This window comes from Streptomyces sp. NPDC090798 (assembly GCF_044768965.1).
GTDB lineage: Bacteria > Actinomycetota > Actinomycetes > Streptomycetales > Streptomycetaceae > Streptomyces.
In genome coordinates this window covers 340,141-395,585 of sequence record NZ_JBIVXA010000008.1, presented here as the reverse complement: position 1 = coordinate 395,585, position 55,445 = coordinate 340,141, and the positions used below count along the sequence as shown (strand labels likewise).

Genomic DNA, 55,445 nt, shown 5'->3' with positions numbered 1-55,445 from the left:
CCTCGACGCCGAGACCCACCGCAACAGCGTCGAGCGGATCTTCCCGCGTCTCGGTGAGACGGGCACGACGGACGAGATCCTGGAAGTGCTGGCCAAGACCCACGGCTGAGCCGCTGCCTGAGTGAGCCGTAGTCCGGGTCAGCCGCGGTGGTTGTCCTCCAGCTGCCCCAGCTCTTCCAGCTGCCTCACCAGCCCCCGCGCCACCGGCACGGCCACCCCGTGCCGGTCCGCGGCCCGCAGCAACGCGCCGCCGATCGCGTCCAGTTCGAGCGGACGGCCCGCCTCGGCGTCGCGCTGCATGGAGGACTTGGCGTCCGGCGGGAAGGCGTCGTAGCGGGCGAGGGCCACGGCCGGGTCCGCCGGGGCGCCGCACGCCCGGCCGACGGCGGCCGTCTCCGCCACCAGAGCCGTCAACTCCTCGCGGTGGCGCGTACGGACCTCGCCGAGCGGAACCCCGTAACGGGTCGTCAGCAGCGCGAACGGCGCGAGGAACGACATCTTCGCCCACAGCGTCGCCGCTTCGTCGTCCATCACGTGGACGGTGGGGCCGGCCGCCGCCAACACCCCGGCGAGCGCGTCCAGTCGGACGCGCGGCACGCTCTCGCCGGTCAGGTCGATCTCGGCGAAGGGGCTGCCGTGTTCGATCACCCCGGGGGCGGTCCGGGTCGACTCGACACGGATGACGGCGGGGGCTACACGGGCGGCGCCGTAGCGGGCGCGCAGGGCCGCCGGGTGTTCGACCCCGTTCAGGAACGGGACCAGCAGACCGTCGCCGAGCACCTCCGGCCGTACCCGGTCCAGGGCCGCGTCCAGCGCCGTGTGCTTGACCGCGATCAGGCAGGCGTCGACCGGTTCGCGCAGTTCGGTGTCGGCCTCCACGGCCGCCGTGAAGTCCCCGAACCGGCCGCTGCGGACGCGGATGCCGTCCGCGCGCAGCGCCCGCGCCGTCTCGTCCCCGGCCAGACAGATCACCCGGTGTCCGGCCCGGGCCACCAGCGCAGCCAGCAGTCCGCCGACACCGCCCGGGCCCAGTACCGCCACGGTCGACCGTTCCTCAGCCTGTTCCTTCGACTGGTCCTTGGTCATGGCTGTTCGATCCTCTCGTCGGTCGGCCCCGGAAGGTGGCCGCCTCGACGTAGATCATCCCGCTACGGCAGCCGGACCGCCCCCCCGGGCTCCAACAGGTGCAGCCGGTCGGTCAGTCCGGCCTGCGCGAAGGCCTTCGTCAGCGTGGCGCCGTCCTGCGTGAAGTGGCCCCAGTGCTCGAAGTGCAGCGGTACGACGTGCCGGGCGCCCAGGATCCCGGCGGCCCGCGCGGCGGCCTCGCTCGTCAGGGTCAGCGGGGCGTCCGGCACGAGCGGGGTGCGGGCCGCGCCCGCGAACAGCACGGCCACGTCGAAGGGCCCCTCCCGCCCGGCGATCTCGGCGACCACGTCCAGCGAGGCGTTGTCCCCACTGACGTACACCTTCGGCAGCCCCTCGCCCGAGAGCACGAATCCGGTCACCTCGCCGACGACCGGCTCCGAGCCCTCGGGACCGTGCAGTGCGGGCACGGCGGTCACCCGGAGCGCGCCGCCGCCGTCCGGGCGCGGCAGGTCGACGTGCTCCCAGGCGGGCAGCGCCCGCACGGGCGCGCCGAGCCGGTCGTACGCCGCTGCCGTGGACAGCGTCAGGGGCGCACCGGAGAGGTATGTCCGCCCGGACCTGTCGAGGTTGTCCGGGTGCTGGTCGTGCGAGAGCAGTACGGCGTCCACCGTGCCGATCCGCGAGCCGCTGAGCGCGGGTCCGGCCGTCTTCACCAGCTTCCGCGTACCGATGGGGTACTCGCCGGGCGCGTCGAAGGTCGGGTCGGTGAGCAGCCGGATTCCGCCGAGTTCGACGACCGCGGTGGGCCCGCCGACGTACGTGATCTCCACAGTGGTCATGCTCTGCACAATGGGTGACCCGGGGGTCGTATTCCCGACCGGGTCCCATGACCGCGGCGTACGCGCGAGACTGGACGCATGTGCCGCAGCATCAAGACACTCCGCCCGCCCGTGCTCCCCGAAGAGGCCACCGAGGAGGAGATCCGCGCCGCCGCCCTCCAGTACGTCCGCAAGGTGTCCGGATTCCGCGCCCCGGCCGCCCACAACCGTGAGGTGTTCGACCGCGCGGTCGAGGCGGTCGCCGCCGCCACCGCCGAACTGCTGGACGGCCTGGAGGTACGCGGGGCCGCTCAGCCCCAGCGCGCCGGATAGCACCCCGCGCGTCCGCAGGTACGCCGGTTCGCGGGTTCGCGGGTTCGTGGGTCAGACGCCGGTGCCCGACTCCTGAAGTACGGGACGGCGCATCAGGTAGGCCGCGCCCGCCCCCGCGCCGACCAGCGCCAGGAACGACACCCCGGTCGCAAACCAGCTCGCGCCCAGCCACTGGCCGCCGAAGTAGCCGAGGGCGACGCTGTAGGCGGCCCAGGCCAGGCCCGCCACGATCGACCACGGCAGGAACTCGCGGACCCGGCGGTGGGCCGCGCCCGCGCCGAGTGAGACGACCGAGCGTCCGGCGGGCGCGAAGCGGGCGAGGACGACCAGCGCGCCCCTGGCGCCGCCGCCGCGCGCGAGGACCGAGCCGAGACGTTCCTGCGCGCTGGACAGCCGGCGCGAGCGGGCTATGGCCCGGTCCAGGCGTTCGCCGCCGCGCCAGGCCAGCCGGTAGGCCACCAGGTCACCGAGGACCGAGGCGGTGGCCGCGGAGAGGGTGAGCGCCATGATGTTGGGCACCGCTTGCCCGACGGCGGCCCCCGCGGAGCCCGCCGCCGCTGCCGTGGCCGCCGTGACGACGAGGACGCCGCTCGGCAGGACCGGCAGGAAGACGTCCAGCAGGACCGAGACGGCCACCGCCGCGTAGATCCATGGGCTGCCCGTCAGCGGCCCCACACTCTCCAACACCGAAACTCCCCTGTACTCCCCCGTTGGCACGACCTCGCCGCTACGTCGCGGGGGAGCGGCAGGCGGCCTATGACAGCCATACAGCGTACGCGGCGGGTGTGACAGGAGGGTCACTGGGGGTTCATGTGCTCCTCACGGCGGGAGCGAGTAAGGGAGGGGCGAAGTCAGGGCGGGGACGAGTGACGGAGGAGTGGGACAGCGATGGTGGCAGGGATGATCGCCGGCGCCCTGGCGTCGGCCGTACTGACGGTGGGCGGCGGCGCGGGTGCGGACGGCTACTGGATGACGACGGACGCGCGGTTCGCGCCGCCCGGCGCCTTCGTGCCGTCGGCGGCACTGACCTACGACATGCAGGTCGTTCCGGCGGCCGGCGGGATCGAGGTGAGCCAGCTGATGGATGAGCGGGGCGCCACGACCGTACGGCTGCGGGTGACCGGGGTGAAGGCGGGCCACGCGTTCGGGGCGCGGGTGCACCAGAAGCCCTGCGCCGCGGATCCGGCCGCGGCGGGCGGGATCTACCAGCACCGGGAGGACTCGGCTCACGCCGACCCGGACAACGAGGTGTGGCTGGACTTCACCGCCGACGAGAACGGGAAGGGTGACGCGAGGACCCGGCACGACTGGGGCTTCAGGCCGGGCGGTGCCGGTTCGGTGGTGCTCTACGACGGGCCGGGCGCGGGAGGTGCGCGGGTGGCGTGCTTCACCGTCCCGTTCGGATGGGTCGCCGGGACGGCCTGAGCGGGGGCGGTACGGGGCCGTCCGAGAGAGCGCGGTACGGGACGGCGCCCACCTCCGGGTGTGGGAGGTGGGCGCCGGGCCGGGTGGTGGCCGGGTCAGGCCGCGACGGGCTCCGAGGCCCGCTCGTCCGCACGGGACGCGGCCGTGCGCCCGGCGAGGAGCCGGTCGAGGCCGAGCGCGCCGGAGCCGGTGAAGACCAGCAGCAGCATGGTCCAGCAGAACAGCACGGAGAGCTCGCCGCCGTTCTGGATCGGCCACAGGGCCACCGACTGGTGCACGTCGAAGTACGCGTACGCCATCGAGCCCGACGCGATGAACGCCGCGCCGCGGGTGCCGAGGCCCAGCAGCACCAGGGAGCCGCCGACGAGCTGGATCACGGCCGCGTACCAGCCCGGCCAGGTGCCGGACGGGATGGAGCCGCCGTCGGTGCCGGCCGCGCCGCCGAGGACACCGAAGAGCGAGGCGGCGCCGTGCACGGCGAAGAGCAGGCCTATGACGATGCGGAACAGGCCGATGGCGTACGGCTGAGCGCTGTTGAGGCGGTCGGTCATGTGGGGACTCCTTCGGTCTGGTCCGGTCTGTGGGGAACCGGATCCTGGGGGCGGAACCGAGTGAGTCACCAACGTTAGGTGCACCTAATCAATGCTTGCAAGTTCAACATTTAGCCATGGTCCGGATTCCACTTGGGCTTCCGTTTCGGCTGTCGCCGCACGTAGCGCGGCCCGCGCCACCGCGTCGGCGTCCGAAAGCGTGACCGAATCCACACCCGGCCGGGCCCCGGCCGCCGTCACCCAGTGCACGCCCTCCGTGGGCACCCCGAAGGCGAACCGCCGTGCGTGCGGACGACCTTGACGGTCAATCAGACGGTAGGGGCGCGGTGTTACGTCCAGCCCTCCGGTTTCGTAACCGTCGCTCGTGTGCGGGCGGCACCCGCCCGTCCTCAGCAGCCGGGTGAGCAGTTCGTCGCCCGTCCGCCTGAGGTCCGGTTCCGGCAGCCGCGCCTCTATCAGCGTCGTCGCGCGCACGGTCGAACCCGGCACGTCGGGGGAGTGCGCGACCCACGCCCCGTCCTCGGCCCGCACCTCCAGCCGGGGTCCCAGGACGTCCAGGACGCCCGCCTCGATCAGCGCGGCCATCTCCTCGACGCGGCGGCGGGGCGGCCCGATGGAGAGGAAGGCGTTGAGCGGCGTGTACCAGCGGTCCAGGTGTGCACGCCGCGAGCCGCCCGGCAGGCCCCCGTGGTCCACGATCCGCCGCACCTCGTTGCGCAGGTCGCGCAGCACGTCCAGGGCGGCCTTCAGGGGGCCGTCGACGTTCCCGAGCGCGGCCTGCTCGGCGTCCTCACGCAGATGCGCTAGCAGCCAGGAGCGCCAGGCGCCGGGCGTGGCGAAGTCGCGGCCGGCGTACGGACGCGAAACGCGGTCCCAGCACCAGCGCTCGCCCTCCGGGATGCCGAACTCGTCGAGGACACGGGCCTCTTGAGGGCTCCGGTGCGGGGCGGCGAGGAAACGGTCCCTGAACTCCAGCAGCCTCGGACGCTCCCACCGCCCGGCGCGCACACCCTCGTAGTAGACGGTCTCCACCTCCTTCGCGATCAGCGGCCATATCTCGCCCAGGAAGTCCGGCGCCTCACCGGAGTCGGCGCGCTTGCGGAAGCCGGCGATGACCTCGTCGGTGAGGACGAGGGGGAGATGGCGGCCGTAGGGGCCCTTCGCGTTGTCGCCGCGGGCCTGGTAGGGGATGCCGCGGCGCGAGCCCGCGTACAGGCGGGGCTCGCGGCCGGAGGGGAGGTAGCGCAGGCCCTCGGAGGCGCGGGTGAAGCGGCCGCCGCGGCCCGTCGTGAGCAGGGCCATGTGGTCGAAGAAGTTGAGACCGAGGCCGCGCAGCAGGACGGGTTCGCCGGGCGCGGGGGCGGACAGGTCGACGTCCGCCGGGTTGGCGGGCGGGATGTGGCGCAGGCCGTGCCGCTCGGCGTACGCCGTGAGGTCGCGTTGGGCGCGGTCCGGGGCCGCGGGCAGGTGGCCCTGGGCGAGGACGACCGCGGACAGCCCGGGCAGCGCGCGTCCGTTGTCGAGGGTGAGGGTCTGGCGGCCGTCGGGGTCGTCGTCGAGCCGTATCGCGCGCGCCCGGTGCACCTCGACGCGCACTCCGGGCGGCGCCCCGCGCACCACCTCGGCGAACACCCACTCCAGGTAGCGGCCGTAGTGCGCGCGCGTCGGGTAGTCGTCCGGGCCCAGCTCGCCGGCCGCCCAGGTGTGCAGGCTCGGCCCGGGACGGACCGGGCCGGAGCAGTCCACGCTGTCGTCGGTGAAGAGGGTCACCTGCGAGGCCACGGTGTTCATCAGCAGATGTGGTGATTGCCCGGTGCGCCAGACGCGGCCGGGGCCGGGCGGCGACGGGTCTACCACGTGGACCGTCAGCCGTGCTCCGGGCGGGAGCAGCTCCGGCGCGGAGGCGCACAGGCGTTCAAGGACGCTGGTGCCCCGCGGTCCCGCGCCGACGACGGCGAGGGACACATCGGCGGCAGGTGTGGTCCCGGAGGGCGCGGCGCTCACTGCAGACAAAGGTGTGACTCCCGGGCATGGAGGGCGCATGACGGCGAACCGCCTGCGGGGAGGGCCGCGGAAAGGCCCCTTGGAAGCGGACGGTCCGCCTCATCATGCCGTCGGCGAGATCCCGAACCGAGCCCCGGGCGGGAGGATCGCCGTCGGCTGTGGGATGCGTCACGGGTATCTCGCGCGGCCCTCACGCACCCCTCGCACGGTTGTCACGCTTGCTTCACAGGCGCGTTGTGGACGACCGAGGAGGTTCACGAACCGGTTTCGGGCGTTCGCGAACCGGTCCCGGAGGTTCACGAACCGGTTTCGGGCGTTCGCGAACCGATGTCTGACTCCATCACCGTCCGCAGCCGGGCGGCGCCTCCGCCCTTTCCCGCCCGGGCCTGCTCCAGCCGCAACCGTGCCGAACGCCCGTGCAGGGTCAGGGTCATGAGCTGGTTGCCGAACCAAGGGCCGCCCGTTTTGCGCCAGTCGACGGGCGGCCGGTCGCACTTGCCGTGCCGGGCGAACCGGCGCCCGATCGCCCGGCCGACCGCGCTCCACCCGAAGCGGAAGCCGAGCCGTATGGAGAGGGGGATGGAGTTGTGGACGGGGGAGCAGGTCAGCTGGAGAACGCGGGCGTCGGGGGAGCGGCGGGAGTCGGGTGTCCCAGGGGTCCCGGAAGGCCATCGGGGCTCGGCGATGTAGGCGTGGTGGACGTCTCCGGACAGCACGGACACCGTCGCCGGGGCGTCCGGCCCGGAACCGGCCTCGGCGATCAGCTCCGCGAGCGCGGCGAAGGACGCGGGGAAGGCCGCCCAGTGCTCCAGGTCGGCCCGGCGGCGCAGCTTCTCCCCGAACCGGGCCCAGCGCGCGCCCCGTTCACCCCGGCACAGGGCGGCGTCCCATGCCTCGGCGTCGTGCACGAGGTGGGGGAGCAGCCAGGGCAGTGAGGTGCCGATCAGGAGGTGGTCGCAGGAGCCGGGCGCGTCCAGCGCCTGCGCGCGCAGCCACCGCTCCGCGCCCGCGTCCAGCATCGCCCGCCGGTCCTCTGCCAGCACCCGGGCCGCCCGGGTGTCCACCATCAGCAGCCGTACGCGGCCGAAGTCGCGGCGGTAGCTCCAGCGGACGGAGGCCGGGTCGGCGTCGGACTGGGCGGCGAAGGCGCTCAGCACGTCGGTGCCGTCGGGGGTCTCGCGGACGGCGGCGTACAGGGCGTCCTCGGCGAGTTCGCGCGGTGAGAGGTTGCCGAGGTGCTGGTGGACCCAGTACGACATCAGGCCGCTCAGCAGCCGCTCACGCCACCACACCGTGGCCCGCATGTCGGCGAGCCAGGAGGCGCTGGTGTTCCAGTCGTCGATGACGTCGTGGTCGTCGAAGATCATGCAGCTGGGCACGGTGGACAGCAGCCAGCGGACTTCCGGGTCGAGCCAGGATTCGTAGTAGAGGCGGGTGTACTCCTCGTAGTCCGCGACCTGGTCGCCCGGGGGGTCCGCGAGGTTGCGGCGGGCGGCGAGCCAGCGCTGGGTGGCCTTCGAGGTCTCGTCGGCGTACACCTGGTCGCCCAACAGGAGCAGGACGTCCGGCCGTTCGCTCTCGGGCTCGCCCGCGATACGGGCCGCCAGTGTGTCCAGCGCGTCGGGTCCGACCGGGTCCTTCTCGTCCGCGGGCGGCGCGGCCCAGCGGCAGGAGCCGAAGGTGACACGGACGGCGTCCGCCTCGCCGCGGGTGCGGACGACCGAGGGCGGGAAGGGGGAGCCGGGCAGCGGCCAGACGCCGACGCCGTCCAGCAGCACCTCGTAGGCGGTGTCCGTGCCCGGGGTCAGACCGCTCACCGGTACCAACGCGTAGTGGTGCCCGGCGACTTGGAAGGTGCGGGCCGAGCCGCGGGCGCCGTCGGCGCAGCGCACCTCGGCGGTGCACGGACGGCTCGCCTCGACCCAGAAGGTCGCGGACGAGCCGTCGACGTACCTCAACAGTGGTCCCAGGCGCAGCTCCGCCAAGGTGATCACCCCTCTCCGTCGCCCCGTACGGTACGGAACGACGGAGATGAGCGGGGAGGTTCCGGGAACTGCGCCGGTTTCCGTGGGGGGAGGGGACCGGTGGGGATCCGTGGGGGGAGAGGCGCGGGGATCGGTGCGGGGATCAGCAGCCGCTGAGGACCGAGCTGAGCTTGCTCTTCTCCGCCGAGTCGACCTTGAGGTTGTAGTAGTACTTCACCTGGACCCAGGCGCGGACGTAGGTACAGGCGTAGGAGCTGAGCGGGGGCATCCACTCGGCCGGGTCCTGGTCGCTCTTCTGCTGGTTCACGTTGTCCGTGACGGCGATGAGCTGGGGGCGGGTCACGTCGTTGGCGAAGGCCTGGCGCTGCGCGGTGGTCCAGGCGCTGGCGCCGGAGTCCCAGGCCTCGGCGAGCGGGACGAGGTGGTCGATGTCCAGGTCGGAGGCGGCGGTCCAGGTGGCGCCGTCGTAGACCGAGTACCAGGTGCCGCTGGTGGCGGTGCAGGCGGAGTTGGTGACGACGTTCGAACCGTCGCGCTTGAGGACGTACTCACGGGTGTTACAGGTGCCGCTGATGGTGATCCAGGTGGGGAACAGGTCCCGGCTGTAGCCGGTGCGGTTCTCCGTCGCCACGGTGAGCGAGGCGAGGTAGGTGCGCGCGGTGGCGGCACTGACCGGGGTGGGGAGCGCGGCGGAGGCGGTCGGGCCGTTGAAGATCCCGACCATGGCTATCAGGCCGGTGAAGGCTGCGAGTATGCTCAGCCGTCGACGCGCGTAGACCTTTGGCATGCGAACTCCCTTGGGGTGGGGGGACGTTGGGGCGAGCGGGCCCATGCTCGCGGTGACGCATTTCCGGAAGGTGTGAGACAGGTAAGAAGCTAGTGACGTGCGCATGACATGCCAAGGGGTTCGGGGTAATCGGTTTCCGTGGATCGGGGGGGGCGGGTTCCGGGGTGTGGTGCGAAGGGCTCGGGACTTATGGCCCTGTCCGGCTCATTTCTTCATCCCGTACGATGGGTGGCGCAGAAGGGGAGTAGCTCTTCGCCGGACCGTCGACATACTGCTCAGCTCGTCTGAGCCGGCGCCCGGAGGCAGACCGTCACGGTCGGCCAGCGAGACCTTCGGCAGAGCAGTGCACTGTCCGCGCGTGCGTCCTCGCGCGGGCACCGATGTGTGCTGCCGTGCCGAGGTGTCGCGTAGCAGTCACAGCACTCTCGGTGGGGCAGCCCCGACCGATTGAGGGATTTTGATCAGCATCACCGTGATGGCGCTCGTCTTCGGCGTCGTCTTCCTGGCCGAGCTGCCGGACAAGACCGCGCTCGCCGGGCTCGTCCTCGGCACCCGCTACCGCGCCTCGTACGTCTTCGCGGGCGTCGCCGCCGCCTTCACCGTGCATGTCGCGCTCGCCGTCGCCGCGGGCAGTGTGCTGACCCTGCTGCCGCAGCAGATCGTGCACGCCGTCACGGGTGTGCTGTTCCTCGCCGGTGCCGCCGTGCTGCTCCTGAAGAAGGGCGAGGACGAGGAGGAGATCCGCAATCCCGAGAACCAGAGCTTCTGGAAGGTCTCGGGGGCGGGCTTCATGCTCATCCTGGTCGCCGAGTTCGGTGACCTCACGCAGATCATGACGGCGAACCTCGCGGCCCGGTACGACGACCCGCTCTCGGTCGGCCTCGGTGCGGTGCTCGCGCTCTGGGCGGTGGCCGGACTCGGCATCGTCGGCGGCAAGGCCCTGATGAAGCGGGTTCCGCTGGAGCTCATCACCAAGGTCGCGGCCATGCTGATGCTGGCGCTGGGGGTCTGGAGTCTGTACGAGGCGGTGGCGGCCTGAGCCACGGGCGCCGCCCTGCTCTTCGGGGTGTCGTCGAAGGGTCCGGGGCTCGTCCTGGTCGGAGGTGGTGGCGCCGGCCTCCCTCGTTTTGTATCGTGGAGAAACAAAGTGGCTCCCGCCCGCACTCCCTGACCGGCGGGCGGGGCCGCCTTGTCCCCGGGGGACCCGGTGCTGATCCAATGGACGCCCCCGGCCCCTTCCCCCATGCTCTGGAGCCTGCCGATGACGGCCACCACCGTTCTGACCGCCCGCGCCCTCCTGCTCGACATGGACGGCACCCTCGTCAACTCGGACGTCGTGGTCGAGCGGTGCTGGCGCCGCTGGGCCGAGCGGCACGGGCTCGACGGGGACGAGGTCATGAAGGTCGTCCACGGGCGGCAGGGGTACGCGTCGATGGCGGTGCTGCTGCCGAACCGGCCCATGGAGCAGAACTACGCCGACAACGCGCGCATGCTCGCCGAGGAGACCGCCGACATGGACGGGGTCGTCGCGATTGCGGGTGCCGCGGAGTTTCTTGCCTCGCTGGGCGGGGTGCCGCACGCCCTTGTCACCTCCGCGGATGTGGCGCTGTCCACGGCGCGGATGGCTGCCGCCGGGCTCGGGTTGCCCGATGTGCGGGTCACCGCGGAGTCCGTCGGTGCGAGCAAGCCTGATCCCGAGGGGTTTCTGAAGGGTGCCGCCGAGTTGGGTGTGGCGCCCGAGGAGTGTGTTGTCTTCGAGGACTCGGGGGCCGGGATTGCCGCTGGGCGGGGTGCCGGGATGCGGGTGGTCGGGGTGGGGGCCCGGGCCGGCTTTCATCGTCCGGATGTCGTCGTGCGTGATCTGACGCAGGTGCGGGTGGAGGTTGTCGGGGCCGGGACGATACGCCTGCACGTCGGCTGACACCCGGTTTTCTCGCCCCCGCCGCCCCTACCCGTCCCATCCTCAACCCGGAGGCTCCGCCCCCGGACCCCCAGGTGGGTTCCTCGGCTGCGGGCCGTCTGTGGCCGATCGCGCAGTTCCCCGCGCCCCTGGGGCACGGGGCTGCGCCCCGGTCCCCCGGCCCGACCGCTTGCGGTCGGGCCGGGCGGGCACCCGGCTGCCAGGAGCGCGATCGTCGCCCGCTGGCGTGCCTGGTGCGGGGTCTTGTGGCCGTAGGCCGTCTTCTTGAGCCGGTGGCGCTCGGCAGCGGTCGGTTCCAAGGGCACGGCGGAGTACACGGGCATGAAAAAAAGCGGCCCATCTGTCCGTGGTGGGGAACGAAGTGGGGCGGGGCCGGCTTCCCGCACGGGCCGTTGGCGCGCCAGGGCCACAGTCTGAGCATCGGACCCGGTGAACCGTCCAGGACAGAGCAAAATTACTCGTCAGGCGTTGGAGTGAACACCGATGCCGCCGGAGACGGTGAGGTTGTCGCCGGTGATGTAGCCGGCGGCGTCCGAGGCGAGGAAGGCCACGGCTTCGGCGATGTCGGCGGGAGCGCCGACGCGGCCGAGCGGGACGTCCCGGGCCCAGGAGTCGATCATTTCCTGGGAGACACCCATCTTGCTGTAGGCAGGGGTGTTGATCATTCCTGGGCTGACCGCGTTGACGCGGATGCGGCGGGGGGCGAGTTCGAGCGCGAGGGACCGCATGAGGGGCAGCAGAGCGCCCTTGGCCGCTGTCATCGCGGCCCCGAGCCCTTCGGCGGCGCCCACGGTGAACACGACCGAGGCGCCCTCGTTGAGGAGCGGCAGCGCCTTTTGCAGGGTGAAGAAGTTTCCCTTGACGTTGATGTCGAACAGGGCGTCGAAGGCGTCTTCGTCGGTTGATTCGATCGGCCCGGGGCGGGAGATGCCCGCGTTGAGGAAGAGCAGGTCGAGGGAGCCGAGTTGCCGGCGCGCCTGGTCCATCGCCTGGTCGATGTCCGGCAGGGACCGTGCGTCGGCCCGGACAGCCGTGACGTCTTCGGGAAGTCCGGCGTCGGCGACATTGCCGAGGCCAGTGACCATGACGCGGTAGCCGCGGGAGTGGAGTAGTTCGGCGGTCGCCTTGCCGATGCCGCTGGTTCCACCGGTGATCAAAGCTGTGGGTGCAGGCATGATGCGCTCCTTTGCGTACTTCTGGGCGGGGGGCGGCGCTGTCCGTGGGGCAGTGGGCGGTGCTGCGCCACCGCCCTGGCAGCGTACGACAACCTGGCAGTGACTGCCAAGCGCCGTGTGACTGTCGGACTGGCAGTGCTGGGCTAGTCTGGTGACATGAAGCAGGAAGCCAAGTCAGCGACGGGCGCACCGACCACGCTGTGGGACCGGACACGACAGCTGGCTTCCCAGGAGATCCTCGAGACGGCGCTGCGCCTGTTCACCGAGCAGGGTTACGACGAGACGACCATCGCCCAGATCGCCCGGGAGGCCGGCGTCTCCCAGCGCACCCTCTTCCGCTACTTCGGCACCAAGGAGGACCTTCTCGGCGGCGGCCAGGACCGGTTCGGGCAGGTCCTGATGGACACGATCAGCGAACAGCCCGCCGATGCCGGTATCTGGGAGGCCCTGCGCGCAGGGGTTGCTGCCGTACTGGCCTTGCACGACAGCCGAGAACACGCCCTGGAGCGGTTCCGCCTCCTGCACAACACCGCCTCGCTGCGTGCCGGTTGGCTCGAAAAGCGACTGCGGTTCCAGGAGAACCTGCTGCCGCTCATCGAGACCCGTATGGACGCAGCTACCGGCAACGAGGGTGCGAAGGCCCGCGCGGTGATCGCGACGGCGTTCGCGTGCCTGGATGCCGCGTCGATGACGTGGGTCGCCAACGACGGCAAGAGCGAAATCATGGACCTGTACGACGAGTGCCTGGCTGCCGTGCGCGGCTGACCCGCAGCGGCCAACCAGCCCGGAAGCCGTGGACGGAAACTGGGCGCATCCGCTGCCACGGACCGGTTCCACATCCGGATCTCCCAGCTGGGTACAGATGGGCCACGCCGGCGTCATGCGCAACGAGATGGCACCGAACCCGCCGAACGCCTACGGCGTCCTCGTCTCGGCCTCGAGGCTCGCCCGCGTCGCCGCCCCGTACACGCCGGACTTGTCGCCGGTGATGCCACGGGCCCACTGGTAGCGGCGTACCGCGTCCTCGACCTGGCCGGAGTACGTACCGTCGGCCTGGCCGGTGTAGAGGGACAGCTGGCGCAGGCGTAGCTGGAGTTCGGTGACTTCGGCGCCCTTGTCGCCGCGGCGCAGGGTCTGGGCGGGCTGATCGTCCGTGGAGCCCTGACCCGGCGCCAACGAGGCCGCCGCGGTGGGCGTGGATGTGGGCGTGGGTGACTGTGTGGGTGTGGGCGGCTGTGATCGCGTCGCCGACGCCGAGGGGGACGGGCTTCCGCCGGGGGATGAAGGTGGCGCGGCCGATGCCGTTGTCTTGGAGGACGTGGCGCTCTCGGGGGCCGATCCTGAGTCCGACCGCGACGACGGGGACGACGGCGCCGACGTCGGAGTCGGTGACGGGTCCGGCACGCTCGCCCGTACGTCGTCCGGCAGCGCCCTGTCCCGCGCGGGGGCGTCGTACGAGAACAGCCCGCTCGCGAACCCCGCCGCCGCCACGACCGCCACCGCGGCCCCGGTCACGGCCAGCAGGGCCGTACGCCGTCGGCGGCGGGGAGTTTCCTCCGGGAAGGGGGCAGGGGGTGGGGGCGGGGGCTCGTTCCCGGAACCGACGTGTCGTACGGCGGCGGTGGCGGCCTCCGACGGCACCGTACGCAGGCGCATGGTGGCGGGGGAGGGCTCGCTCGCGGGCAGATCCACGTACGGGCGTATGCGCAGGGGATCGAAGTCCGCCGCCGCCGCCGCCTCCGCCGTGCGCGCGTCGCGCAGCGCGTCGGACGCGCGCCGGGTGCAGGCGCAGGACGGGGTGCCGTCCTGCGTCCGGGGCGCGGCGCACTCGGGGCAGACATGCCCGTTCGGTTCAGTCACGCGTTGGGTCCCTCCCCCTGAGACTCGCCCCCTCGGAACTCCCGAGGTTAGTCACATCCACCACACCTTCTCCCAGGAGCCCCCGGAATCCCGCGTTCCGCACCCGTTACAAGCTTCAACAGGCCATAACCCGCCATACCGACCACCATGGAGGGTGACCGAGACCCCAGGGGCTCATGGGAGGTCCGCATGACGGGCGAGACACCGGGTGATGTGCACGACCCGGACGCGCCGCCGCACGACCCCCCGTACGGTGTGAACGAGTCGGCCGTGCGGAGGCGCTCGGCGGCCGCCGTCGACGCCAAGGAGGCGCCGGTGCACGGCAGCGTCGTCGTCTCGATCGGCGCGCTGCTGCTCGGCATGCTGCTGGCCGCCCTCGACCAGACGATCGTGTCGACCGCGCTGCCCACCATCGTCAGCGACCTGGGCGGCCTTGAGCACCTGTCGTGGGTGGTCACCGCGTATCTGCTCGCGTCGACGGCGGCCACTCCGCTGTGGGGCAAACTCGGCGACCAGTATGGCCGGAAGAAGCTGTTCCAGGCCGCGATCGTGATCTTCCTCGTCGGATCCGCATTGTGCGGAATGGCGCAGAACATGGGCGAGTTGATCGGCTTCCGGGCCCTTCAGGGCCTCGGTGGCGGTGGGCTCATCGTGCTGTCCATGGCGATCGTCGGCGACATCGTCGCGCCGCGCGAACGGGGTAAGTACCAGGGGCTGTTCGGGGCTGTCTTCGGCGCGACGAGCGTGCTCGGACCGCTGCTCGGCGGGCTGTTCACCGAGCACCTCAGCTGGCGCTGGGTCTTCTACGTCAACCTGCCGGTCGGCGTGGTCGCGCTCATCGTGATCGCGGCGGTCCTGCACATCCCGAAGAAGTCCGCCGAGCACGTCATCGACTACCTCGGCACGTTCCTCATCGCCGCGGTCGCCACCTGTCTCGTTCTCGTGGCCTCGCTCGGCGGCACCACCTGGAGGTGGAGCTCGCCGCAGATCATCGGTCTCGCGGTACTCGGTGTCCTGCTCGCCGTGGCCTTCGTGGCGGTGGAGCAGCGGGCGGCCGAACCCGTCCTGCCCCTCAGGCTCTTCCGCATCCGCACCTTCACCCTCTCCGCCGTCATCAGCTTCATCGTCGGTTTCGCGATGTTCGGCGCGATGACCTATCTGCCGACCTTCCTCCAGGTCGTGCGGGGCGTGAGCCCCACCCTGTCCGGCGTGTACATGCTGCCCATGGTGTTCGGGCTGCTGCTGTCCTCGACCGTCTCCGGGCAGATCGTCAGCCGTACCGGACGCTGGAAGGTCTTCCCCATCGCGGGCACCGGTGTCACGGCGCTCGGTCTGCTCCTGCTCCACCGGCTCGACGAACACAGCAGTACCGGGGAGATGAGCGTGTACTTCCTCGTCTTCGGCCTGGGTCTCGGACTGGTCATGCAGGTCCTGGTCCTGATCGTGCAGAACGCGGTCTCGTACGAGGATCTGGGCGTCGCCACCTCCGGCGCCACCTTCTTCCGCTCGATCGGCGCCTCGTTCGGCGTGGCCATCTTCGGCACCGTCTTCGCGAGCCGCCTCGGCGACAACCTGGTGGCCGTGCTGAGCGGCAGGCAACTGCCCGCCGGCATCACGCCGAACAGCCTCAAGGCCGACCCCAAGGGCATCGCCGAGCTGCCGGCCGCGCTCCGCCAGCCCGTCCTGCACGCGTACGCCTCGTCGATCACCGACGTCTTCCTGTACGCCGCCCCGGTCGCCCTGCTCGGCTTCGTCCTGGCCTGGTTCCTGCGCGAGGACAAGCTGCGGGGCTCGGTCACGGCACCCGACATCACCGAGACACTCGCCACCAATCCGGTGGAGCGGTCGTCGTACGACGAGGTGTGCCGCGCGCTGTCCGTGCTCGGCACCCGGGAGGGGCAGCGGGAGATCTACGAGAAGATCACCGTGCGGGCCGGGTACGACCTGCTGCCCGCCGCGAGCTGGCTGCTGCTGCGGATCAAGAAGTACGGCTGGGCGGAGCCCGCGCTGCTGGCCGAGCGCAGCACCGTACCGCTGCCCGTCGTACTGTCCGCGGCCCGGCAGTTGGAGGAGCGCCGCCTCGCCGCCCGCGAAGGGCTCGACCTCGTCCTCACGGACGAAGGCCGAGAGGTCGCCGGGAAGCTGGCCAAGGCCCGCGAGGAGTCCCTGGCGGAGCTGCTCGGCGACTGGTGGGGCCCGGACCGCCCGACCGACCTGACCAAGCTGGTCAAGGAGCTGAACGGCGAGCTGTGCGGCTCCGACGGGGAGCGGCCGCACGACGGGACGGTGCCGCGTACGCATCCGCGCGGGTCACCGGCATGACTCCTCCGCCGGCCTTCAGGGCGCCGGCCGCTTCATGAACCACTCCAGGGCGTCAGTTTCTTCGTGAACCAGTGGTCGGCGTAGGTCTCGTCGTTGTGCGGCTCGGTCTCCTCGTAGCCGTGCCGCGCGTACAGGGCGCGCGCCTCCACCAGGTCGCCCCGGGTGTCGAGGATCAGCCGCTCGGCGCCGAGGCCGCGCGCCGCCTCCTCGGCCGCCGCGAGCAGCAGCGGCGCGGCGCCTGTGCCGCGCAGCTGCTCGCGCACGAACACGCGCTTCAGCTCGCCCGTCGTGGCGTCGAGCATCCGCACCCCGGCCATGCCGCCGGGGTCGCCGCCGTACCGCGCGACCAGCAGCAACCCGTCGGGTGCCTGGAACTCGGCGCCCGGGTCCGCCGCGATCTCCCGCTCCAGTTCCTCGGGGTCGGTCGGGTGTCCCTCGTGCAGCAGGTACCAGCGGTCGCTGACCTCCGTGTAGTACGCGCGCCACAGTGCGGCGGCGACGGGCGAGTCGAAGGGCTCGGGAGCGATGGTCCAGGTCATGGCCGCCATTGTCCGGAGGCACCGCCCCCATGCCGCAAGTGGATTTCGGCGGGGCGCAGGTGAGGGGGCGTCCGTGACGGGTCCATGGCGGGTGTGTGAGGGATGCGTGGCGGGGTCCGTGGTGGATTCGTTTGAGTGCGGGGTTCCGGGCAACCCGGTCCTCGAACCGGCCCGTCGGGTCGAGAACCCCGGAAGGCACCCATGTCCACAGGCCTCATCATCGCTTTGATCGTGATCGTGGCGGTCGCCGTCGTCGCGGCCGCGCTGATCCTTTTGGCCCGCAGGCCGCAGGGCGGGAGCACACTGCGGCGGCGCTTCGGGCCCGAGTACGACCGGGCCGTCGCCCAGCACGACGGCGACGCCAAGGCCGCCGAGCGTGACCTCGCCGAGCGGGTGAAGCGGCATGGCTCGCTGCGTGAACGGCCGCTGGAGCCCGCGGCCCGCGACGAGTACGCCGCCCGCTGGGGGGCCGTTCAGGAACGCTTCGTCGACTCGCCCCAGGAGGCCGTGGCCGAGGCGGACCGGCTGGTCGCCGAGCTGGCCGGCGCACGCGGCTTCCCCGACGGCGAGCGGTACGAGGAGCAGCTCGACGCGCTCTCCGTCCACCACGGACACCATCTGCACGGCTACCGGCGCGTCCACCAGGCCACGTACGCCCCCACCTCGGGCGCGGACGGCAGCACGGAGGAGCTCCGCGCGTCCATGGTGGAGGCCCGCGCCCTCTTCGAGGAGCTGCTGGCCCCGGTTCGCGAGGACGGCCGCCAGGACACCGCCGACACCACCCCTGCCGCGGAATCCGTCCCGGACGAGCGTTCCCACCGAGCCCATGTTCCGTCGGTACTGACCAGGCGTCATGCGAAGGGCAGTTGAGGAAGTGAAGAAGATGACTTCGGACAACGGCAATGAGAACACTCCGCGTCGCGAGGCGATGACGGGTCGCGGGGACGTCGACCCGCTCGTCCACCGGCACGCCCAGGACGCTGCGTCGGCCGAGCCCGGCACACCCGCCGACCCGGCCGCCTACGACCCCGGCGAGGCGCCCCGGCGTCCCGCCGACAGGGCGACGTTCAGTGAGGGTGAGGCCGAGGCTCCGTCCCGCGGGGCCGCCGGCGACATGGGGTCCCGCGACACCGCGAACCCGTCCCGCACGACAGCCGGCGGCGCGCCGGGTATGCGCGGCGAGGAGCGCGCGACCCGCGACACCCGCACGGGAATGGAAGAGCCCACCCGTACGGGAATCGACGAGCCCACCGGCATGGGAGCGGGCGACCCCTCCCGCCCCGCGCAGGGTGACCGCATGCGCGCCATGCAGCCGGATTCCGCCCGCGCCGGGCAGGGCGGTGACCCCACCCGCGCCGGGCAGCCGGAATCCACCCGCGCCGGGCAGCCGGAATCCACCCGCGCCGGACAGGGCGACCGCACCCGCGCCGGGCAGGGCGACCGCACCCGCACCGGACAGGGTGAACCCACCCGGGCCGGGCAGCGCGACGCCGGTCCGCAGGGTGACGGCGACGGGGCGTTGCTGTCGCACGACGAGTGCGACAAGTACTCGTTGCGGCTGCAGCACGCGGTCGGTGGGTTCGTGGACGGCCCCCGGGCGTCCGTCGAGGAGGCGGACCACGTCCTGGAGGAGCTGACCACCGAGTTCACGGACGCCATGACCCGCCGCCGCCGCAACCTGCGCACGACCTGGCAGGCGGCCGGTGAGAGCGAGACGGCCGACACCGAGAAGCTGCGGCTCGCCCTGCGCGACTACCGCGAGGTCACCGAGCGGCTCCTGCATCTGTAGGAGGCCGAACAGGCGGCAGAACCGTCGAGTACCACAGTGAGGCCGCGCCCCGGACCATGTGCCGGGGCGCGGCCTCACCCGTCGACGGGGTCATCCGGCCCGGCGCTCGCGCCACTCCCGGACGATCTCGTCCACGTCGTACGGCTTGAGGCCGAGGGGAGGTCCCGGCGGCGGCTTGAACATGACCTCGCGGATCTTGGCGTTGATGTCCTCGACGATCCGGCGCACGACGCGCTCCGACGGCGCCACCGAGGCCGCCGCGAGCGCGTCCTCGGCCTCCTTGCGCAGGGCCAGCGTCGGCGGCAGGACCGACAGCCCCTCGCGGGCCATCTTCCGCTTGATCCACCACAGTTCGTCGTACGGTGTGTCGGTCACGGCGGGCATGGGCTTGCCCGCGCCGGGCAGGTCCGCGAACTCGCCGCGGGCCTCCGCCTCACGGATCTGTCGGTCGACCCAGGTCTCGAAGCTGACCCCGGGTGGCTTCCGTTCGGTCATGCGTCCATTGTGCCGTACGACACACGATCGGACGATCGGGCGAATTATCATGCGGCGGCGGCGCGTCAACCACAGTCGGTACCAGGAGGGTTGAAGCGCCGCGACGCGACCGGACGAACGCTGTAACTCGAAGGAGCGCACGTGCTCGAACTCACCATGGCCTCGGTCACCGGGGCGGACGCTGGTGCGACGGCCGGAATGCTGATGGCCGACGCGCCGAGCGACCCCGGAGCCGTGCTGCGGGTGGGCCGGGACCGGGCCGTGTGCCGGCTCGCGACCCCCGACGACTGGCTGTTCGTCTCCCGGGTCCACTTGGAGTTCCTGTGCGGCCCGGACGGTATCTGGCAGGTCACCTGGCTGCACGGGTCACGCCCGGAGCCCTCCGCCGAGGTACGGCTGACGCTGGCCGGACTGCCGACCCAGGCCGTCGCGTACGGCGGGACGGCGAAGCTCCCCGCGGGCGGCTCGGGGGAGATCGTCATCCTCGACCGCACAGGACCGCACAGTGTGAACGTGGGCTTCTATCACGAGGCCTGAGCGCCCCCGGAGAGAAACCTGGGCGTCCCGGAGGGGGAATCGCGCGTCAGGCCAGCACGCGCGCCAGCGCGAACCCGTCGTGCCCCTTGGTGCCCACCGTCTGGATCGCCGTCCCGCTCAACTTCGGGTGGGCGGCGATCAGTTCGAGGGCGGCCCGGGTGCCCCGCACGCTCGGTTCCGCGCTGCCCACCTCGGTGACCCGCCCGCCGCGCACGACGTTGTCGACGACGATCAGGCTGCCGGGGCGGGTGAGCTTGAGGGCCCACTCGACGTAGTGCGGGTTGTTCACCTTGTCGGCGTCGATGAACACGAAGTCGAACGGCTCGGGGTTCTCCTCGGCCAGCTTCGGCAGCGACTCCAGCGCGGGGCCGACCCGCACCTCGGCGATCTTGTCGAGGCCCGCGCGGGCGAGGTTGCGGCGGGCGACCTCGGCGTGCGTGGTGTTGTACTCGAGGGTGATCAGCCGGCCGTCGGCCGGGAGTGCGCGGCCCAGCCAGATGGTGCTGTAGCCGCCGAGGGTGCCGATCTCCAGGATGCGGCGGGCGCCCTGGATCTGGGCGAGCAGCTGGAGCAGCTTGCCCTGGTTCGGCGCGACGGCGATGTGCGGCAGCCCCGCGGCGTCGCTGTCGCGCAGGGCCGCGGTCAGAGTCTCGTCGGCGGGGGCGAGGAGGGTGGCGAAGTAGTCGTCGACTTCGTTCCAGAGCTGCGACTCGCTCATGAACCATGCCTTTCGTATGCCTAGTTAGATGTGCTAACTAGTCCCGCGGGCCAACCTACACGGCAGGCGCGGAGCCCGGCAGCGGGCGCCCCGCCGACTCGGTCATGAACCACACGGCCACACCACCGACGACGGCCGCGGCCATCATGTAATACGCGGGCATCATCATGTTTCCGGTCGCCCCGATGAGCGCCGTGGTCACCAGCGGGGTCGTACCGCCGAAGAGCGAGACGGAGACGTTGAAGCCGATGGACAGCGAGCCGTAGCGGACCTTCGTCGGGAAGAGCGCCGGGAGCGCGGCGGGCATCGCGGAGGTGAAGCAGACCAGCAGCAGGCCCAGTGCGCCCATGCCGAGCGCGACCGCGAGCAGACTGCCCTGGCGGATCAGCAGGAGTGCCGGGACGGACAGGGCGAGGAAGCCGACGCAGCCCGCGGCGATCACCGGGCGGCGGCCGATCCGGTCGGTCAGCGCGCCCGCGAAGGGCTGGACGATCATCATCAGCGCCATCACGCCGAGGACGACCAGCAGGCCGTGCGTCTCGTCGTACTTCAGCTCGCTCGTCAGATAGCTCGGCATGTACGACAGCAGCATGTAGTCGGTGACGTTGAAGACCAGCACCAGGCCGACGCAGAGCAGCAGCGCGCGCCACTGGCCCGCGACCATCTCGCGCAGCCGCACCTTGGGGCGGTCCGCCTCCTTTTTCGAGGCCTTCGCCAGCTCCGCCGCGAACGCGGGGGTCTCCTCCAGGCGCATCCGCAGATACAGGCCGATGATCCCCATCGGGCCCGCGATCAGGAACGGCACGCGCCAGCCCCAGGACAGCAGGTCCTCGGTGGACAGGAAGGCGGTCATGAGGGTGACAAGCCCCGCGCCGCCGATGTATCCGGCGAGGGTGCCGAATTCCAGCCAGCTGCCGAAGAAGCCGCGTTTCTTGTCGGGCGCGTACTCGGCGATGAAGGTGGAGGCGCCCGCGTACTCGCCGCCGGTGGAGAAGCCCTGGACGAGCCGGGCCGCGAGCAGCAGCAGGGGAGCGCCGACGCCGATCGTGGCGTACGAGGGGATCAGGCCGATCGCGAAGGTGCCCGCCGCCATCATGATCATGGTGAGGGCGAGGACCTTCTGGCGGCCGACGCGGTCGCCGAGCGGGCCGAAGACCATGCCGCCGAGCGGGCGGACGAGGAAGGCCGCGGCGAAGGCGCCGAAGGTGGACAGCAGCTGCGCGGTGGGGTTGCCGGAAGGGAAGAAGACCTTGCCCAGCGTCACCGCGATGTAGCTGTAGACACCGAAGTCGAACCACTCCATCGCGTTGCCGAGGGCCGCCGCCTTGACGGCCCGCTTGACCAGGGCCGGATCGGTGACGTACGCCTCGGTCGGCGCGGGGGTCCGGGGCCGGGGCACGGCGGGGGTGACTGCTGTGGCGGACGGCAAGGCATGCCTTTCGTAGGGGACGGGGACGTGGCTCACCCGGAAGTGGGCCGAAAAGCGACCATAGGGGCACTCGTCCGCATCACGTGCCGTAGGCAACTCGATGCATAGTGCAAATAAATGCGCCGTACGCAGGGGCGTCGGCCTGGTCGCGCGCCGTTTTTCCAGGGCCCCTCTGTGAGGTAAGTCGCGAACGAAGGGGGGAACCGGCACCGTGCGCGCACTGTCGTCATCCGGACAAAAGGCGGGAGGCCGTCAGGTGAAGAGGGGGTTGCCTGCGTCTCTCAACCGGGGCGTGCGAGCCTCGTAAGGTCCGGATCGAGTCCGGACGCACGGGGCGCGCGGGACGAACGGGACAAACGGGGTGGGAGGGTCGGCGGGGCGTGGCGAACGTTGAGCACGGCGGGACAGCGGGCAATGCCTTCGGGGCGGGGGCGGCGGAATCGGCGAGAGCCAGACTGCGCGCGATCCGGATCGGGCTGTGGGCGATCGCCGCGGTCCTCGCGATACGGCAGGTCGCCGTCGTGCTCAGCACCCCGAAAGGGGACCGGCTGACGGACCTGGAGACCTGGGTCGGACCCAACGGCGTCCTGCATGTGAAGGGCTCGCTGTACGACTCGACGCAGTTCACCGGCACCCCCTTCGGAGGGTTCGTCCTCAAACCCCTCACCCGCGCCGCCGAACAGGCGCTCGGCTGGGGCTGGACCTTCGGCAGTCTCTCGCTGGTCGTCGTGCTCGGCCTGGTCGTCGCACGCGCTCTGCCCCAGCCGGTGAGCCGGCGCAGCGCCCTGCTCGCCGCGCCCGTCGCGATCAGCCTGCTGATGCTGTCGCTGCCGGTGCGCAACGCCCTGTACCTCGGCCAGACCAGCATCATCCCGGTGCTGCTCGTCCTGCTGGGCTGTTTCGCCGTCCGGGGTGAGCGCGTCAGCGGTCTGCTGATCGGTGTCGCCGCCGCCCTGCAGCCCACCATGCTGGTCTTCGCCCCGCTGCTCTGGTTCACCGGGCGTCGCCGTGCCGTCGAGTCCACCGCGATCACCTTCGCCGGTCTCACCGCGCTCGCCTGGGCCGTGATGCCGCACGACTCCCATACCTACTGGGTGCACCACCTGGGGGGTGTCGGCCTCGGCGGGGCCGCCGACGACCTCTCCAACCAGTCGCTGCACGGCGCGCTGCTGCGGCTCGGCCTCAACGGCCCCCTGGAGATCACCCTGTTCCTGTCGCTGGGCGCCGCGGTCGCCGCCCTCGGGCTGCGCCGCGCCATCCGCTACGCGCGGGACGGGCAGCTGCTGCTGGCCGTGGCGGTCACCGGCTGTGTCGCCGTCGCCGTCTCGCCCACGTCCTGGCAGCACCAACTGCTGTGGGTGCTGCTCGCGCTGGTCGGCCGGGTCGGCAGGAAGACCTCGGACCGCTATATGTGGCCCGTCGCCGTCGTCCTCGTCATGACGCTGCCCGCGAAGATGATGCTGCCGAACATGGCGGCGCTCTTCCCGCTGCGCGACAACGTGGTGCTGCTCGCCGCGCTCGCCGCCGCCACCATCGTGCCGTTCCTCTCCCGCACCTCGGAGTACTACCGGGCGCCGATCCCCACCGACTACGCCCGGCCCGTCCCCACGCGCTGGCGTCGGGTGCCGCTGCTCCCCTTCCTGGGCCGCGTGTTCACCCGCCCGAACCTGCTGCTCGAACTGCTCCTGATCCGCGTCGGCTACTCCGCCTACCAGCAGGTGAGGCTCGCCGCGACGGGCGGCACCAACGCGGGCGGGCGGACCACCGCCGAACACCACGGCGAGCAGGTCCTCTCCATCGAGCGGTTCCTGCACATCGACATCGAACACTGGGTCAACCACACCGTGTTCAGGGTCGAGTGGCTGCGGGACTTCTTCGACTTCTACTACGAGTCGTTCCACTTCGTCGTCCCGTTCACCGTCCTCGGCGTGCTCTACGCCCGCCGCCCCGGCGACTACCGCTGGGCGCGCTCGGCGCTCGGCTTCGCCACCCTGATAGCGCTCGTCGGCTTCTGGCTCTTCCCGCTCGCCCCGCCGCGCCTGATGCCGGGCCTCGGCATCATCGACACCGTGCACGGCGTGCAGGACTTCTCCAAGCCGGACTACGGCACGCTGACCGCGCTGACCAACCAGTACGCGGCGATGCCCTCGCTGCACTTCGGCTGGTCCCTGTGGTGCGGAGTCGTCATCGCGGTCCTGGCGCCCAAGTGGTGGATGAAGGCGCTCGGCCTGCTGCATCCGCTGTTCACGGTCTCCGCGATCGTGGCGACCGGCAACCACTGGGTGCTGGACGCGGTGGGCGGCGCGGCCGTCGTCGGCGCGGGTTTCGGCCTGACCTACCTCCTTCAGGGGCCGCGGCCGAGGCCGCTGACGCAGTCCGTGGAGGTCAGCACGAAGGATCCGGTCCCGGTGACGGGCCGTACCCCGAGCTGATCCGGTACTCACCCGGCTCGGTCACCGTCAGCCGCGTGAACTCGCCGTCCCGTGTCAGGCAGCCGCCCGGCGCGCGCAGCCACGGCGAGTACGCGACCCGCACGGTCACCGGGCCGGGCACCGGCACCCGTACGTCCACCTCGGCGCTCGTCGTCCGCAGCACGGAGCCGGGCGCCGACACCAGTGGCACGGCGTCGCGCACCCGCAGCACCTGCCAGTTGGCGTCGCTCCACACCGGTTCCAGCCATGCGGGCCGGCTCTTCACCAGCCGTGCCTCCGCCTCGGCGAACCCGTCCGGTTTCCCCGCAGGCAGCACGACGAATCCCACCGCCCAGCGGTCCAGCCAGGCCCGATAGGTCGCCTCCGAGAACGTGCCGTCGTAGAAGAGCCGCCCCCGCTCCATGTCCAGCTGACGGTTCCAGCCGCGCGCCAGGTTCACATGCGGGGCGAGCGCGGAGGCCTCGCGGTGGTTGCGGGCCGGGACCACCTCGACACGGGCGCGGCCGGCGCCGAGCCCCTCCAGCGTCCGTACGACGCCGTGCGTGTCGGCGGCCCAGGCGGGCACGACCGTGGACACCTCCAGGTCGTCGATGGTCTTCTGCCCGACCCAGGCGGCGGAGAGCACGAGCGCCACCACCAGCGCGATCCGCCGCACCAGGTGCGGCCCCCCGGGCGTGGTGAGCAGCGCCGCCAGCAACGCGGCGGGCGCGAACAGCTCCGCGAACCGCTCCACGTTCGTCCCCACCGGGGAGGCGATCAGATACGTCAGCACGGTCCCGACCGCGTACACGACCCCGCACCACCGGGCCACCCGCCAGCCGCGCGGGGCCAGTGTGGCGACGGTCAGCCCCAGCAGCACGGGCGGCCAGATCCGGCCCGAGGGCATCAACTGCTGTCCGGCGAAGGGGAACAGCAGCGTGGTCGCCCCGACGACGACCACCGGCGGCACCAGCAGCACCCCGGCCCGCACCCGGTCCCGTACGGCGAGATGTCCGGCGCCCACCACCACCAGGAACAGTCCGGCCACCGGGCTCGCCATGGTCGCCAGTGCCGCGTACGCCGCCGCCGGCAGCGTCCGCCGTTCGCCCGTCAGCAGGACACAGGCGGCGAGACCGAGGGCGACGCCGAGCGCGAAGGTGGTGCGTCCCGAGGCGACGTCGCACCACAGCGCGAGTGAGGCCAGCAGCGCCGGGCCCACCGGCCGCCGTATCCCCGTGCGGGCGATCAGCACGGCGGCCAGCCAGGTGGCGGCGAGCCCGGAGACCACCGTCACCGTGCGCACGCCCAGCGCGGCCATCAGATACGGCGAGATCAGGCTGTAGTTGGCGGTGTGCATCCCGCCGTACCAGGAGAGGTTGTACGCCGATCCGCCGTGCCGCGCGGCGAACTCCGCCCACGCCATCTGGGCGGCGAGATCACCGCCGCCGGTCGCGAGGAAGGCCCACCACACCGCGTACAGCGGCAGCACGGGGAGGGTGACGAGGAGGGGGAGACGGTGGCGGAGCCAGAGCGCCTGGTGCGGGCGCATCCGGCGTGCGGCCGGGTGGCCGGGCCGGACGGGGGTCAGCTCGGCAGAGACCACGGTGCACCGGTTCCGTTCCAAGGCGTCGATTGTTTTCGGGGGGTGGGGGGATGGCTGAGCCACCGGTGAAGACGCGAAACGGAACGGAGACGTTCATCGGAGGTTCGTCTCGGGGGAGGCAGGGCCTAGGGGGATGCCCCTGCCTCCCGCGGGACGGGCCGACGGGCACCGGGAGTCCGTCGGCCCGAGCGCGGGATACGGTCAACCGGCGTTGACCTGGAGCTCCTTGACGCCGTTGATCCAGGCGGAGCGCAGCCGGCGCGGGTCGCCGACCAGGGTGAGGTTCGGCATCGCGTCGGCGATCGCGTTGAAGATGAGGTCTATCTCGAGGACGGCCAGGGACTTGCCGAGGCAGTAGTGGGGGCCTCCGCCGCCGAAGCCGAGGTGGGGATTGGGGTCGCGGGTGATGTCGAAGGCGTCCGGGTTCTCGAAGACCTCGGAGTCGTGGTTGGCGGAGGCGTAGAAGATGCCGACGCGGTCGCCCTTCTTGATCCGCTTGCCGCCGAGTTCGGTGTCCTGGGTGGCGGTGCGCTGGAAGGAGACGACCGGGGTCGCCCACCGCACGATCTCCTCGGCCGTGGTCGCCGGACGGGTGCTCTTGTACAGCTCCCACTGCTCGGGGTGGGTGAGGAAGGCGTGCATGCCGTGGGTGATGGCGTTACGGGTGGTCTCGTTGCCGGCGACCGACAGCATCAGCACGAAGAAGCCGAACTCGTCCGAGCCGAGGTTGCCCTCGTCCTCGGCCGCCACCAGCGTGCTGACGATGTCCTTCGCCGGGCACTGCTTGCGGTCGGCGGCCATGTTCATGGCGTACGAGATGAGCTCGGCGGCCGACTCGGCGCCGACCTCCTCGGTGATGGCGTACTCCGGGTCGTCGTACGCGATCATCTTGTTGGACCACTCGAAGATCTTGATGCGGTCGTCCTGGGGGACGCCGATCAGCTCGGCTATCGCCTGGAGAGGCAGTTCGCAGGCGACCTCGGTGACGAAGTCGAAGGGTCCCGAGTGGGCGCGGGCGCCCTCGACGATCGCGAGGGCACGGGAGCGGAGCCGCTCCTCCAGCGCCCGGATGGCCCTTGGCGTGAAACCGCGTTGCACGATCTGGCGGACGCGGGTGTGCTCGGGAGGGTCCATGTTGAGCAGGATCAGCCGCTGGGCGTCGATCGCGTCGCGCTGCATGTGCTCGTGGAAGCGGATGATCGCGGTGTTGAGGCAGGAGGAGAACAGCTCGGGGTGCGTGGAGACGTACTTGACGTCCGCGTGCCGGGTGACCGCCCAGTAGCCCTCGTCCTGGAAGCCGGCCAGACCGGCCCGCTGGGGGATCCAGCGGACGGGTTCGGCCCGGCGCAGTTCGGCGAACTCCGGCAGGGGCACGCGGTGGTGCAGCAGATCGGGGTCGGTGAAGTCGAACCCGTCGGGCAGCGCGGGACAGGGCATCGGCGACCACCCACCATTCTGACGGTCCATCAGGAGTCCGGAATTGCCGTGAAGGTAATAACGGGTTCTACAAGTCGCAAGAGGTACGGCGCCCCGAATTCCGTGGGGAGTTCGTGCAGATCACGACTTCGAGCGCTGCACGACCCTTGCGGCACCGGGGCTCCGATCCGCAGACTGCACACAGAACTGGTACGCGTTCTAGTTCTGCGCGGTGGGTGGGCCGGGACGCCCCGCGCTGCGCGGGTCAGCAGGGCCTGGCCGCCGGACAGGCCTGAGGAGAGGACGAGCCCCCATGGCCGCGGAACCCGTGATCGTCGAAGCCGTACGCACCCCCATCGGCAAGCGAGGTGGCGCGCTCGCCAACCTCCACCCCGCCTATCTCCTGGGCGAGACCTACCGTGAACTCCTCGGCCGCACCGGCATCCACGCCGACTGCGTGGAGCAGATCGTCGGCGGCACGGTGACGCACGCCGGCGAGCAGTCCATGAACCCCGCGCGCACGGCCTGGCTCGCCATGGGCCTGCCGTACGAGACGGCGGCGACGACGGTCGACTGCCAGTGCGGCTCCTCGCAGCAGGCCTCGCACATGGTGGCCAACATGGTCGCGGCGGGCGTCATCGACGTCGGTATCTCGTGCGGCGTCGAGGCGATGTCGAGGGTGCCGCTGGGCTCCGGCTCCAAGCACGGCCCCGGAAAGCCGTTCCCGGACGAGTGGAACGTGGATCTGCCGAATCAGTTCGAGGCCGCCGAGCGCATCGCGCGGAATCGTGGGCTGACGCGCGAGAACGTCGACGCGCTCGGGCTCGTCTCCCAGGAGCGCGCCGCGAACGCCTGGGCGGAGGAACGCTTCAAGCGCGAGACGTTCGCCGTCCAGGTGCCGACCACCGAGGACGAGCAGCGGGTCGGACAGGGCATGTGGCGTCTCGTCGACCGCGACGAGGGACTCCGCGACACGACCATGGAGGCACTGGCCGGCCTCAAGCCGGTGATGCCCACCGCCGTCCACACGGCGGGCAACTCGTCACAGATCTCGGACGGTGCGGCGGCGATCCTCTGGGCCTCCAAGCGGATGGCCCGCGCGCTGAAGCTGCGCCCGAGGGCGCGGATCGTGGCCCAGGCGCTGGTGGGTTCGGACCCGCACTTCCATCTGGACGGGCCGATCGACGCGACGCGCGCGGTGCTGGGCAAGGCGGGGATGACTTTGAAGGACATCGACCTCGTGGAGATCAACGAGGCGTTCGCTTCCGTGGTGTTGAGCTGGGCGCAGGTCTTCGAACAGGACCTGGAGAAGGTCAACGTGAACGGCGGTGCGATCGCGCTCGGGCACCCCGTCGGGGCGACGGGTGCCCGGCTGATCACTACCGCCCTGCACGAACTGGAGCGACGGGACAAGGAGTTCGCGCTGATCACGATGTGCGCGGGCGGTGGACTGGCCACCGGGACGATCATCCAGCGGTTGTAGTCCACGAGACGAAGGTGGCGAAGGCGGCGGGGGCGATCGTGAGGATCGGTCCCGCCGGGTTCTTTGAGTCGCGTACGGAAATGGTGGCGTCCGGGGTTTCGGCGATCTCTATGCAGTCGCCGCCCTGGTCGCCGCTGTAGCTGGACTTACGCCACCGGGCCCCGGTCGGGATCGAGTTGCTCTCCATAGCGTTCCTCCATCACGTGCCGGATCAGCGCCGCCGAGTCCTTGAGGGAGAGTGCGGCGGCTCGGAGATGATCGTAACGGAGCGAACAGTCCGTGACGGTGTCCGGGTTGGCGGTCGGATGCCCGCTTCCGTAGCCCTCGGTGTAGACGATGGCTGGGTCGTTCGTGAAGCGGTAGCGGTTGAATGAGCCTTGAAGTCCTGCGTGCGCACCCGCTGAGTACGGCAACACCTGAATGTTGATCCGGGGGTTGTTCTCGAATGACAACAGGTGGGCCAGTTGCTCTCGCATGGTCTCCGCGCCGCCGATCTCCTGGCGGAGAGCGGCCTCGCTGATGACCGCCCAGAACACGGGCGACACTTCCTTCTCGAAGATGCGCTGACGGGCCAGCCGCACGGCGGTCCTATCGCCGAGGTCCGTGTCGTCCAGTGCGCCGAGCACAGCACGTACGTACGCCCCGGTCTGGAGAAGACCATGGACCATGTGGGTCTGGAACGTGCAGATCTCGACTGCCCGCGCCTCCAACTCCGCCACCTGTTGGAACCAGGCCGGAAGTTGACTACGCATCACCAGTCCGACCAGCCGGGACAGGGTGGATTCAACTGGTCGTCGCAACACCTTGATCTCGGAGGTGTGCGACGTGGCTACGGCGGACTGGAGTTTGAAGACCAGCGATGTCCCGGAGGGGCGGCGTCGGCAGTGGCGCGCTGACCGTGCGTTGCGGCCGGCGATGCGTTCGCCGGGGCGGCCTCATCCGTCTCGGGTCGTGCAGCGCCAGTTCTGGCGACTGATCGCCACGGGGGTCACGACGGTGGAGGCGTCGTTGGCGGTCGGCGTGTCGTGGCCGGTGGGTGCGAGGTGGTTTCGTCACGCTGGCGGCATGCCTCCGATCTCGTTGGCCGAGCCCTCGGGCCGGTACCTCACGTTCGAAGAGCGCGAGGAGATCGCGATCCTCATGGCGATGAGCAAGGGCGTGCGCGAGATCGCCCGCGCCCTGGGGCGAGACCCCGGGACAATCTCTCGCGAACTGCGCCGCAACGCCGCCACGCGCGGCGGCAAGCAGGAATACCGCGCGACGGTCGCCCAGTGGAAGGCTCAGCAGGCGGCCAAGCGCCCGAAGACCGCGAAACTTCTGGGTAACGACCGGTTGCGTGAGTACGTAGAGGACCGGCTCGCCGGCAGCATCCGTCGCCCCGACAACATGACCGTCACCGGGCCCAAAACGCCCGCATGGAAAGGGCTGAACAAGCCGCACCGTCAGGACAGACGTTGGGCGACGGCATGGAGTCCGGAGCAGATTTCGCACCGACTCCGTGTCGACTTCCCCGATGATGAGTCCATGCGCATCAGCCACGAAGCGATCTACCAGGCGCTGTTCATCGAAGGCCGTGGCGCGCTCAAGCGGGAACTGGTGACGTGCCTGCGCACCGGCCGGGCGCTGCGGGCTCCCCGTGCACGGTCGCAGAACAAGCCGCAGGGGCATGTCACCACGGACGTCGTCCTCAGCGAACGCCCCGCCGAGGCCACGGACCGCGCGGTCCCCGGACACTGGGAAGGCGATTTGATCATCGGGACGGGCCGCTCCGCGATCGGCACGCTTGTCGAGCGCAGCAGCCGCTCCACGCTCCTGGTGCACCTGCCCCGTCTGGAGGGCTGGGGCGAGGAGAATCCGCCCGTGAAGAACGGCCCCTCGCTCGGGGGCTATGGCGCGATCGCGATGAACGCGGCGCTCACCACGTCGATGACGCAATTGCCTGAGCAGCTACGTAAGACCCTCACCTGGGACCGTGGGAAGGAACTCTCCGGTCATGCTCAGTTCGCTCTCGATACCGGGACGAAGGTGTTCTTCGCCGATCCGCACTCGCCCTGGCAACGACCGACGAACGAGAACACGAACGGGCTGCTACGCCAGTACTTCCCGAAGGGCACCGATCTCTCCCGCTGGTCGTTCACGGACCTCGAAGCCGTCGCCATGGCGATCAACAACCGGCCCCGCAAAGTCCTGGGTTGGCGGACGCCGGCCGAGGTCTTCGAAGAACAGCTACGCTCGCTGCAACAGCCCGGTGTTGCAACGACTGGTTGAACTCGCCCAGTAACCCACCCGTCCCCAGCGCCGCGTCCACCCGCTCGCTGAACTCCGGCGTCGGCAGTTTCCTCGCCGTCTCGATCTGGCCGACCAGTGAGCCGGTGTAGTTGACGATGTCGCCGAGCTGCCGCTGTGTCAGGCCCGCGGATTCACGATGGCGCCGTAACTCGAAACCGTAGTAGTCGAGCGGGGACGCGCCCGGGTCGAGGATGTTGATATGGGTCACGTACGGCCCCTCTCGCGCGCAACTCGGTCCACTCCGGGACCCGTTGTATTCGTTCCGTAGCCGAGCGTAGTCGCGCGAGGTCAGTCTCGTAGCGTGAACGAACACATTCCCCCCACCCTCCTGGGCCCCCGCCCCGCCCAGTACGCGATGCGGATCACCGTCGGCGCACACTCGGCCCGGCATATCCGACGGATCGTCAGGTCGTTGCTGGGTGAGTGGGATCTGGCGGAGCTGGCCGACTCCGTGGAGCTGGCCGTGACCGAGCTGGTCGCCAACGTCGTACGCCATGTCCCCGACCGACGCTGCGCGTTGCTGGTGGTGCGGCAGACGGCAGGTGTGAGGGTGGAGGTCGCGGACGGCTCACCGCAACCACCCCGCGTGCCCACCGAGTCGTCGCCGGAGGCGGAGGGTGGGCGCGGGCTCGTCCTGCTCGACGCGGTGGTCGACAAGTGGGGTGTGGGGCCGGGACCCGGGGGCGGCAAGACGGTCTGGTTCGAGTGCCGACCGGCTCGGGCGCAGGACCAAACCCATGGGGCTGCGAATCACTCATGGTGATGATGATCGCGCGAGGGAACCCGAACATCCGTTTTTGTCCCCTGATGATGAGCCTCACATCCAAGTCGCACGGCCCCGGGGGCGTATGTCCCCGGGGTCTTCGTGCGGCCCGAAGGAAGGGGACCAACCGCAGTGAGCAATGAGAAGGCAGCCCGCGAGCAGCAGTTCGTCGGTTCGATCGGCCTGGTCGCCCCGCTGGACCAGCCGAAGCCGCCGGCGGCCCCGGCACCGGACGAGACGTGGCACTTCGGCCGTCACCTGAACCCTCATGAGGAGGGCCAGAAAGACTACGTGCCGGTCTACGACGGCACCGCCTGGGTGTACTACGGCAAGGGCCACAGCGGTGTGCGGCGGCCGGTGCTGATGTCCGACGGCTTCAACATGGGGCCCAGCAGCCTGGACGAGCTCTACGACGGCTTCGAGCGGGGCGAGTACCCGCTGATGAGCCAGTTGCACGAGCGCGGGCGGGACGCGGTCATCTTCGGCTACGGGGAGCGCTCCGCGTCGATCCTCGACAACGCCGGGTACGTGATCGAGGCGATCACGAGGCTGATCGACGAGCGCACGGGCAACGAACCGCTGGTGGTCGGCGGGTTCAGCATGGGCGGTCTGGTCACGCGCTATGCCCTGGCGCGCATGGAGACCCAGAAGATGGACCACCAGACCGGGATGTACTTCTCCTACGACAGCCCCCACCGCGGCGCGTGGGTGCCGATCGGTCTGCAGGCGTTCGCGCATTACATCAAGCGCGGCAACCCGGCCAACAGCGCGCTGTCGGACCAGATCAACAGTCCGGCCTCGCGCGAGCTGATGTGGCGGCACATCGAGACGGTGGACGGCACTCCCGGGCAGGACAAGGCCCGCTCCGACTTCCTCGCCGCCCTGGACCGCGTCGGCGGCTGGCCGACGCGACCGCGGAAGATCGGCGTCGCCAACGGCACCGGGAACGGCCGGGGCACGGGGATCGCGCCCGGCGCGGAGGCGTTCCGCGCCACCGGGATTCTGTTCCCCGGCACCACCATCTACACCCAGTCCGAGGGTGACGACGCCCTGGTCGCCGAACTGAAGGCGAACTTCGGCAAGGACGAGACGATCACCACCGACGGGTTCCCGGAGATCGACGGCGCTCCCGGCGGGACGCTGGCCTCCTTCGGTATCGCCGCCAACGTCATCAACAAGCTGATCCCCGGCAGCGCGGTGGCCCCGGTCCCCGAGATCTGTTTCGTGCCCTCGGTCAGCGCGGTGGCCGTCCGCGACGTGGACACCACCGCCCTGCTGAACACCGACATCGACGCCCTCGACCCCAGCGAGAGCGAACTCGACGCGTTCCTGTGCGCCTCCCAGAACGAGGAGCACACCAAGATCACCGAAGAGCTGTGCACCTGGCTCCTCGGCGAACTCGACCGGCGATAGTCCCGCCGGTATCCGTGACGGTCTCGGCCGCGGCAGCACGCTGGTGCTGCCGCGGCCGAGACGTCCTCATTCCCGCCCCGAAGTCGCGACCGCCAGTACGCCCGCCAGCACTGCCGCGAGCAGCAGGGGGAGGCCCAGGCCGTGGTGGATCACCAGCCATGCGCCGAGCGTCGCGCCCGCCAGCATGGCGACGACGGCCGCCGTGCGGCGGGGGGAGTGGCGGCCCGAGCCGTCGCCGGCCGCGGAGTCGGAGGCGAGGCCGGTCAGGGTCATCGTCAAAACGGTGGTCGTGAGGTCCGGCACCCCGAGTTTGCGGACCGTCGCGTTGCGCAGGCCCATGGCGAAGGCCGTGAGGGCGATCAGGGCGTAGGTGGTCGAGGTGGCGCCCGGCGCGGCGAAGGCGACCACCGCGGACGCGCCCACGAACACCGCCTCCGCGATGAGTGTGACCCGCGCCCAGGTCCGGCGTGAGCCGCCGCCGCCGTACCGCCCCGCGATCCGGCCCCCGGCCGCGGCGCCCACCAGGAAGCAGGCCAGCGAGGTCGAAGTGTGCGGGATCGAGAAGCCGGGGGCGCCGGCCGCGGCGAAGCCGAGTACCACCACGTTGCCGGTCATGTTCGCCGTGAAGACGTGCCCGAGTCCGAGATAGCTCACCGCGTCGATCAGCCCGCTGACCACGGTCAGCGACAGCAGCACCACCACTAGGCGCACCCCGGTCGCCTCGGGGTCGTGGGGCTGCGACTCGGTGTTCTCGGCGCCCTCTGCGTTCTGTTCGCTCATGGGGGCTCCGGTGGGAGGTGGCAGGCACGGTGTGCTCAAGTCCACCACGGACGCGGGGGGACCGCCGGACACCGGGCCGCCTCGCGGGTCCGTCCGGTGCGCCGCGCCCCTGGGGCAGCCGTGCCCGTGAGGTCCTTCGCGGTGCCCCCTGTGTCCTTCCGCCCGGGTGTGCCCCGGAGTCACCATGGCTCCTTATACCTCTGGGGACAACGGAAGCGGGCGCTCGGGCGTACGGCGGGAGCCCGGTGGATGAAGAGGTGGGTGGAGGGGCGTATGGACAGGCGGCAGTACGGCGAGGGCGGACGCTCACGGGCGGGATCACCCGTACGCACCGCGCCCCTGCCACGCCCAGCCTCCCCGGGCCCCCACCAGGCCCGGACCGGCTCGGACGCCACGCCCAGGACGCCCGCAGAGATGGCGGCGATCCAGCGCACGGCCGGCAACCGGGCGGCGTCCGTGTCCGTACAGAGGGCGGGTGAGGCGAGCACGAGCGCGCCTCCCGCCGCCGAGGAGTCCGGCCGGGAGGACCGGGGCGCGGCCGTGATCACGCGGCTGAGCCGGTCGATCGAGGGCCATGTCGTCGTGGCGAAGATGAAGGTGAACCCCCTGGCGCCGGGCACGTGGTGGCCGGAGCACTGGATGCCGGAGGGGCCCGCGCGCCTGAAGCGCACCCTGGAGCGGCGGGTGATCAGCGGCGAGCTGTTCGGAGCCCAGGACCTGGAGGACATCAGGACGCTCTCCCAGCTGAACCCCCAGTGGCTCGCGAAGGTGGGTATCGGCACCTTCAAGGAGTCCGAGGAGTACATCAAGGGCGACCACAAGGACTGGCTGCGGAACCTTCCGGGCAAACGCATCCTCGCCGCGACCCTGGCCTTCCAGCGGAACGCGCCGGGCACGCGCCCGGCGGGCGCGCCCACCCCGATCGCCCCGGACTACACCCTCGGCCGTTTCATGACCACCAAGGCTCCCGGGGTCCCGGACGAGGAGAAGCAGCCCCTGCGGGCCGAGCGGGACGAGCAGATACGGCAGACCGCCGTCGACACCCTGCACCCGGCCGGACTCCCGCCCGAACGCCGCCACCCCGACGCGGACAAGGCCGAGACGGTGAAGCACGCGGCGAAGGACGCGAAGGCCCGTGACGTCTTCACCTCCGTCCTGCTCCTGCTCCAGCACGGACTGAAGACCTACGACCCGGGGGCGGGAGTGGCCGCGCATGTCGACTACCGCGAGGGCGACGTCGTACGGGCGCTCGCCCACGGCGGCCGGGTCAACATCCGCATCCCCGCCCTGCGCGCGGGCGAGTCGCCCCAGTCGTTGACGGACTTCCTGGGCGTCACGGACAAGGGGCGACGCGCGGGTTTCGTCGACAAGCGTGATTTCGCCACGCACCGCACCGCCATCGAGAAGAACAAGGAGGGGGGCGAGCCGGGCAAGTTCCAGGAGAAGGGCGGCATCGGCGCGTCCGTCACGAACTTTCTGACGCCGTCCGTGCCCCATGTCGGGCCCGAGCGTCCGCAGCTCATGGGCATGGACATCTCCGGCGGCGGGTTCGGCTCGCAGGACTGGAACGGCGACGTGGTCCTGCCGAACGGCTCGTACGGCCACATGCTGCTGATTCTCACCCCGCCCACCGCCGCCAAGGACGGCTCCCTGCTGGTCGGCATCGAGACGATCAAACCCCATGCCGAGAGCCCGGTCGGCTATGTGCACAACGCCCGGTCCACCGAGGCCACGGCCAACCCCGAGTCGGTCCTGCACGGTCACAAGGGGGACAAGGTCGGCACCGGCGGGCTGAAGCACAACGAGCGCCTGGTGGAGCTGCGGGAGCTGGGGAAGGCCCAGGGAAGCGGGGACTGGCGCGCGTTCCTGGACCAGATCAAGCGGGAGTGGCTCGACGAGCTGGAGAAGAACAAGGACGACGTCGCCGAGCAGCGGAAGATGTACGAGCGGCTCGTCGGCCGGCGGCAGCACTTCTATGAGCAGGCCGAGCAGGCCGAATAGATCCATTGGATCGCTCTGGTCGCTCGGGTCGCTCGGGTCGATGGGCATGGCGAAGGCGGCGGCCCCGGGGATCGGGGGGCCGCCGCCTTCGCGTATGCGGGTGCCGCGGGGCGCCGGTGGTCACCGGTGGGCCGCTCAGTACCAGTTGTGGGCCTGCCAGAAGTTCCAGGCGGCGGCCGGGCTGCCGTAGCGCGAGTTCATGTAGTCCAGCCCCCACTTGATCTGGGTGGCCGGGTTCGACTTCCAGTCGGAACCGGCGGCAGACATCTTCGAGCCGGGCAGGGCCTGGACCAGGCCGTAGGCGCCGGAAGCGGAGTTCGTGGCGCTGGGGTTCCAGCCGCTCTCGTGCTCGACGATCTTGCTGAAGGCGGTGAACTGCGCGGCGTCCGGGATCATCTTGTGCGCGATCGCCTGGGCGGAGGAGGCCTGGCCGGTGGCGGCCTGAGCGGGGGCCGCGGCGAGGACCATGCCGGTGGCGGCGGCGGCCACGGCGGCGGTGGTGAGGACCTTCTTCGGGGAAGCGGCGATGTTGCGGATGAAGGAGACGGACACGCGGAGAACCTTTCTTAGGAAACAGGGCGGTCGCGGTGCGCCCTGTTCCACACGACGTGTGGTGGAGGCGTACATCGGCGCCGCGGCCCGGGTGGGCTCGTGGCGCCTGGCGACTGCTCCAGAGAAACAGGCTCAGGGGGGCGTCCGCAATGACCCCTTTTACTAGTGGTGGTCGCATCTAGGGGAAACGTCCCTCGTGTGACCTGGGTCTCAAACCCCAGGTCAGAGGGGTTGACGACGCGCGCATGACATGCCTTTGGTGCTACGAAGCCGCTTCGTATGTGACGTGGGTCCTATGGGGTGCTTCACGCCGCGACTGACAGAAGGTGTGCGGGTGGCCACGGTACGCGTCCGAGTGGTGTGACCTGGGCCGCACATCACCGGGGTTCGAAGGTGACCGGGGTCTCAAAGGCGGCCCGCCGTGTCGCCCTGCGCAGCGCCTTGAGGAGGGTCGCGCCGAGCGCGAGGGTCAGCACGACGGTGACGACGGCACGGCCCAGGTCCCAGCCGAGGGAGGTGGCCAGGCAGTAGGCGAGGAATCGGGCCAGGTTGGCGGGCACGTCGGCCTGCGGGTCGAAGGCGACGTTCGAGGCCAGCGCGCCCATGAAGGGCCAGCCGGCCAGATTCATGACCGTGCCGTACGCGAACGCGGCGCAGAACCCGTACACCGCGAGCAGGGCGAGTTCCCCGCGCCCGCGCAGCCGGTCCGGGCCCGGCAACAGCCCGGCGCCCATCGTGAACCAGCCCATCGCGAGCATCTGGAACGGCAGCCACGGACCCACCCCGCCCGTGAGCAGCGCCGAGGAGAACATGGTCACGGACCCGAGCACGAACCCGAACCCCGGTCCGAGCACCCGGCCGCTCAGCACCATCAGGAAGAACATCGGCTCGATCCCGGCCGTCCCGGCGCCGATCGGCCGCAGCGCGGCGCCGGTCGCGGCCAGCACCCCGAGCATGGCCACCGCCTTCGGGCCGAGCCCGGACTCGGAGATCGTCGCCGTGACGACGGCGACGAGCAGCACCAGCAGCCCCGCGAACAGCCAGGGCGCGTCCTGGGCGTGCGCGACGACCTGCGAGGTGGGGTCGGCGAAGAGCGGCCAGCCGAACCCGGCGATCCCGACGACGCTCACGAGGCAGAGGGCGGCGAGGGAGCGGGGGCCGAGACGGACGGCTCTGGTCCGGACCTCCGGTGTCGTCATGAGAGGGCCTCCCTGACCTGGGTGACCGTGAGCCACGGCTGCGGCGCGAGCACCTTCGTGACCTGGGGGGCGAAGGACGGGGAGGCGACGACCACCTCGGCCGTGGGGCCGTCGGCGACGATCTCGCCGTCCGCGAGGACGACGACCCGGTGCGCGAGCTCGGCGGCGAGCTCCACGTCGTGGGTGGCCAGGACGATCGCGTGACCCTCGGCGGTCAGGCCGCGCAGGACCGTGACCAGACGGGCCTTCGCCGCGTAGTCCAGGCCGCGGGTCGGTTCGTCGAGGAGCAGGAGAGGGGGGCGGGCCGTCAGGACGACGGCCAGCGCGAGCGCCAGCCGCTGCCCCTCCGACAGGTCACGGGGGTGGCTGTCGTCCCCGATGTCCGGCAGCAGCTCGGACACCAGGGCCCGGCAGGTACCGGGCTCGGCCGCCGCGTCCTCGTCTGCCGCCGCGCACTCGGCGGCGACCGTGTCGGCGTACAGCAGGTCCCGCGGTTCCTGCGGTACGAGACCCACCCGGCGTACGAGGTCCCGTGGCGCCGTCCGGTGCGGGACCGCGCCCCCGACCAGGACCGAACCGGCCGCCGGTTCGACCAGCCCGACCAGCGCGCCGAGCAGGGTGGACTTCCCGGCCCCGTTGCGGCCCATCAGCGCGATGATCTCGCCGGGGGCGGTGGCGAGGTCGACGCGCCTGAGGGCCTCGACGCGGCCGTGGCGGACGGCGAGGGCTTCGATCGAGGCCGGGGCCGTCGCCCGCGGAACTGTCGGCTGCGCGGTCCTCGGCTGCGGGGTCCTCGGCCTGGGGACGAGTTCCACGAGCCGCTCCCGCAGGGACCCCGCCCTGCGCCGTGCGTCGCGCACCGTGAGGGGGAGCGGGGACCAGCCGGCCAGTCGGCCCAGGTCCACCACCGGCGGGTACACCGGGGACACGGCCATGATCTCGGAGGGGGCGCCGAGCGTCGGCGCGGCGCCCGGGGACGGAAGCAGGACGACCTGGTCGGCGTACTGGATGACGCGTTCGAGGCGGTGTTCGGCCATGAGGACGGTCGTGCCGAGGTCGTGGACGAGGCGTTGCAGGACGGCGAGGACCTCCTCGGCGGCGGCCGGGTCCAGGGCCGAGGTGGGCTCGTCGAGGACCAGGACCCGCGGGTGGGGGGTCAGGACCGAGCCGATGGCGACGCGCTGCTGCTGGCCGCCGGAGAGCGTGGCGATCGGGCGGTCACGGAGGTCCGCCAGGCCCAGCAGGTCCAGGGTCTCCTCGACACGGCGGCGCATCACGGCCGGCGCGAGGCCCAACGACTCCATGCCGTAGGCGAGTTCGTCCTCGACCGTGTCCGTCACGAAGTGGGACAGCGGGTCCTGGCCCACCGTGCCGACCACGTCCGCGAGCTCGCGCGGTTTGTGGGTGCGGGTGTCCCGTCCGGCGACCGTGACCCGGCCGCGCAGGGTGCCGCCCGTGAAGTGCGGCACGAGACCGGAGACCGCGCCGAGCACGGTCGACTTGCCGACTCCGGAGGGCCCCACGAGCAGGACGAGTTCCCCCTCCGGGACCTCGAAGTCCACGCCCTGGACGGTGGGTTCGACAGCTCCGTCGTACGTCACGGAGACATCCTCGAAGCGGATCATGAGGGTTCCTTGGGAGTGGAGGGTTCCCGCGAGTGGGGTGCCGGGGCCACGAAGGCGGGGAGCAGGCCGAGCAGGATCGCCGCCGCGGGCCACAGGGGCAGGGCGGGGGCGCTCAGCGGGAGGACACCGGGGCTCAGGGCCGCGGCGTCGTACGCGGCGGAGACGATCAGGCCGGCGGCGACCGCGACGCCGGAGCCCGCCACCAGCCAGGCCCGTACGCCCCACACGTCCGGGCGGTAGCGCGTACGGACCGAGCGGCGCCCGCCCAGCCACAGCCCGCCGAGCGCCGCGGCCACTCCGGCGAGCAGCACGGGCAGGCCGTAGGTGCCGCCCGCGGCGGTCAGCACTCCGTACGTGCCCGCGCAGACGCCGAGCAGACCGCCCAGCGTCAGGGCGGTGGTCGTACGGCGGACGGCGGGCGGTACCTCGGCGGTGCGGCCGTAGCCGCGGGCGTCCATCGCCGCCGCGAGGGTGACCGAACGCTCCAACGCGCCCTCCAGGACCGGGAGTCCGACGTGCAGCAGGCCACGCAGCCCACGGTCGGGGCGGCCCCGCAGACGGCGGGCGGCGCGCAGTCGCCGGCCGTCCGCGATCAGGTTCGGCGCGAACGTCAGCGCGACGACCACCGCGACGCCCGCCTCGTACAGGGCGCCCGGGAGTGACTTCAGCAGCCGCGCCGGGTTCGCGAGGGCGTTCGCCGCGCCGACGCAGATGAGGAGCGTGGCCAGTTTCAGGCCGTCGTACAGCGCGAAGAGCAGGCCCTCGGCGGTGACCCGGCCGCCGACACGGATGCCCTGGGCCCAGTGGGGGAGGGGGAGTTCGGGGAGGGTGACGAGGAGGTGGGTGCCGGGGACGGGAGAGCCGAGGAAGACGGCGAACGCCAGCCGGATGCCGAGGACGGCGATGCCGAGTCTGACGAACGCGGTGTAGGAGCGGGCCCAGGGTGCATCGGTCCGGCGGGCGGCCACCACATAGCCGGCCACGGCTATGAGGAGGGCGAGCAGGAGGGGGTTGGTGGTGCGGGAGGCGGCGGTTCCCAGGCCCAGGGCCCAGATCCACCAGGCTCCTGGGGGGAGGGCGTTGGAGCGGTGTGCCTTCGGCGCGCGTGTCATCGTCGGTCGCCGTGCTCAGGGCCGGCGGCGGCGGGTCTGCCAGAGCGCCGCCCCGCCGAGCGCCGCCACCGCGGCGATTCCCGCCAGGAGGCCCAGCGACGGGCCGTGCCGGGGCGACTCGGAATTGGCCTTGGTGTTGGCGGTGGTGTTGGCTTTCGCGGTGGTGGAAGGCGCGGTGTGTGACGTCGCGACCTGGTCGCCGCAGCCCGTTTCGGGGTAGCCCGCGATGGCGCACAGGAGGGCGTTGGTGTCGTAGCGGAGGGGCTTGGCGACCGTCGCGAGGGCCTCGGCCGTGGTGGCGTCGGCGGGGACGCGGGCGCAGACCGTCCGCGGTGCGGGCGGCGTCTCGCCGCCCGGGGCGTCCGCGCTCGTGCCGGAGTCGATGACGAGGGCCACCCGCTTGTGGCCCGCCCGGGCGGGCGTCTTCGCGCAGATGGACACGAAGTCGGCGTGGCCGCGTGGCGTGGAGGCGTCCTGCGAGTCCGCGCTCACCGCGAAACGGAAGCCCTGTACGTCGCCGTCGGACGGCCGCGTGGTCGACGGGCCCTGCGTCGCGTACGTCCACTTCCCGCCGGTCAGGTCCCAGAACGACCAGTAGCGGTAGCCGACGGCCTGGGCCTGTCCCGCGCCGCCGAGTACGAGCAGGAGCAGGGACAGGACCAGCGCGCACGTCCGACGGCGGCTCACGGCTGCTGCTTCTTGTTGCGGGCGCTGATCAGGAAGCCGATGCCGATGCCGCCGACGAGACCGACGCCGATGATCCACCAGACGCTGACGCCGCTGGCGTCCTTCTTCGCGGCTTCCCCGGCGGACGCGGACGCGGAGGCCGTGGGCCCGGCCGGGAGGGACGCGGGCGCGGGGCCGGTCGCGTTGAGCTGCTTGACGAGGTCCTGGCCGCCGAAGTCGCGCGGGTCGAACGTCGCCGCGTCGGCGGCGAGGACGAGCTGCGCGTACGCGGCGGGTCCGGCCTGCTCGGCCCACTGCGCGGAGTGGGTCTCCAGCCAGCGCATCGCGTCGGCCGCCTTGTCGCCGTGCCCGGCGGTCGCGAGCGCGACGACCGCGTCCGCCGTGTTGCCGTAGTCGGGCTGGTTCTTGGCGCCGGGCATCACCGACGTGAGGTGCTGGTCCTTGGCGAGCGCCTTGACAAGGTACGCGGCACCGTTCTGGGCCGCGCGCTCGGGGCTGTCGGCGGCCTTGCAGGAGAGGGGGTCGGCCACCGGCTTCAGGGGCTCACCGGCGAGGCCCTTGCCCAGGGCTCCGACCACGGCCGCCGCCGTCGCGTCCGCGTTGGCCGCGAGCTTGCCCTTCTTGTCCGGCTGGTAGGCGAACGCGCCCGCGTCGGCCCCGCCGCACGGCATCGACAGCTTCACGAGGGCGTCGTACGGCGACTTGCCGTCCTTGGAGACGTCCGCCGCCTTCGTGCCCACCGCCGCCAGTGCCCCGATCACCACGGACGTGGAGTTCGCGTCGCTCGCGCCGCCCGCCGTGTAGCCCCAGCCGCCGTCCTCGTTCTGCACGGACTTCAGCCAGGCGACGGCCTTGCCCGTCTCGCCGTCTTGGCCGCCGAGCGCGGCGAGGGCCTGCACGGCCGCCGAGGTGCTGTTGGTGTCGGCCATCGTCTTGGCGTCGCACTTCGCCGACGCGTCGGCGCGGTACGCCGCGAACGCCCCGTTCGCGCACTGCTGCCCGGCCAGCCAGTCGACGGCCTTCGCCGCGGGCTTCACACCGACGGTGTGCTGGGCGAGCAGCGCGAGGGACTGCCGCCAGACACCGTCGTAGGTGGGGTCGGAGGTGCCGTAGAGGCCGGAGGGTATCGCCGGGGAAGGCGAAGGCGAGGCGCCCTCGGCCACGGCGGCCGGGGCCAGGGCCGTACCGATCACTACGGTGGCGGCCAGTACCGCGGCGCTGCGGCGAACAATCATGACTCTCCCTGCGGAAGCCGGGCAGCACCGGGCGCAGGCTTGGCCCCGAGCGGCTCCGGCCCCGTATCCCTCGACGGTGCCGGCCACCGACGGGCTGCCGGTGGCACGAGCCGGTCACGTCCCGGACGAGGCGATCCGGCTCGCCACGCCTGCTGGGTGGCTCACGGTTGCGGGTCAGCGCCGGAATTGCACCGGCTTCTCCGCGTACGGGTGTGATGACGACCCGCTTACTGTACCGGCCCGTAGGAATCGCCTGAGGAGTGGCTGTGAGGGCCCCCTCGCGGGCCTATGCTGCGCTCACGACGTGCTCTGTTCGGACACGTCGAATTCGCCGGTCCCGGGGGGGACTTGGAGTCCAGGGGGACACGAGGATGCGCGGCACTGTGGACGAGAGGGCTCAGTCGTGCCCGGAATGCAGCACTGAGGTTCGCACCGACCCGCGGTTCACGGCGTGGTGTGCGGCCTGCGGATGGAACGTGGATCCCGGCGAGCCGGCAGAGAGACCGGGGCGGCTGGAGGGACTGCGGCGGTCGCTGGCCCGGCAGCACGGGGAGGCACTGCTGGCCGAGGTGTCGGCCGACGGCGCGCCGCGTCCGCGCCGCGATACGGCCGGTGTCCTGGCGTACGCCGTCGCGCTGGCCATCCACGGTGCCACGATCGCCCTGCTCGGCACGGGCATCCTGCTGGTGACACTCGGCTGGGGCACCGCTCTGCCGGTGGTGGGAGTGATCCTTCTCCTGCTGGCCTGGCTCCTTCGGCCCCGCTTCGGACGGCTGCCGGACGACGCGCCCGTGCTGCACCGGGCCGAAGCGCCCGAGCTGTTCGCCCTGGTCGACGAGATCGCCTCCGTCGTCGGTACGACCGGGGTCCACGCCATCGCCCTGACGACCGACGTCAACGCGAGCGTGACCACCTACGGAGTGCGCCGACGCCGTCTGCTGACCATCGGGCTCGGGCTCTGGGAGATCACCACTCCGCAACAGCGGATCGCGCTGCTCGGACACGAACTCGGTCACTACGCCAACGGGGACACCCGGCACGGACTGATCATCGCCAACGCGCTCCAGTCCCTCGCCACGTGGCGGTATCTGATGCGCCCGATCTCTCACCCCACCGTCCCCGAGATGGTGCTCAACGTTCTCTATCTGCTGCCCTACGGAGCCGCCCAGGGCCTGCTGATGCTGCTCGACCAGCTGACGATGCGCGCGACACAGCGCGCCGAGTACCTGGCCGACGCCGCCGCGGCCCGCGCCGGTTCCACCGAAGCCGCCGTGGCACTCATGGACCGCCTCCTCGTGACCGACTCGGCGGAGACCCTGCTGCTGCGCATGTCCAACGCCGGCCAGGTGATCCGGACCCAGGACGCGGAGCGTCGCGAGCCGTGGCGCGATCTGTGGGACCAGCTGGCCGCTCACGTGGACTCGATCCCCGCGCACGAGTACGAGCGCCAGCGCCGCGCCGGAATCCTGCGCGGACACAGCGTCGACTCGACCCACCCGCCGACTCACCTGCGCCGGGCCTGCCTGCTCGCCAGACCCGCCGTGGCCGCCGCCGTGGTCACGGACGACGAGCGACAGCGCACCCTCGACACCGAACTGGCCCCGTCCCGAGCCCGCCTCGCCCGCCAGGTGCTCGCCCGGTAGGAGACGCGTCGGTCACGGCACTGGCGCCGGAACCGTCGCCTCCGTGGGCTGGCACAGCACCAGCGCGAGATCGTCGGCGAGGGCGGTGCCGGTGTGGGCGAGCAGGCGGGCGTGCAGGGACCGCAGGGCCTCGTCGGGGAGCGCCTCACGCAGGGCGAGCGCCGCCTCGCCGAGGAGGGGGAACGGGGCACCCTCCGGGTCACGGGCCTCGGTGAGGCCGTCGGTGTAGAGGAGCAGCCGGTCGCCGGGCTGGAGCCGTACGCGGTACTGGTGCGGGTCCGGACCGAGCCCCAACGGCGGTGTGGGGACGAGGGGTTCGAGGAGTTCGATGCGCCGGCCGGAGCGCAGCGGGGGCGGATGGCCGCAGTTGACGAGCCGCACCTCGCCGGGCGCGAACTCGGCGAGCACCGCGGTGACGAAGTCCTCGGGGCCCAGTTCGGGGGTGAGGAGGGCGTCGAGTTCGGCGGTGAGGGTCGCCAGGTCGGGTGCGGTGTAGGCGAGTTCACGGAAGGCCGTGATGGTGTCGGCGGACAGGCGGAGCCCCTCGACGCCGTGGCCGCGTACGTCGCCGACGAGGACCCGCAGGCCGTACGGCGTCACCGCCACGTCGTACAGGTCGCCGCCGACGGCCGATTCGTGGGAGGCGCTGTGGTACCGGGTGCAGACCCGGGTGCCGTCGAAGGTGCGGGAGATGGGCCGCAGGATCGCCGTCTGGGTGACCCGGGCCACCTCACGGGCCCGCGCCAGCCGGTCGCGGAGGCGGTCGCGCTGCCGGGCCGCGTACACGGTGAGCGCGCAGCCGACGAGGAGTCCGCCCCAGCGGATGCCGAAGCCGGTGCTCGGCACCGCGTCGTCGCCGATCCCCATGGCCAGGCCCAGGACCGCCGACCAGCAGCACACCAGCGCGGTGTGCCGGACGCCGAGCCGGGCGCAGGCCAGCAGCGGGCCGATGAACAGCAGGGTGATGAGCGGCGGCACCTGGTCGAAGAGCAGATCCGGTACGGCGATCAGCAGGCAGATGACGAGCGGGGCGAGCAGCATCCGCCGCTCCCGCTGTTCCTGACGTGTTTGACGTCCTTGGGCTTCTTGATGTTCTTGATGTCCTTGCTCTTCTTGGTCTTCATGGTGCTCTCGGCGATCTCGCTGCCCCTGCTCCTTCGTGCCCATCCCCCGACGATCTCCGAACATCGACCGCCGCACCCCCACCAACAGGGAGTTGATCGCATCTCGTCGAAAGGTGCCCGGAACTGTCGTGGTGCCGACGTTCTTCTGTCCGAGTTGTCGGACACCCGCCGGAGCCGGTGGTGATCCGTCCAGACTGGTCGTCGTGTCCGACAAGACGACCGAGCCGACGCATCCGACCGGCCCCGGCAATCTGCCGCCCGAGACGCACAGCTTCGTCGGACGGCGGGAGGAACTGGGCTGGCTGGAAACGGAGTTGGATCCCTCGGTGGGCATACACCGGCTCCTGAGCATCGTCGGCGTCGGCGGAGTCGGCAAGACCCGGCTCGCCCTGCGCGCCCTGGGCCGGGTCCAGGAGGCCTACCCCGACGGAGTCTGGCTGGTGGAACTCTCCCCCCTGCACACCGCGGGCCTGGTCGGTCTCGCCGTCGTGGAGGCGCTGCGGCTCACCGACCAGTCCACCGGCCCCGTCACCGAGGTGGTGGCCGAATGGGCGGACGGCAAAAGGCTGTTGCTGGTCCTCGACTCCTGCGAACACGTCCTCACGGAGTGCGCCGCACTCGTCGAGACCCTGCTGCCCGCCCTCCCCGGCCTGCGCGTCCTCGTCACCAGCCGCGAACCGCTCGGACTGCCCGGTGAACTCGTACTGCCCCTGGACCCGCTTCCGGTCGCCGACGACGCGGTCACCCTGTTCGCCGACCGCGCCGCCACCACCGGGTTCACCCTCGACGACACCAACCGCCCCACCGTGGAGGCCGTCTGCCGCCGCCTCGACGGCATCCCGCTCGCCCTCGAACTCGCCGCCGCCCGGCTGTCCGAACTGTCCCTGGCCCAGCTCCACGGCCGGCTCGGCGAACGCCTGCCGTCCCGGCTCGACCTGCTCAGCGCCCCGCCCGACGTCGCCGGACCGCCACGCCACCAGACACTGCGCACGGCGATCGGCTGGAGTCACGAACTGTGCGCACCGCTGGAGCGGCTGCTGTGGGCCCGGCTCTCGGTGTTCGCGGGCGGCTTCTGCGTGGGCGCCGCCGAGGAGATCTGCGCGGGCGGCCCGCTGCCCGCCGGGCGGATCGCCGCACTGCTCGCCCGGCTCGTCGAGCAGTCCATCGTGCAGCGCCACCGCACCGACCCGGCCCGCTTCCGACTCCTCGACACCGTCAGGGAGTTCGGCGCCGACTGGCTGCGCGCCCTCGGCGAGGAACACGCCGTAAGGCTGCGCCACCGCGACCACTTCCGGCGGCTGGTCCGCCAGGGATGGACCGAGTGGAACACCGGACGGCAGGTCGCCTGGTGCGAACGCACCCTCACCGAACACGCCAACCTGCGCGCCGCGATGGACTGCGCGCTCACCGACCCCGACCGCCGGATCGCCCTGGGGATGGCGGCCGACCTCGGCTTCCTGTGGCGGCACTGCGGCTCCCTGCGCGACGCCCAGCACTGCCTGGACCTCGCGCTCGCCGCCGACCCGCCGCCCGGACCCGACCGCACCCGTGCCCTGTGGGCACGCGGCGCGGTGGCGCTGCTCCAGGGCGACCTGGAGGTCGCGGCGGACTGGGCCGAGCGCTGCACGGACGCGGCGGACACCCAGGCCGACCCGGTGGCCGTGGTGGCCGCCGCCTACCTCACCGGCGGCCAGCTGGCACTGAGCGGCCGGCTGGGCGAAGCGATCGACGTGCTGTCCGCCACGCCCCGACTGCCCATCAGGCAGGACGGGTTCGGGGCCGCCCAGCTCCAGGTCCGGGTGGCGCTGTCCTACTCGCACCTGCTGCGCGGCGACCACGACCGGGCGCGGACGGTGGCCGAGGAGGTGCGCGAGGCCAGCGTGGAGTGCGGGGAGTCGTGGGTGGGCGCCTTCGCCGACGGGATCGTCGCCCAGACGGACCTGGCCCGCGGCGAGGTCCGCGCCGCCGTCGACAACGCCCGCACCGCGCTCGTCGGGCACGGTCTGCTGCACAACACCGTCGGCGCGGCCATGGCGCTGGACGTCCTGGCCGCCGCGGTCGTCGCGGCCGGCGACGGCCTGCGCGCCGCCCGCCTCCTCGGCGTCGGCGAACGCGTCTGGGAACTCACCGGCCGGGCCCAGATGGACTCACCCGACCTCCTCGCCACCCGCCGTTCCCACGAACTCCGCATCCGCGCCGAGATCGGCGACAGCGCCTACCGCGCGGCGTACGAGGAGGGCCTCGGGATGCCGTACGAGGAGGGGCTCGACTACGCGGCGGAGGGTCGGTGACGGGGGGTGGGGCCGCCGAACGGCAGGAAGAGGGTGCGGGCCGAGAGCAGCCACTGCCCGTCGACCCTTCGGAAGGTGTCCTCGTAGTCTCCGATCTGCACGGGAGGACCCGCCGGGACCATGCCGCCGGTGTGGCCGTCGACCCGGTAGGCGAGAAGCCGTTCGAGGGCGGGCTGTTCGAGATGCTCCATGAGTCGTTGCTATCAGCTCCGCGCCCGCCGTCTCCAACGCGTTGCAGCGCAACGCGGACGCATCACAGCGCCACGTACGTCACCGGATCGCTCCCCGTCACCGCCTCCGCCCGGCCCAGTTTCACCAGGCGGCGCACATGGGCCTCGGCCTCCGACACCGCGATGTTGCGGGAGGCGAAGGGGATCTGGTCCCACGGGCGGTTCCACTCCATGCGCTCGGCGAGCTGCCAGGAGGTGAGCGGGGCCGACAGGAGGGCGAGCAGGCCGGTGAGCCGGTCCTCGTGGTGCGCGAGCAACTCCCGTACGCGGCCGGGCGCGTCGGTGAAGGCGTGCTGGTGGGCCGGGAGCACCTCGGCCGGGTTCAGCCGGCCGACGCGCTCCAGGGCGTCCAGATAGTCGCCGAGGGGATCGGCGACGGTGGCGTCGTCGGGATCCTCGTACAGGCCGATGTGCGGGGTGATCCGCGGGAGCAGGTGGTCGCCGGAGAAGAGGCGGCCGTTGCCGGGGAGAGCGGCCGGGTGGGTCTCCTCCAGGTGGAGGCAGACGTGGCCGGGCGTGTGGCCCGGGGTCCAGATCGCGCGCAGGCGGCGGCCCACCAGGTCGAGGAGCTCGCCGGGGACGATCTCACGGTCGGGGAGCGCGGGTGCGAAGGCGGGCAGCCCGGTGGAGAGCCGGGCCGTGCGGGCCTCGCGCAGCAGGGCCACGTGCTCCTCGGGGGCGCCCGAGGACGCCAGCTTGTCCGCCATGTAGGAGAACCAGCGGTCGGGCCGGTTCTCCCGGGTCCGCCGCACGATCGCGGTGTCCAGCGCGTGCATCGCGATCCACGCCCCGGACGCCTCCCGCACCTTCCCCGACAGACCGTGGTGGTCGGGGTGGTGGTGGGTGATGACCACGCCGTGCACCTCGGCGACGGAGACGCCGCAGGCGGTGAGCCCGGCGGCGAGGGCGTCCCAGGAGGCCGGGTCGTCCCAGCCGGTGTCGATCAGCACGGGGCCCAGGTCGGTGTCGACGAGATGGACCAGCGTCGATCCGAGCGGGTTGTCGGGGATGGGGACCCTGATCGACCGTACGCCCCCGCCGTGATCGGTCACCTGCGTCATGGGTTCCCACCAATCGCCGTGTTCTCGCAACTATAACTAGAACCGATTCCATTGGGTGCTCGAACCAACCGTTCTGAGCGGTGCGCGAGTCATGGGTCCGGGCCGTGGACTCCGCCGACCGGAGCTGGTATCAGTTCTCATATCTGATGAAGCGTCAGAAACCAGGGAGGCGGTCGGCCATGACCGAGCTCGTGGAGCACGGACAGCTGTTCATAGGCGGGGAGTTGACGGACCCCCTGGGCAAGGACGTCATCGAGGTGATCTCGCCGCACACCGAGGAGGTCATCGGACGCGTCCCGCACGCGTCGACCGAGGACGTGGACCGGGCGGTCGCCGTCGCGCGCCGGGCGTTCGACGAAGGCCCATGGCCCCGGATGAGCCTCGACGAGCGGATCGAGGTCGTCACCCGGATCAAGGACGGGATCGCTGTACGGCACGAGGAGATCGCCCGGGTCATCTCCTCGCAGAACGGCTCCCCGTACTCCTGGAGCGTCCTCGCGCAGGCCCTCGGCGCGATGATGGTGTGGGACGCGGCGCTCACGGTCGCGCGGAACTTCACGTACGAGGAGACACGCGACGGCGTCCTCGGGCGGATCCTCGTGCGGCGCGAGCCGGTGGGCGTGGTCGCGGCCGTGGTGCCGTGGAACGTGCCGCAGTTCGTGGCGGCCGCCAAGCTCGCGCCCGCGCTGCTGACCGGCTGCACGGCCGTACTGAAGCCGTCGCCGGAATCGCCCCTGGACGCCTATCTGCTGGGCGAGATCGCGAAGGAGGCCGGGCTGCCGGAGGGCGTCCTGTCGATCCTGCCCGCCGACCGCGAGATCAGCGAGTACCTGGTCGGACACCCCGGCATCGACAAGGTCTCCTTCACCGGATCGGTCGCGGCCGGCCGGCGTGTGATGGAGGTGGCCTCGCGCAACCTCACCCGCGTGACGCTGGAGCTGGGCGGGAAGTCGGCGGCGGTGGTCCTGCCGGACGCGGACCTCGCCACCGCCGTCCCCGGAATCGTCTCGGCGGCCTGGATGAACAACGGGCAGGCGTGCGTCGCGCAGACCCGGATCCTGCTGCCGCGCTCACGCTACGACGAGTTCGCGGACGCCTTCGCCGCGGCGGCGGGCGCACTGGTCGTCGGGGACCCGCTGGACCCGGCCACCCAGGTCGGCCCGCTGGTCGCCAGGCGCCAGCAGCGGCGCAACCTCGACTACATCCGCATCGGCCAGGAGGAAGGCGCCAAGATCCTCACCGGCGGTGGTCGTCCGCACGGGCTCGACCGGGGCTGGTACGTCGAGCCGACCCTCTTCGGAGACGTCGACAACTCCATGCGGATCGCCCGGGAGGAGATCTTCGGGCCGGTGATCTGCCTCCTCCCGTACGGCGACGAGGACGAGGCCGTGAAGATCGCCAACGACTCCGACTACGGGCTGAGCGGCAGCGTCTGGACGGCGGACGTCGCGCACGGCGTCGACGTCGCGCGGCAGGTCCGTACCGGCACGTACTCCGTGAACACCTTCAGCCTCGACATGCTCGGCCCCTTCGGCGGCTACAAGAACTCGGGGCTGGGGCGGGAGTTCGGGCCCGAGGGGTACGGCGAGTTCCTGGAGCACAAGATGATCCACCTGCCGGCCGGCTGGGAGGCCTGAGGATGGGCGACCGCTGGGGGGTCGAGGTCGACCGCTCCGTCTGCATCGGCTCCGCCCAGTGCGTCCACCGCGCCCCGGAGGCCTTCCGGCTCGACACCGCCATGCAGTCGCATCCGGCCGAGGCGGAGACCGACGCCAACGAGAAGATCCTGGAGGCGGCGGAGAGCTGCCCGGTGGAGGCCATCATGATCACGCTGCTGGGCAGCGGGGAGCCGGTGTTCCCACCGGAGGACTGAGGTCGGGAGAGGACGGGCGCGATCTTGGAAAAAAAGTCCCTCTTTGGGTGGTTTCATTCGGCTATAGGCGTTCTATGCTGGTAGTGGCCTACGAGGCGAGTGAGGGAGTTCAACCGGAGTAGCCGACTTTGGCGAGAGGCAGCAACTTCCGCCGGGGCCGACGTCGACGGTCGGGCTGAGAGGCCTGAAGGTAGTAGTCGGACCTGAAGGCGACCTCCATTACCTGATCCGGACCATGCCGGCGAAGGGAACCCGTCTCGTAGGTTTTCACGTGCCTTCGTGTGCCTGTGCCATGCCTAGGACTTCTCCGTCGGCCTCGTCGGCTCCGTCAGGTCGATCAGGCGGCACACCGTCTCGATGTCGATCTTGACCTGGGCGATGGAGGCGCGGCCGGAGAGCCAGGTGATCAGGGCCGAGTGCCAGGTGTGCTCGATGACCCGGACCGCGGAGAGCTGGGCGGGGCTCGGGTCGTCCAGCCCCATCGCGTCCAGGATGATCACCGTGGTCTGCCGGGACACCTGGTCGACCTCGGGGCTCACACTGCGGTCCGCGAAGGTCAGCGCGCGGACCATGGCGTCGGCGAGGTGCGGCTCGCGCTGCAGGGCGCGGAAGGCCCGCATCAGCGTCTCCGCCACCCGCTCCGCCGCCGTGTCCCCGGCCGGCGGTTTCTTGCGGAGGGTGCCGTGCATGTGCTCCAACTGGTCCTGCATGGTGGCGACCAGCAGATGGACCTTCGAGGGGAAGTAGCGGTACAGCGTGCCGAGGGCTACCTGCGAGGACTCCGCGACCTCGCGCATCTGCACCGCGTCGAAGCCGCCCCGGCTGGCCAACTGCGCGCTCGCGTGCAGGATCCGGCGGCGGCGTGCCTCCTGACGCTCGGTGAGCGGGGGAGAGGCCGGCTGCGCGGCGGGTCGCGCGGACTTGGCTTCCACCTTGACTTCCGCAGGCATGGGTCCCGTTCCGTGGTTCAGCTGGAGGAGCGACGAGACAGCATGGCAGACACTTCCGTGGGTCAGAACACATCCGTCATGTCATCCGTCCCGACGCTTCCGTCGTGGCGCGGATCACCTGATCCACTGCTCACAGAGACGCTACCTGCCGGTAGATTCAGTGCTCCTCGAACGATCAAGTCTGAAACTTGTTCTAGATTAGCGTCCCGGCGTAATCTCGCGGGAAAGTGCAGGGAGAAGGGGGCCGTAAGTGACCGCTGAGGCCATGGAGGCGGGCCCCGGAGCGGGCGCGGCCACCAACGGTGACGGACCGTTGCGCATCGCGCTCCTCACGTACAAGGGGAACCCGTTCTGCGGCGGTCAGGGCGTGTACGTACGGCACCTCTCGCGCGAACTGGCCCGCCTGGGCCACCGGGTCGAGGTCATCGGCTCGCAGCCGTACCCCGTGCTGGACGAGAACCTCCCCGGGCTCAGCCACAACCTCACCCTCACGGAACTGCCCAGCCTCGACCTGTACCGCCAGCCGGACCCCTTTCGCACCCCGAGGCGCGAGGAGTTCCGCGACTGGATCGACGCGGTCGAGGTCGGCACGATGTGGACCGGCGGCTTCCCCGAACCCCTGACCTTCTCCCTGCGCGCCCGCCGCCATCTGCGCGCCCGGCGCGGGGACTTCGACGTCGTGCACGACAACCAGACGCTCGGGTACGGACTGCTGGGCGACGTCGGCGCGCCGCTGGTCACCACCATCCACCACCCCATCACCGTCGACCGGCAGTTGGAGCTCGACGCCGCCGAGGGGCGCCGGCGCCGCGCGTCCGTACGCCGCTGGTACGCCTTCACGCGCATGCAGAAGCGCGTCGCGCGCCGTCTGCCGTCCGTGCTCACCGTCTCCGGCAGCTCGCAGCAGGAGATCGTCGACCATCTGGGCGTCGCCCGGGACCGTGTCCACGTCGTGCACATCGGCGCGGACACCGACCTCTTCTCGCCCGACCCGTCCGTGCCGCAGGTACCGGGCCGGATCGTCACCACGTCCAGCGCGGACGTGCCCCTCAAGGGGCTCATCCACCTCGTCGAGGCGCTCGCCAAGGTGCGCACCGAGCACCCCGGCGCGCATCTCGTCGTCGTCGGCAAGCGTGCCGAGGACGGGCCGGTCGCCCAGGCCATAGAGCGGTACGGCCTCGAGCGCGCCGTCGAGTTCGTCAAGGGCATCTCGGACGCGGAGCTCGTCGACCTCGTACGGTCCGCCGAGGTCGCCTGCGTGCCGTCCCTGTACGAGGGGTTCTCGCTGCCCGCCGCCGAGGCGATGGCCACGGGGACGCCGCTGGTGGCCACCACCGGCGGGGCGATCCCGGAGGTCGCCGGACCCGACGGCGAGACCTGCCTCGCGGTTCTCCCCGGCGACTCGGGGGCGCTGGCCGCCGCGCTGAGCCGGGTGCTGGGCGACCCGGAACTGCGGGTACGGCTCGGCTCCGCCGGACGCGCGCGGGTACTGGACCGCTTCACCTGGGCCCGCGCCGCCGAGGGCACGGTGGCCCACTACCGCGAGGCGATGGCCCTCTCCGACGCCCGGCTGCGCTCCCGCGCGGGGGCCCCCGTCGCGCCCCGCACGCCCACACCCGTCCGCTCCGCGCCCGCCGGGACCACGGCCGACCAGATCGCGCCCCTGGCCGCCGCGACCCCGGCCGCCGTCGCCACGGCGGAGCCCACCCCCGGCCCCGTAGGTACCCACGGCCCCGTAGATTTCGGCCCGGCGACGGGCGTCACCCCCACCTCCGATCGTGAAAGCAGGGCCACGTGCTGACCGTCGACTTCTCCCGGTTCCCGCTCGCCCCGGGCGACCGCGTACTGGACCTCGGATGCGGTGCCGGCCGGCACGCGTTCGAGTGCTACCGGCGCGGCGCCCAGGTCGTCGCGCTGGACCAGAACGGCGAGGAGATCCGCGAGGTCGCCAAGTGGTTCGCGGCGATGAAGGAGGCGGGCGAGGCCCCGGCCGGCGCCACCGCGACCGCGATGGAGGGCGACGCGCTCGCGCTGCCCTTCCCCGACGCGTCCTTCGACGTCGTGATCATCTCCGAGGTCATGGAGCACATCCCGGACGACAAGGGCGTCCTCGCCGAGATGGTGCGCGTGCTGAAGCCGGGCGGGCGTATAGCGATCACCGTGCCGCGCTACGGCCCCGAGAAGGTGTGCTGGACGCTGTCCGACGCGTACCACGAGGTCGAGGGTGGCCACATCCGCATCTACAAGGCGGACGAACTGCTGGGCAAGATGAAGGAGGCCGGGCTCAAGCCCTACGGCACCCATCACGCCCACGCCCTGCACAGCCCCTACTGGTGGCTGAAGTGCGCGTTCGGCGTCGACAACGACAAGGCGCTGCCCGTGCGGGCGTACCACAAGCTGCTGGTCTGGGACATCATGAAGAAGCCCCTGGCCACCCGGGTCGCCGAGAACGCGCTGAACCCGCTGATCGGCAAGAGCTTCGTGGCGTACGCGACCAAGCCCCACCTGCCCCTCGACTCCGCCGCGGTGGACGCTTCGTGACGACTCCACGCACGCCCCGGACAGAACACCTCGTCCTGCCCGGGGTCCTCACCGCGCAGGAGGCGGCCGCCACGGTGCGGGCCGTCCTCGGGGTGCAGCGACCCGACGGCGCCATACCGTGGTTCCGCGGACACCACCTCGACCCGTGGGACCACACCGAGGCGGCCATGGCCCTGGACGCGGCGGGGGAGCACGAGGCGGCCGAGCGGGCGTACGAGTGGCTGGCCCGGCACCAGAACCCGGACGGTTCCTGGTACGCGGCGTACGCCGACGGGGACCCGGACGACGTCACCGACCGCGGCCGGGAGACCAACTTCTGCGCCTACATCGCGGTCGGCGTCTGGCACCACTACCTCGCCACGGGCGACGACACCTTCCTCGACCGGATGTGGCCCGCGGTCTACGCGGCCGTGGAGTTCGTGCTGCGCCTCCAGCAGCCCGGCGGGCAGATCGGCTGGAAGCGCGAGGACGACGGCACGGCGGTCGAGGACGGCCTGCTGACCGGGAGTTCGTCCATCCACCACGCACTGCGCTGCGCGCTCGCCATCGCCGAGCAGCGCGAAGAGCCGCAGCCCGACTGGGAGTTGGCGGTCGGCGCGCTGCGGCACGCGATCCGCAGGCACCCCGAGCGGTTCCTCGACAAGGACCGCTACTCGATGGACTGGTACTACCCGGTGCTCGGCGGCGCGTTGACCGGCGCCGAGGCCAAGGCCCGGATCGCGGAGGGCTGGGACCGGTTCGTGGTCCCGGGGCTCGGCGTGCGCTGTGTGGTGCCCAACCCGTGGGTGACCGGCGGCGAGTCGGCCGAACTCGCCCTGGCGCTGTGGGCCGTGGGCGAGTCCGACCGTGCACTGGAGATCCTCCAGTCCATCCAGCACCTGCGTGACCCGAAGACGGGCCTCTACTGGACGGGCTACGTCTTCGACGCCCGGACGGTCTGGCCCGAGGAGCTCACCAGCTGGACGGCCGGCTCGCTCCTCCTCGCCGTCGCCGCGCTCGGCGGCGACGAGCCGACCTGCGCGGTCTTCGGCGGCGAGCGCCTGCCGCTGGGACTCGACGCGGAGTGCTGCTGAGCAGCCCTGTCGGCAGCCGGGCGGGGTCCGCTCAGTGGCGGTGCATACGGTTGGCGATGGCGTGGCCGATGAAGAGGTACACGACGGCGGCCAGGCCGTAACCCGCCACCACGCGTGCCCACGCCCGGTCGAAGGTGAACAGGTCGCGGGACCAGCCGGCCAGCCAGCTCGCCACGTTGTGGACGAACTGGACCAGGTCGTTGGCCCGGTTCGCGTCCAGGAGGTACATCAGGATCCACAGGCCGAGGATGACGGCCATCACGTCGGCGACGATCGCGATGACCGTGCCCGCTTGGTTGGAACCGTTGCGATATCG

The 55,445-nt window shown here is 71.5% G+C and carries 50 protein-coding genes, 3 pseudogenes and 2 riboswitches (2 of these 55 only partly in view); of the genes and pseudogenes, 23 read left to right on the top strand and 30 right to left on the bottom strand.

Annotation, left to right across the window (positions count from 1 at the left end; genetic code table 11):
• Window positions 1–109: the 3' end of a hydrolase gene (locus tag ACIQTP_RS20470; protein WP_403401546.1), read on the top strand. 482 nt of this gene lie to the left of the window's left edge; only the last 109 of its 591 coding nucleotides appear in the window; its start codon lies beyond the left edge, outside the window; the stop codon is at window positions 107–109.
• A 29-nt stretch (window positions 110–138) separates the two neighbouring features.
• Here ACIQTP_RS20470 and ACIQTP_RS20465 read toward each other — a convergent pair whose 3' ends face one another.
• The gene (locus ACIQTP_RS20465; RefSeq protein WP_403401545.1) at window positions 139–1,086 is read right to left on the bottom strand and encodes a ketopantoate reductase family protein; all 948 of its coding nucleotides are present in this window, start codon (window positions 1,084–1,086) and stop codon (window positions 139–141) included.
• A 62-nt stretch (window positions 1,087–1,148) separates the two neighbouring features.
• A complete protein-coding gene (locus tag ACIQTP_RS20460; RefSeq protein WP_403401543.1) occupies window positions 1,149–1,925 on the bottom strand; it encodes an MBL fold metallo-hydrolase in 777 nt (258 codons plus the stop codon).
• Window positions 1,926–2,003: 78 nt separating this feature from the next.
• On the opposite strand from ACIQTP_RS20460, the gene ACIQTP_RS20455 reads away from it, so the two are divergent.
• Window positions 2,004–2,237 carry a DUF2277 domain-containing protein gene (locus ACIQTP_RS20455; protein ID WP_402036751.1) on the top strand — a complete coding sequence of 78 codons (234 nt, stop codon included), beginning with the start codon at window positions 2,004–2,006 and terminating at the stop codon, window positions 2,235–2,237.
• A gap of 51 nt (window positions 2,238–2,288) precedes the next feature.
• On the opposite strand, the gene ACIQTP_RS20450 is transcribed toward ACIQTP_RS20455, so the two are convergent.
• Window positions 2,289–2,924 (bottom strand): DedA family protein, encoded by a 636-nt coding sequence (locus ACIQTP_RS20450; protein ID WP_403401541.1) that lies wholly within the window; start codon window positions 2,922–2,924, stop codon window positions 2,289–2,291.
• Between the two features lie 201 nt (window positions 2,925–3,125).
• On the opposite strand from ACIQTP_RS20450, the gene ACIQTP_RS20445 reads away from it, so the two are divergent.
• Window positions 3,126–3,662: a superoxide dismutase family protein gene (locus ACIQTP_RS20445; protein WP_403401539.1), complete on the top strand. Its 537-nt coding sequence runs from the start codon at window positions 3,126–3,128 to the stop codon at window positions 3,660–3,662.
• A 95-nt stretch (window positions 3,663–3,757) separates the two neighbouring features.
• Here the strand turns inward: ACIQTP_RS20445 and ACIQTP_RS20440 are convergent, their stop codons facing one another.
• The 4 genes from ACIQTP_RS20440 to ACIQTP_RS20425 all read right to left on the bottom strand — a co-directional run bounded on the left by ACIQTP_RS20440 (window position 3,758) and on the right by ACIQTP_RS20425 (window position 8,989).
• Window positions 3,758–4,213: a DoxX family protein gene (locus ACIQTP_RS20440; protein WP_402036756.1), complete on the bottom strand. Its 456-nt coding sequence runs from the start codon at window positions 4,211–4,213 to the stop codon at window positions 3,758–3,760.
• Between the two features lie 84 nt (window positions 4,214–4,297).
• On the bottom strand, window positions 4,298–6,256 hold the full coding sequence (locus ACIQTP_RS20435; protein WP_403401537.1) for an FAD/NAD(P)-binding protein: 1,959 nt from the start codon (window positions 6,254–6,256) through the stop codon (window positions 4,298–4,300).
• 257 nt (window positions 6,257–6,513) lie between these two features.
• Window positions 6,514–8,202 carry an alkaline phosphatase D family protein gene (locus ACIQTP_RS20430; protein WP_403401597.1) on the bottom strand — a complete coding sequence of 563 codons (1,689 nt, stop codon included), beginning with the start codon at window positions 8,200–8,202 and terminating at the stop codon, window positions 6,514–6,516.
• A 142-nt stretch (window positions 8,203–8,344) separates the two neighbouring features.
• Window positions 8,345–8,989 (bottom strand): HNH endonuclease family protein, encoded by a 645-nt coding sequence (locus ACIQTP_RS20425; RefSeq protein ID WP_054230969.1) that lies wholly within the window; start codon window positions 8,987–8,989, stop codon window positions 8,345–8,347.
• Between the two features lie 457 nt (window positions 8,990–9,446).
• On the opposite strand from ACIQTP_RS20425, the gene ACIQTP_RS20420 reads away from it, so the two are divergent.
• Entirely contained in the window at window positions 9,447–10,028 is a 582-nt protein-coding gene (locus ACIQTP_RS20420) for a TMEM165/GDT1 family protein (RefSeq protein ID WP_402036761.1), read from the top strand.
• Window positions 10,029–10,250: 222 nt separating this feature from the next.
• On the top strand, window positions 10,251–10,910 hold the full coding sequence (locus ACIQTP_RS20415) for an HAD-IA family hydrolase (RefSeq protein WP_403401535.1): 660 nt from the start codon (window positions 10,251–10,253) through the stop codon (window positions 10,908–10,910).
• A gap of 461 nt (window positions 10,911–11,371) precedes the next feature.
• Here the strand turns inward: ACIQTP_RS20415 and ACIQTP_RS20410 are convergent, their stop codons facing one another.
• Window positions 11,372–12,085, bottom strand: a complete 714-nt coding sequence (locus ACIQTP_RS20410) for an SDR family NAD(P)-dependent oxidoreductase (RefSeq protein ID WP_403401533.1) — start codon at window positions 12,083–12,085, stop codon at window positions 11,372–11,374.
• A 156-nt stretch (window positions 12,086–12,241) separates the two neighbouring features.
• On the opposite strand from ACIQTP_RS20410, the gene ACIQTP_RS20405 reads away from it, so the two are divergent.
• On the top strand, window positions 12,242–12,850 hold the full coding sequence (locus ACIQTP_RS20405) for a TetR/AcrR family transcriptional regulator (protein ID WP_403401532.1): 609 nt from the start codon (window positions 12,242–12,244) through the stop codon (window positions 12,848–12,850).
• A 150-nt stretch (window positions 12,851–13,000) separates the two neighbouring features.
• Here the strand turns inward: ACIQTP_RS20405 and ACIQTP_RS20400 are convergent, their stop codons facing one another.
• Entirely contained in the window at window positions 13,001–13,945 is a 945-nt protein-coding gene (locus ACIQTP_RS20400) for a peptidoglycan-binding protein (protein ID WP_403401530.1), read from the bottom strand.
• Between the two features lie 189 nt (window positions 13,946–14,134).
• Between ACIQTP_RS20400 and ACIQTP_RS20395 the strand changes: the two genes are divergently transcribed.
• Window positions 14,135–16,267: a DHA2 family efflux MFS transporter permease subunit gene (locus ACIQTP_RS20395; protein ID WP_403401528.1), complete on the top strand. Its 2,133-nt coding sequence runs from the start codon at window positions 14,135–14,137 to the stop codon at window positions 16,265–16,267.
• Window positions 16,268–16,299: 32 nt separating this feature from the next.
• On the opposite strand, the gene ACIQTP_RS20390 is transcribed toward ACIQTP_RS20395, so the two are convergent.
• Window positions 16,300–16,815: a GNAT family N-acetyltransferase gene (locus tag ACIQTP_RS20390; protein WP_403401526.1), complete on the bottom strand. Its 516-nt coding sequence runs from the start codon at window positions 16,813–16,815 to the stop codon at window positions 16,300–16,302.
• Window positions 16,816–17,007: 192 nt separating this feature from the next.
• On the opposite strand from ACIQTP_RS20390, the gene ACIQTP_RS20385 reads away from it, so the two are divergent.
• Entirely contained in the window at window positions 17,008–17,676 is a 669-nt protein-coding gene (locus ACIQTP_RS20385) for a hypothetical protein (RefSeq protein ID WP_403401524.1), read from the top strand.
• Between the two features lie 13 nt (window positions 17,677–17,689).
• Window positions 17,690–18,595, top strand: coding sequence for a hypothetical protein (locus ACIQTP_RS20380; RefSeq protein WP_403401523.1), 906 nt, complete (start codon window positions 17,690–17,692; stop codon window positions 18,593–18,595).
• Between the two features lie 90 nt (window positions 18,596–18,685).
• Here the strand turns inward: ACIQTP_RS20380 and ACIQTP_RS20375 are convergent, their stop codons facing one another.
• Window positions 18,686–19,090 carry a DUF1992 domain-containing protein gene (locus ACIQTP_RS20375; RefSeq protein WP_095854930.1) on the bottom strand — a complete coding sequence of 135 codons (405 nt, stop codon included), beginning with the start codon at window positions 19,088–19,090 and terminating at the stop codon, window positions 18,686–18,688.
• Window positions 19,091–19,231: 141 nt separating this feature from the next.
• Here ACIQTP_RS20375 and ACIQTP_RS20370 point away from each other — a divergent pair, with 141 nt between their 5' ends.
• Window positions 19,232–19,627, top strand: coding sequence for a hypothetical protein (locus tag ACIQTP_RS20370; RefSeq protein ID WP_402036778.1), 396 nt, complete (start codon window positions 19,232–19,234; stop codon window positions 19,625–19,627).
• A gap of 46 nt (window positions 19,628–19,673) precedes the next feature.
• On the opposite strand, the gene ACIQTP_RS20365 is transcribed toward ACIQTP_RS20370, so the two are convergent.
• Together ACIQTP_RS20365 and proP are read right to left on the bottom strand one after the other, a co-directional pair.
• On the bottom strand, window positions 19,674–20,345 hold the full coding sequence (locus ACIQTP_RS20365; protein WP_403401521.1) for an O-methyltransferase: 672 nt from the start codon (window positions 20,343–20,345) through the stop codon (window positions 19,674–19,676).
• A 55-nt stretch (window positions 20,346–20,400) separates the two neighbouring features.
• A complete protein-coding gene (gene proP, locus ACIQTP_RS20360) occupies window positions 20,401–21,774 on the bottom strand; it encodes a glycine betaine/L-proline transporter ProP (protein WP_403401519.1) in 1,374 nt (457 codons plus the stop codon).
• A gap of 380 nt (window positions 21,775–22,154) precedes the next feature.
• On the opposite strand from proP, the gene ACIQTP_RS20355 reads away from it, so the two are divergent.
• Window positions 22,155–24,206, top strand: coding sequence for a bifunctional glycosyltransferase 87/phosphatase PAP2 family protein (locus ACIQTP_RS20355; protein WP_403401517.1), 2,052 nt, complete (start codon window positions 22,155–22,157; stop codon window positions 24,204–24,206).
• Here ACIQTP_RS20355 and ACIQTP_RS20350 read toward each other — a convergent pair.
• Both ACIQTP_RS20350 and ACIQTP_RS20345 read right to left on the bottom strand, forming a co-directional pair.
• Window positions 24,160–25,734 (bottom strand): hypothetical protein, encoded by a 1,575-nt coding sequence (locus ACIQTP_RS20350; protein ID WP_403401595.1) that lies wholly within the window; start codon window positions 25,732–25,734, stop codon window positions 24,160–24,162. The two genes, ACIQTP_RS20355 and ACIQTP_RS20350, sit on opposite strands and share 47 nt — an antisense overlap.
• Before the next feature lie 255 nt (window positions 25,735–25,989).
• Window positions 25,990–27,225 (bottom strand): cytochrome P450, encoded by a 1,236-nt coding sequence (locus ACIQTP_RS20345; protein WP_403401515.1) that lies wholly within the window; start codon window positions 27,223–27,225, stop codon window positions 25,990–25,992.
• A 292-nt stretch (window positions 27,226–27,517) separates the two neighbouring features.
• Between ACIQTP_RS20345 and ACIQTP_RS20340 the strand changes: the two genes are divergently transcribed.
• A complete protein-coding gene (locus ACIQTP_RS20340; RefSeq protein ID WP_403401513.1) occupies window positions 27,518–28,687 on the top strand; it encodes a steroid 3-ketoacyl-CoA thiolase in 1,170 nt (389 codons plus the stop codon).
• Here the strand turns inward: ACIQTP_RS20340 and ACIQTP_RS20335 are convergent.
• Together ACIQTP_RS20335 and ACIQTP_RS20330 are read right to left on the bottom strand one after the other, a co-directional pair.
• The gene (locus ACIQTP_RS20335; RefSeq protein WP_402036792.1) at window positions 28,671–28,874 is read right to left on the bottom strand and encodes a DUF397 domain-containing protein; all 204 of its coding nucleotides are present in this window, start codon (window positions 28,872–28,874) and stop codon (window positions 28,671–28,673) included. The two genes, ACIQTP_RS20340 and ACIQTP_RS20335, sit on opposite strands and share 17 nt — an antisense overlap.
• Window positions 28,834–29,463: pseudogene (locus ACIQTP_RS20330) on the bottom strand (DUF5753 domain-containing protein); the annotation flags it as partial. The pseudogene ACIQTP_RS20330 and the gene ACIQTP_RS20335, both read right to left, overlap by 41 nt.
• A gap of 289 nt (window positions 29,464–29,752) precedes the next feature.
• Here ACIQTP_RS20330 and ACIQTP_RS20325 point away from each other — a divergent pair.
• The gene (locus tag ACIQTP_RS20325; protein ID WP_403401593.1) at window positions 29,753–30,955 is read left to right on the top strand and encodes an IS30 family transposase; all 1,203 of its coding nucleotides are present in this window, start codon (window positions 29,753–29,755) and stop codon (window positions 30,953–30,955) included.
• A 7-nt stretch (window positions 30,956–30,962) separates the two neighbouring features.
• Here the strand turns inward: ACIQTP_RS20325 and ACIQTP_RS20320 are convergent.
• Window positions 30,963–31,184: pseudogene (locus ACIQTP_RS20320) on the bottom strand (helix-turn-helix domain-containing protein); the annotation flags it as partial.
• A gap of 93 nt (window positions 31,185–31,277) precedes the next feature.
• On the opposite strand from ACIQTP_RS20320, the gene ACIQTP_RS20315 reads away from it, so the two are divergent.
• Window positions 31,278–31,739: an ATP-binding protein gene (locus ACIQTP_RS20315; RefSeq protein WP_403401510.1), complete on the top strand. Its 462-nt coding sequence runs from the start codon at window positions 31,278–31,280 to the stop codon at window positions 31,737–31,739.
• 132 nt (window positions 31,740–31,871) lie between these two features.
• Window positions 31,872–33,152 (top strand): esterase/lipase family protein, encoded by a 1,281-nt coding sequence (locus ACIQTP_RS20310; RefSeq protein ID WP_403401508.1) that lies wholly within the window; start codon window positions 31,872–31,874, stop codon window positions 33,150–33,152.
• Window positions 33,153–33,218: 66 nt separating this feature from the next.
• Here the strand turns inward: ACIQTP_RS20310 and ACIQTP_RS20305 are convergent, their stop codons facing one another.
• The gene (locus ACIQTP_RS20305) at window positions 33,219–33,932 is read right to left on the bottom strand and encodes a YoaK family protein (RefSeq protein WP_403401507.1); all 714 of its coding nucleotides are present in this window, start codon (window positions 33,930–33,932) and stop codon (window positions 33,219–33,221) included.
• A gap of 273 nt (window positions 33,933–34,205) precedes the next feature.
• On the opposite strand from ACIQTP_RS20305, the gene ACIQTP_RS20300 reads away from it, so the two are divergent.
• Window positions 34,206–35,933, top strand: a complete 1,728-nt coding sequence (locus ACIQTP_RS20300; protein ID WP_403401505.1) for a PE-PGRS family protein — start codon at window positions 34,206–34,208, stop codon at window positions 35,931–35,933.
• Between the two features lie 135 nt (window positions 35,934–36,068).
• Here the strand turns inward: ACIQTP_RS20300 and ACIQTP_RS20295 are convergent, their stop codons facing one another.
• The 6 genes from ACIQTP_RS20295 to ACIQTP_RS20270 all read right to left on the bottom strand — a co-directional run bounded on the left by ACIQTP_RS20295 (window position 36,069) and on the right by ACIQTP_RS20270 (window position 42,343).
• A complete protein-coding gene (locus ACIQTP_RS20295) occupies window positions 36,069–36,485 on the bottom strand; it encodes a transglycosylase SLT domain-containing protein (protein ID WP_402036806.1) in 417 nt (138 codons plus the stop codon).
• A gap of 377 nt (window positions 36,486–36,862) precedes the next feature.
• A complete protein-coding gene (locus ACIQTP_RS20290) occupies window positions 36,863–37,684 on the bottom strand; it encodes an ECF transporter S component (RefSeq protein ID WP_403401503.1) in 822 nt (273 codons plus the stop codon).
• Window positions 37,681–39,309, bottom strand: coding sequence for an ABC transporter ATP-binding protein (locus ACIQTP_RS20285; protein ID WP_403401501.1), 1,629 nt, complete (start codon window positions 39,307–39,309; stop codon window positions 37,681–37,683). The genes ACIQTP_RS20290 and ACIQTP_RS20285 overlap by 4 nt, the downstream gene beginning before the upstream one ends.
• Entirely contained in the window at window positions 39,306–40,421 is a 1,116-nt protein-coding gene (locus ACIQTP_RS20280; RefSeq protein WP_403401499.1) for a CbiQ family ECF transporter T component, read from the bottom strand. Before ACIQTP_RS20280 ends, ACIQTP_RS20285 begins: the two co-directional genes overlap by 4 nt.
• Before the next feature lie 15 nt (window positions 40,422–40,436).
• Complete coding sequence (locus ACIQTP_RS20275; RefSeq protein ID WP_403401497.1) at window positions 40,437–41,108, bottom strand: SCO2322 family protein; 672 nt, start codon at window positions 41,106–41,108, stop codon at window positions 40,437–40,439.
• Entirely contained in the window at window positions 41,105–42,343 is a 1,239-nt protein-coding gene (locus tag ACIQTP_RS20270; RefSeq protein ID WP_403401495.1) for a prenyltransferase/squalene oxidase repeat-containing protein, read from the bottom strand. The genes ACIQTP_RS20275 and ACIQTP_RS20270 overlap by 4 nt, the downstream gene beginning before the upstream one ends.
• Window positions 42,344–42,454: 111 nt before the next feature.
• Window positions 42,455–42,585, bottom strand: a riboswitch (cobalamin riboswitch).
• 234 nt (window positions 42,586–42,819) lie between these two features.
• Between ACIQTP_RS20270 and ACIQTP_RS20265 the strand changes: the two genes are divergently transcribed.
• Complete coding sequence (locus tag ACIQTP_RS20265; RefSeq protein WP_403401493.1) at window positions 42,820–43,986, top strand: M48 family metallopeptidase; 1,167 nt, start codon at window positions 42,820–42,822, stop codon at window positions 43,984–43,986.
• 12 nt (window positions 43,987–43,998) lie between these two features.
• Here the strand turns inward: ACIQTP_RS20265 and ACIQTP_RS20260 are convergent, their stop codons facing one another.
• Window positions 43,999–45,027 carry a PP2C family protein-serine/threonine phosphatase gene (locus tag ACIQTP_RS20260; protein WP_403401491.1) on the bottom strand — a complete coding sequence of 343 codons (1,029 nt, stop codon included), beginning with the start codon at window positions 45,025–45,027 and terminating at the stop codon, window positions 43,999–44,001.
• A 286-nt stretch (window positions 45,028–45,313) separates the two neighbouring features.
• Between ACIQTP_RS20260 and ACIQTP_RS20255 the strand changes: the two genes are divergently transcribed.
• Window positions 45,314–47,401, top strand: a complete 2,088-nt coding sequence (locus ACIQTP_RS20255; RefSeq protein ID WP_403401489.1) for an ATP-binding protein — start codon at window positions 45,314–45,316, stop codon at window positions 47,399–47,401.
• On the opposite strand, the pseudogene ACIQTP_RS20250 reads toward ACIQTP_RS20255, so the two are convergent.
• Window positions 47,380–47,550: pseudogene (locus ACIQTP_RS20250) on the bottom strand (nuclear transport factor 2 family protein); the annotation flags it as partial. The gene ACIQTP_RS20255 and the pseudogene ACIQTP_RS20250 sit on opposite strands and share 22 nt — an antisense overlap.
• 104 nt (window positions 47,551–47,654) lie before the next feature.
• Window positions 47,655–48,692: an MBL fold metallo-hydrolase gene (locus ACIQTP_RS20245; RefSeq protein ID WP_403401488.1), complete on the bottom strand. Its 1,038-nt coding sequence runs from the start codon at window positions 48,690–48,692 to the stop codon at window positions 47,655–47,657.
• 179 nt (window positions 48,693–48,871) lie between these two features.
• On the opposite strand from ACIQTP_RS20245, the gene ACIQTP_RS20240 reads away from it, so the two are divergent.
• Together ACIQTP_RS20240 and ACIQTP_RS20235 are read left to right on the top strand one after the other, a co-directional pair.
• Window positions 48,872–50,329: an aldehyde dehydrogenase gene (locus ACIQTP_RS20240; protein ID WP_403401486.1), complete on the top strand. Its 1,458-nt coding sequence runs from the start codon at window positions 48,872–48,874 to the stop codon at window positions 50,327–50,329.
• A 2-nt stretch (window positions 50,330–50,331) separates the two neighbouring features.
• On the top strand, window positions 50,332–50,565 hold the full coding sequence (locus ACIQTP_RS20235; RefSeq protein WP_054230941.1) for a ferredoxin: 234 nt from the start codon (window positions 50,332–50,334) through the stop codon (window positions 50,563–50,565).
• Between the two features lie 91 nt (window positions 50,566–50,656).
• Window positions 50,657–50,832, top strand: a riboswitch (TPP riboswitch).
• Between the two features lie 29 nt (window positions 50,833–50,861).
• Here ACIQTP_RS20235 and ACIQTP_RS20230 read toward each other — a convergent pair.
• The gene (locus ACIQTP_RS20230; protein WP_402036832.1) at window positions 50,862–51,515 is read right to left on the bottom strand and encodes a TetR family transcriptional regulator; all 654 of its coding nucleotides are present in this window, start codon (window positions 51,513–51,515) and stop codon (window positions 50,862–50,864) included.
• A gap of 250 nt (window positions 51,516–51,765) precedes the next feature.
• On the opposite strand from ACIQTP_RS20230, the gene ACIQTP_RS20225 reads away from it, so the two are divergent.
• Genes ACIQTP_RS20225 through ACIQTP_RS20215 form a run of 3 tightly spaced genes read left to right on the top strand, consistent with a single transcriptional unit; the run spans window position 51,766 to window position 55,129 of the window.
• Entirely contained in the window at window positions 51,766–53,316 is a 1,551-nt protein-coding gene (locus ACIQTP_RS20225; RefSeq protein ID WP_403401484.1) for a glycosyltransferase family 4 protein, read from the top strand.
• Entirely contained in the window at window positions 53,310–54,056 is a 747-nt protein-coding gene (locus tag ACIQTP_RS20220) for a class I SAM-dependent methyltransferase (RefSeq protein WP_075026596.1), read from the top strand. Before ACIQTP_RS20225 ends, ACIQTP_RS20220 begins: the two co-directional genes overlap by 7 nt.
• Window positions 54,053–55,129 carry a prenyltransferase/squalene oxidase repeat-containing protein gene (locus tag ACIQTP_RS20215; protein ID WP_403401482.1) on the top strand — a complete coding sequence of 359 codons (1,077 nt, stop codon included), beginning with the start codon at window positions 54,053–54,055 and terminating at the stop codon, window positions 55,127–55,129. The genes ACIQTP_RS20220 and ACIQTP_RS20215 overlap by 4 nt, the downstream gene beginning before the upstream one ends.
• 31 nt (window positions 55,130–55,160) lie before the next feature.
• Here the strand turns inward: ACIQTP_RS20215 and ACIQTP_RS20210 are convergent, their stop codons facing one another.
• Window positions 55,161–55,445, bottom strand: partial view of a hypothetical protein gene (locus ACIQTP_RS20210; protein WP_067363108.1) — the 3' portion only. The gene runs 9 nt beyond the window's last position; 285 of the gene's 294 nt are visible here — the last part of the coding sequence; its start codon lies off the right edge, out of view — the gene reads right to left on this strand; the stop codon is at window positions 55,161–55,163.

Coding starts and splice junctions, on each gene's coding strand:
- ACIQTP_RS20410 (WP_403401533.1), bottom strand. CDS start 12,085: ATGCCTGCACCCACAGCTTTGATCACCGGTGGAACCAGCGGCATCGGC.
- ACIQTP_RS20300 (WP_403401505.1), top strand. CDS start 34,206: ATGGACAGGCGGCAGTACGGCGAGGGCGGACGCTCACGGGCGGGATCA.
- ACIQTP_RS20385 (WP_403401524.1), top strand. CDS start 17,008: ATGTCCACAGGCCTCATCATCGCTTTGATCGTGATCGTGGCGGTCGCC.
- ACIQTP_RS20335 (WP_402036792.1), bottom strand. CDS start 28,874: ATGGAGAGCAACTCGATCCCGACCGGGGCCCGGTGGCGTAAGTCCAGC.
- ACIQTP_RS20260 (WP_403401491.1), bottom strand. CDS start 45,027: ATGCTGCTCGCCCCGCTCGTCATCTGCCTGCTGATCGCCGTACCGGAT.
- ACIQTP_RS20305 (WP_403401507.1), bottom strand. CDS start 33,932: ATGAGCGAACAGAACGCAGAGGGCGCCGAGAACACCGAGTCGCAGCCC.
- ACIQTP_RS20465 (WP_403401545.1), bottom strand. CDS start 1,086: ATGACCAAGGACCAGTCGAAGGAACAGGCTGAGGAACGGTCGACCGTG.
- ACIQTP_RS20280 (WP_403401499.1), bottom strand. CDS start 40,421: ATGACACGCGCGCCGAAGGCACACCGCTCCAACGCCCTCCCCCCAGGA.
- ACIQTP_RS20235 (WP_054230941.1), top strand. CDS start 50,332: ATGGGCGACCGCTGGGGGGTCGAGGTCGACCGCTCCGTCTGCATCGGC.
- ACIQTP_RS20440 (WP_402036756.1), bottom strand. CDS start 4,213: ATGACCGACCGCCTCAACAGCGCTCAGCCGTACGCCATCGGCCTGTTC.
- ACIQTP_RS20340 (WP_403401513.1), top strand. CDS start 27,518: ATGGCCGCGGAACCCGTGATCGTCGAAGCCGTACGCACCCCCATCGGC.
- ACIQTP_RS20285 (WP_403401501.1), bottom strand. CDS start 39,309: ATGATCCGCTTCGAGGATGTCTCCGTGACGTACGACGGAGCTGTCGAA.
- ACIQTP_RS20345 (WP_403401515.1), bottom strand. CDS start 27,225: ATGCCCTGTCCCGCGCTGCCCGACGGGTTCGACTTCACCGACCCCGAT.
- ACIQTP_RS20425 (WP_054230969.1), bottom strand. CDS start 8,989: ATGCCAAAGGTCTACGCGCGTCGACGGCTGAGCATACTCGCAGCCTTC.
- ACIQTP_RS20350 (WP_403401595.1), bottom strand. CDS start 25,734: ATGCGCCCGCACCAGGCGCTCTGGCTCCGCCACCGTCTCCCCCTCCTC.
- ACIQTP_RS20415 (WP_403401535.1), top strand. CDS start 10,251: ATGACGGCCACCACCGTTCTGACCGCCCGCGCCCTCCTGCTCGACATG.
- ACIQTP_RS20435 (WP_403401537.1), bottom strand. CDS start 6,256: ATGCGCCCTCCATGCCCGGGAGTCACACCTTTGTCTGCAGTGAGCGCC.
- ACIQTP_RS20290 (WP_403401503.1), bottom strand. CDS start 37,684: ATGACGACACCGGAGGTCCGGACCAGAGCCGTCCGTCTCGGCCCCCGC.
- ACIQTP_RS20460 (WP_403401543.1), bottom strand. CDS start 1,925: ATGACCACTGTGGAGATCACGTACGTCGGCGGGCCCACCGCGGTCGTC.
- ACIQTP_RS20405 (WP_403401532.1), top strand. CDS start 12,242: ATGAAGCAGGAAGCCAAGTCAGCGACGGGCGCACCGACCACGCTGTGG.
- ACIQTP_RS20395 (WP_403401528.1), top strand. CDS start 14,135: ATGACGGGCGAGACACCGGGTGATGTGCACGACCCGGACGCGCCGCCG.
- ACIQTP_RS20445 (WP_403401539.1), top strand. CDS start 3,126: ATGGTGGCAGGGATGATCGCCGGCGCCCTGGCGTCGGCCGTACTGACG.
- ACIQTP_RS20270 (WP_403401495.1), bottom strand. CDS start 42,343: ATGATTGTTCGCCGCAGCGCCGCGGTACTGGCCGCCACCGTAGTGATC.
- ACIQTP_RS20245 (WP_403401488.1), bottom strand. CDS start 48,692: ATGACGCAGGTGACCGATCACGGCGGGGGCGTACGGTCGATCAGGGTC.
- ACIQTP_RS20375 (WP_095854930.1), bottom strand. CDS start 19,090: ATGACCGAACGGAAGCCACCCGGGGTCAGCTTCGAGACCTGGGTCGAC.
- ACIQTP_RS20240 (WP_403401486.1), top strand. CDS start 48,872: ATGACCGAGCTCGTGGAGCACGGACAGCTGTTCATAGGCGGGGAGTTG.
- ACIQTP_RS20390 (WP_403401526.1), bottom strand. CDS start 16,815: ATGGCGGCCATGACCTGGACCATCGCTCCCGAGCCCTTCGACTCGCCC.
- ACIQTP_RS20365 (WP_403401521.1), bottom strand. CDS start 20,345: ATGAGCGAGTCGCAGCTCTGGAACGAAGTCGACGACTACTTCGCCACC.
- ACIQTP_RS20380 (WP_403401523.1), top strand. CDS start 17,690: ATGACTTCGGACAACGGCAATGAGAACACTCCGCGTCGCGAGGCGATG.
- ACIQTP_RS20325 (WP_403401593.1), top strand. CDS start 29,753: ATGCCTCCGATCTCGTTGGCCGAGCCCTCGGGCCGGTACCTCACGTTC.
- ACIQTP_RS20455 (WP_402036751.1), top strand. CDS start 2,004: ATGTGCCGCAGCATCAAGACACTCCGCCCGCCCGTGCTCCCCGAAGAG.
- ACIQTP_RS20230 (WP_402036832.1), bottom strand. CDS start 51,515: ATGCCTGCGGAAGTCAAGGTGGAAGCCAAGTCCGCGCGACCCGCCGCG.